Annotated in this window: 53 protein-coding genes and 2 pseudogenes (2 of these 55 only partly in view); 27 read left to right on the top strand and 28 right to left on the bottom strand. The window is 65.6% G+C overall.

Annotated features, from left to right (window positions below; translation table 11 throughout):
• The 3 genes from ribB to ACOI1H_RS01470 form a co-directional block, all read right to left on the bottom strand.
• Positions 1-980, bottom strand: the 5' portion of a protein-coding gene (gene ribB, locus ACOI1H_RS01460) for a 3,4-dihydroxy-2-butanone-4-phosphate synthase (protein WP_422434938.1). The gene continues 151 nt to the left of window position 1, outside the view; the window shows 980 of its 1,131 coding nt (coding positions 1-980); the start codon lies at positions 978-980; the stop codon falls past the left edge of the window.
• A gap of 73 nt (positions 981-1,053) precedes the next feature.
• A complete protein-coding gene (locus tag ACOI1H_RS01465) occupies positions 1,054-1,614 on the bottom strand; it encodes a hypothetical protein (protein WP_422434939.1) in 561 nt (186 codons plus the stop codon).
• Complete coding sequence (locus ACOI1H_RS01470) at positions 1,614-2,234, bottom strand: riboflavin synthase (RefSeq protein WP_422434940.1); 621 nt, start codon at positions 2,232-2,234, stop codon at positions 1,614-1,616. Before ACOI1H_RS01470 ends, ACOI1H_RS01465 begins: the two co-directional genes overlap by 1 nt.
• Positions 2,235-2,378: 144 nt before the next feature.
• Here ACOI1H_RS01470 and ACOI1H_RS01475 point away from each other — a divergent pair, with 144 nt between their 5' ends.
• Complete coding sequence (locus tag ACOI1H_RS01475) at positions 2,379-3,665, top strand: capsule biosynthesis protein (RefSeq protein WP_422434941.1); 1,287 nt, start codon at positions 2,379-2,381, stop codon at positions 3,663-3,665.
• Here the strand turns inward: ACOI1H_RS01475 and ACOI1H_RS01480 are convergent.
• Entirely contained in the window at positions 3,662-4,414 is a 753-nt protein-coding gene (locus ACOI1H_RS01480) for a pseudouridine synthase (RefSeq protein WP_422434942.1), read from the bottom strand. The genes ACOI1H_RS01475 and ACOI1H_RS01480 overlap by 4 nt on opposite strands.
• A 259-nt stretch (positions 4,415-4,673) precedes the next feature.
• On the opposite strand from ACOI1H_RS01480, the gene ACOI1H_RS01485 reads away from it, so the two are divergent.
• The 3 genes and pseudogenes from ACOI1H_RS01485 to ACOI1H_RS01495 all read left to right on the top strand — a co-directional run bounded on the left by ACOI1H_RS01485 (position 4,674) and on the right by ACOI1H_RS01495 (position 10,043).
• Positions 4,674-5,804: a polysaccharide biosynthesis/export family protein gene (locus ACOI1H_RS01485; protein WP_422434943.1), complete on the top strand. Its 1,131-nt coding sequence runs from the start codon at positions 4,674-4,676 to the stop codon at positions 5,802-5,804.
• A 6-nt stretch (positions 5,805-5,810) separates the two neighbouring features.
• Positions 5,811-7,826 (top strand): annotated as a pseudogene (locus tag ACOI1H_RS01490) (capsular polysaccharide biosynthesis protein).
• A gap of 318 nt (positions 7,827-8,144) precedes the next feature.
• Entirely contained in the window at positions 8,145-10,043 is a 1,899-nt protein-coding gene (locus ACOI1H_RS01495; protein WP_422434944.1) for a PAS domain S-box protein, read from the top strand.
• A 70-nt stretch (positions 10,044-10,113) separates the two neighbouring features.
• Here ACOI1H_RS01495 and ribD read toward each other — a convergent pair whose 3' ends face one another.
• The 3 genes and pseudogenes from ribD to ACOI1H_RS01510 all read right to left on the bottom strand — a co-directional run bounded on the left by ribD (position 10,114) and on the right by ACOI1H_RS01510 (position 12,210).
• Positions 10,114-11,202, bottom strand: a complete 1,089-nt coding sequence (gene ribD / locus ACOI1H_RS01500; protein ID WP_422434945.1) for a bifunctional diaminohydroxyphosphoribosylaminopyrimidine deaminase/5-amino-6-(5-phosphoribosylamino)uracil reductase RibD — start codon at positions 11,200-11,202, stop codon at positions 10,114-10,116.
• A complete protein-coding gene (nrdR, locus tag ACOI1H_RS01505) occupies positions 11,199-11,666 on the bottom strand; it encodes a transcriptional regulator NrdR (RefSeq protein WP_422434946.1) in 468 nt (155 codons plus the stop codon). Before nrdR ends, ribD begins: the two co-directional genes overlap by 4 nt.
• Positions 11,667-11,806: 140 nt before the next feature.
• Positions 11,807-12,210 (bottom strand): annotated as a pseudogene (locus ACOI1H_RS01510) (secondary thiamine-phosphate synthase enzyme YjbQ).
• Positions 12,211-12,272: 62 nt separating this feature from the next.
• Here ACOI1H_RS01510 and ACOI1H_RS01515 point away from each other — a divergent pair.
• Together ACOI1H_RS01515 and yghX are read left to right on the top strand one after the other, a co-directional pair.
• Positions 12,273-12,947 (top strand): SDR family oxidoreductase, encoded by a 675-nt coding sequence (locus tag ACOI1H_RS01515; protein WP_422434947.1) that lies wholly within the window; start codon positions 12,273-12,275, stop codon positions 12,945-12,947.
• A gap of 184 nt (positions 12,948-13,131) precedes the next feature.
• Positions 13,132-14,019, top strand: a complete 888-nt coding sequence (gene yghX, locus ACOI1H_RS01520) for a YghX family hydrolase (protein ID WP_422434948.1) — start codon at positions 13,132-13,134, stop codon at positions 14,017-14,019.
• A gap of 63 nt (positions 14,020-14,082) precedes the next feature.
• Here the strand turns inward: yghX and ACOI1H_RS01525 are convergent, their stop codons facing one another.
• The 6 genes from ACOI1H_RS01525 to ACOI1H_RS01550 all read right to left on the bottom strand — a co-directional run bounded on the left by ACOI1H_RS01525 (position 14,083) and on the right by ACOI1H_RS01550 (position 20,880).
• The gene (locus tag ACOI1H_RS01525) at positions 14,083-14,373 is read right to left on the bottom strand and encodes an HlyU family transcriptional regulator (RefSeq protein WP_422434949.1); all 291 of its coding nucleotides are present in this window, start codon (positions 14,371-14,373) and stop codon (positions 14,083-14,085) included.
• A 4-nt stretch (positions 14,374-14,377) separates the two neighbouring features.
• Complete coding sequence (gene rpoD / locus ACOI1H_RS01530; RefSeq protein ID WP_422434950.1) at positions 14,378-16,354, bottom strand: RNA polymerase sigma factor RpoD; 1,977 nt, start codon at positions 16,352-16,354, stop codon at positions 14,378-14,380.
• Between the two features lie 207 nt (positions 16,355-16,561).
• Positions 16,562-18,526 carry a DNA primase gene (gene dnaG / locus ACOI1H_RS01535; RefSeq protein WP_422434951.1) on the bottom strand — a complete coding sequence of 655 codons (1,965 nt, stop codon included), beginning with the start codon at positions 18,524-18,526 and terminating at the stop codon, positions 16,562-16,564.
• Between the two features lie 86 nt (positions 18,527-18,612).
• A complete protein-coding gene (locus ACOI1H_RS01540) occupies positions 18,613-19,929 on the bottom strand; it encodes an MATE family efflux transporter (protein ID WP_422434952.1) in 1,317 nt (438 codons plus the stop codon).
• A gap of 1 nt (position 19,930) precedes the next feature.
• A complete protein-coding gene (locus tag ACOI1H_RS01545; RefSeq protein WP_422434953.1) occupies positions 19,931-20,434 on the bottom strand; it encodes a PaaI family thioesterase in 504 nt (167 codons plus the stop codon).
• A complete protein-coding gene (locus tag ACOI1H_RS01550; protein WP_422434954.1) occupies positions 20,431-20,880 on the bottom strand; it encodes a PaaI family thioesterase in 450 nt (149 codons plus the stop codon). The genes ACOI1H_RS01545 and ACOI1H_RS01550 overlap by 4 nt, the downstream gene beginning before the upstream one ends.
• Before the next feature lie 99 nt (positions 20,881-20,979).
• Between ACOI1H_RS01550 and ACOI1H_RS01555 the strand changes: the two genes are divergently transcribed.
• The 8 genes from ACOI1H_RS01555 to ACOI1H_RS01590 all read left to right on the top strand — a co-directional run bounded on the left by ACOI1H_RS01555 (position 20,980) and on the right by ACOI1H_RS01590 (position 29,532).
• Complete coding sequence (locus tag ACOI1H_RS01555; RefSeq protein WP_422434955.1) at positions 20,980-22,110, top strand: putative manganese transporter; 1,131 nt, start codon at positions 20,980-20,982, stop codon at positions 22,108-22,110.
• 54 nt (positions 22,111-22,164) lie between these two features.
• A complete protein-coding gene (locus ACOI1H_RS01560; protein ID WP_422434956.1) occupies positions 22,165-22,533 on the top strand; it encodes a MerR family transcriptional regulator in 369 nt (122 codons plus the stop codon).
• 162 nt (positions 22,534-22,695) lie between these two features.
• A complete protein-coding gene (locus ACOI1H_RS01565) occupies positions 22,696-23,097 on the top strand; it encodes a MerR family transcriptional regulator (RefSeq protein WP_422434957.1) in 402 nt (133 codons plus the stop codon).
• Between the two features lie 31 nt (positions 23,098-23,128).
• Positions 23,129-24,904 carry an acyl-CoA dehydrogenase C-terminal domain-containing protein gene (locus ACOI1H_RS01570; RefSeq protein ID WP_422434958.1) on the top strand — a complete coding sequence of 592 codons (1,776 nt, stop codon included), beginning with the start codon at positions 23,129-23,131 and terminating at the stop codon, positions 24,902-24,904.
• 53 nt (positions 24,905-24,957) lie between these two features.
• Complete coding sequence (locus ACOI1H_RS01575) at positions 24,958-25,170, top strand: hypothetical protein (protein ID WP_422434959.1); 213 nt, start codon at positions 24,958-24,960, stop codon at positions 25,168-25,170.
• 286 nt (positions 25,171-25,456) lie between these two features.
• Positions 25,457-26,089, top strand: a complete 633-nt coding sequence (locus tag ACOI1H_RS01580) for a glutathione S-transferase family protein (protein WP_422434960.1) — start codon at positions 25,457-25,459, stop codon at positions 26,087-26,089.
• Positions 26,090-26,105: 16 nt separating this feature from the next.
• Positions 26,106-27,317: an acetyl-CoA C-acetyltransferase gene (locus ACOI1H_RS01585; protein WP_422434961.1), complete on the top strand. Its 1,212-nt coding sequence runs from the start codon at positions 26,106-26,108 to the stop codon at positions 27,315-27,317.
• Positions 27,318-27,327: 10 nt separating this feature from the next.
• Entirely contained in the window at positions 27,328-29,532 is a 2,205-nt protein-coding gene (locus tag ACOI1H_RS01590) for a 3-hydroxyacyl-CoA dehydrogenase NAD-binding domain-containing protein (protein ID WP_422434962.1), read from the top strand.
• Between the two features lie 534 nt (positions 29,533-30,066).
• Here ACOI1H_RS01590 and ACOI1H_RS01595 read toward each other — a convergent pair.
• On the bottom strand, positions 30,067-30,720 hold the full coding sequence (locus ACOI1H_RS01595; protein ID WP_422434963.1) for a Type II secretory pathway, pullulanase PulA: 654 nt from the start codon (positions 30,718-30,720) through the stop codon (positions 30,067-30,069).
• Complete coding sequence (locus ACOI1H_RS01600; RefSeq protein ID WP_422434992.1) at positions 30,717-31,676, bottom strand: DMT family transporter; 960 nt, start codon at positions 31,674-31,676, stop codon at positions 30,717-30,719. The genes ACOI1H_RS01595 and ACOI1H_RS01600 overlap by 4 nt, the downstream gene beginning before the upstream one ends.
• A 63-nt stretch (positions 31,677-31,739) precedes the next feature.
• Here ACOI1H_RS01600 and ACOI1H_RS01605 point away from each other — a divergent pair, with 63 nt between their 5' ends.
• Both ACOI1H_RS01605 and ACOI1H_RS01610 read left to right on the top strand, forming a co-directional pair.
• Positions 31,740-33,377 (top strand): AMP-binding protein, encoded by a 1,638-nt coding sequence (locus tag ACOI1H_RS01605; RefSeq protein WP_422434964.1) that lies wholly within the window; start codon positions 31,740-31,742, stop codon positions 33,375-33,377.
• 51 nt (positions 33,378-33,428) lie between these two features.
• A complete protein-coding gene (locus ACOI1H_RS01610) occupies positions 33,429-34,442 on the top strand; it encodes a hypothetical protein (RefSeq protein WP_422434965.1) in 1,014 nt (337 codons plus the stop codon).
• A gap of 61 nt (positions 34,443-34,503) precedes the next feature.
• Here ACOI1H_RS01610 and ACOI1H_RS01615 read toward each other — a convergent pair whose 3' ends face one another.
• From ACOI1H_RS01615 to ACOI1H_RS01640, 6 genes are all read right to left on the bottom strand, one after another.
• Positions 34,504-35,883 (bottom strand): SPOR domain-containing protein, encoded by a 1,380-nt coding sequence (locus ACOI1H_RS01615; protein ID WP_422434966.1) that lies wholly within the window; start codon positions 35,881-35,883, stop codon positions 34,504-34,506.
• 77 nt (positions 35,884-35,960) lie between these two features.
• Positions 35,961-36,608: a uracil phosphoribosyltransferase gene (upp, locus tag ACOI1H_RS01620; protein ID WP_422434967.1), complete on the bottom strand. Its 648-nt coding sequence runs from the start codon at positions 36,606-36,608 to the stop codon at positions 35,961-35,963.
• On the bottom strand, positions 36,605-37,591 hold the full coding sequence (locus tag ACOI1H_RS01625; protein ID WP_422434968.1) for an adenosine deaminase: 987 nt from the start codon (positions 37,589-37,591) through the stop codon (positions 36,605-36,607). The genes upp and ACOI1H_RS01625 overlap by 4 nt, the downstream gene beginning before the upstream one ends.
• Complete coding sequence (locus ACOI1H_RS01630; protein ID WP_422434969.1) at positions 37,588-38,763, bottom strand: phosphopentomutase; 1,176 nt, start codon at positions 38,761-38,763, stop codon at positions 37,588-37,590. Before ACOI1H_RS01630 ends, ACOI1H_RS01625 begins: the two co-directional genes overlap by 4 nt.
• 1 nt (position 38,764) lies before the next feature.
• Positions 38,765-40,066 (bottom strand): thymidine phosphorylase, encoded by a 1,302-nt coding sequence (locus ACOI1H_RS01635; protein ID WP_422434970.1) that lies wholly within the window; start codon positions 40,064-40,066, stop codon positions 38,765-38,767.
• A 3-nt stretch (positions 40,067-40,069) separates the two neighbouring features.
• Positions 40,070-40,486, bottom strand: coding sequence for a cytidine deaminase (locus ACOI1H_RS01640; RefSeq protein WP_422434971.1), 417 nt, complete (start codon positions 40,484-40,486; stop codon positions 40,070-40,072).
• Positions 40,487-40,605: 119 nt separating this feature from the next.
• Between ACOI1H_RS01640 and ACOI1H_RS01645 the strand changes: the two genes are divergently transcribed.
• On the top strand, positions 40,606-40,818 hold the full coding sequence (locus ACOI1H_RS01645) for a DUF3072 domain-containing protein (protein WP_422434972.1): 213 nt from the start codon (positions 40,606-40,608) through the stop codon (positions 40,816-40,818).
• 24 nt (positions 40,819-40,842) lie between these two features.
• Positions 40,843-41,025, top strand: coding sequence for a hypothetical protein (locus ACOI1H_RS01650; RefSeq protein ID WP_422434973.1), 183 nt, complete (start codon positions 40,843-40,845; stop codon positions 41,023-41,025).
• Between the two features lie 34 nt (positions 41,026-41,059).
• Here the strand turns inward: ACOI1H_RS01650 and ACOI1H_RS01655 are convergent, their stop codons facing one another.
• Both ACOI1H_RS01655 and ACOI1H_RS01660 read right to left on the bottom strand, forming a co-directional pair.
• The gene (locus ACOI1H_RS01655) at positions 41,060-41,863 is read right to left on the bottom strand and encodes a hypothetical protein (protein ID WP_422434974.1); all 804 of its coding nucleotides are present in this window, start codon (positions 41,861-41,863) and stop codon (positions 41,060-41,062) included.
• Positions 41,864-41,929: 66 nt separating this feature from the next.
• Complete coding sequence (locus tag ACOI1H_RS01660) at positions 41,930-43,006, bottom strand: cupin domain-containing protein (RefSeq protein WP_422434993.1); 1,077 nt, start codon at positions 43,004-43,006, stop codon at positions 41,930-41,932.
• 94 nt (positions 43,007-43,100) lie between these two features.
• Between ACOI1H_RS01660 and ACOI1H_RS01665 the strand changes: the two genes are divergently transcribed.
• The 3 genes from ACOI1H_RS01665 to ACOI1H_RS01675 all read left to right on the top strand — a co-directional run bounded on the left by ACOI1H_RS01665 (position 43,101) and on the right by ACOI1H_RS01675 (position 47,833).
• Positions 43,101-43,322, top strand: coding sequence for a DUF3072 domain-containing protein (locus ACOI1H_RS01665; protein ID WP_422434975.1), 222 nt, complete (start codon positions 43,101-43,103; stop codon positions 43,320-43,322).
• Between the two features lie 65 nt (positions 43,323-43,387).
• Positions 43,388-45,682: an NADP-dependent malic enzyme gene (locus ACOI1H_RS01670; protein WP_422434976.1), complete on the top strand. Its 2,295-nt coding sequence runs from the start codon at positions 43,388-43,390 to the stop codon at positions 45,680-45,682.
• Between the two features lie 258 nt (positions 45,683-45,940).
• The gene (locus ACOI1H_RS01675) at positions 45,941-47,833 is read left to right on the top strand and encodes a propionyl-CoA synthetase (protein ID WP_422434994.1); all 1,893 of its coding nucleotides are present in this window, start codon (positions 45,941-45,943) and stop codon (positions 47,831-47,833) included.
• Between the two features lie 392 nt (positions 47,834-48,225).
• Here ACOI1H_RS01675 and ACOI1H_RS01680 read toward each other — a convergent pair whose 3' ends face one another.
• Positions 48,226-48,408, bottom strand: coding sequence for a CsbD family protein (locus tag ACOI1H_RS01680; protein ID WP_422434977.1), 183 nt, complete (start codon positions 48,406-48,408; stop codon positions 48,226-48,228).
• 109 nt (positions 48,409-48,517) lie between these two features.
• Entirely contained in the window at positions 48,518-49,282 is a 765-nt protein-coding gene (locus tag ACOI1H_RS01685; protein ID WP_422434978.1) for an NAD kinase, read from the bottom strand.
• A 180-nt stretch (positions 49,283-49,462) separates the two neighbouring features.
• Between ACOI1H_RS01685 and glyA the strand changes: the two genes are divergently transcribed.
• Complete coding sequence (gene glyA, locus ACOI1H_RS01690; protein WP_422434979.1) at positions 49,463-50,758, top strand: serine hydroxymethyltransferase; 1,296 nt, start codon at positions 49,463-49,465, stop codon at positions 50,756-50,758.
• A gap of 44 nt (positions 50,759-50,802) precedes the next feature.
• On the opposite strand, the gene ACOI1H_RS01695 is transcribed toward glyA, so the two are convergent.
• Entirely contained in the window at positions 50,803-51,171 is a 369-nt protein-coding gene (locus tag ACOI1H_RS01695) for a VOC family protein (protein WP_422434980.1), read from the bottom strand.
• A gap of 121 nt (positions 51,172-51,292) precedes the next feature.
• Between ACOI1H_RS01695 and ACOI1H_RS01700 the strand changes: the two genes are divergently transcribed.
• Positions 51,293-51,943, top strand: a complete 651-nt coding sequence (locus ACOI1H_RS01700; RefSeq protein ID WP_422434981.1) for a DsbA family oxidoreductase — start codon at positions 51,293-51,295, stop codon at positions 51,941-51,943.
• A gap of 104 nt (positions 51,944-52,047) precedes the next feature.
• Here ACOI1H_RS01700 and ACOI1H_RS01705 read toward each other — a convergent pair whose 3' ends face one another.
• Positions 52,048-52,518 carry a hypothetical protein gene (locus ACOI1H_RS01705; RefSeq protein WP_422434982.1) on the bottom strand — a complete coding sequence of 157 codons (471 nt, stop codon included), beginning with the start codon at positions 52,516-52,518 and terminating at the stop codon, positions 52,048-52,050.
• Between ACOI1H_RS01705 and ACOI1H_RS01710 the strand changes: the two genes are divergently transcribed.
• The 3 genes from ACOI1H_RS01710 to ACOI1H_RS01720 all read left to right on the top strand — a co-directional run bounded on the left by ACOI1H_RS01710 (position 52,498) and on the right by ACOI1H_RS01720 (position 54,223).
• Positions 52,498-53,253: an alpha/beta fold hydrolase gene (locus ACOI1H_RS01710; protein WP_422434983.1), complete on the top strand. Its 756-nt coding sequence runs from the start codon at positions 52,498-52,500 to the stop codon at positions 53,251-53,253. The two genes, ACOI1H_RS01705 and ACOI1H_RS01710, sit on opposite strands and share 21 nt — an antisense overlap.
• Complete coding sequence (rbsD, locus tag ACOI1H_RS01715) at positions 53,250-53,621, top strand: D-ribose pyranase (protein WP_422434984.1); 372 nt, start codon at positions 53,250-53,252, stop codon at positions 53,619-53,621. The genes ACOI1H_RS01710 and rbsD overlap by 4 nt, the downstream gene beginning before the upstream one ends.
• 251 nt (positions 53,622-53,872) lie before the next feature.
• Positions 53,873-54,223 carry a hypothetical protein gene (locus tag ACOI1H_RS01720; RefSeq protein WP_422434985.1) on the top strand — a complete coding sequence of 117 codons (351 nt, stop codon included), beginning with the start codon at positions 53,873-53,875 and terminating at the stop codon, positions 54,221-54,223.
• A gap of 16 nt (positions 54,224-54,239) precedes the next feature.
• Here the strand turns inward: ACOI1H_RS01720 and ACOI1H_RS01725 are convergent, their stop codons facing one another.
• Complete coding sequence (locus ACOI1H_RS01725; protein WP_422434986.1) at positions 54,240-55,055, bottom strand: ABC transporter permease; 816 nt, start codon at positions 55,053-55,055, stop codon at positions 54,240-54,242.
• A 108-nt stretch (positions 55,056-55,163) separates the two neighbouring features.
• Here ACOI1H_RS01725 and ACOI1H_RS01730 point away from each other — a divergent pair, with 108 nt between their 5' ends.
• Positions 55,164-56,478 carry the 5' portion of a 4Fe-4S binding protein gene (locus ACOI1H_RS01730; protein ID WP_422434987.1) on the top strand. It continues 566 nt past the right edge of the window, so only the first 1,315 of its 1,881 coding nucleotides appear in the window; it begins with the start codon at positions 55,164-55,166; its stop codon lies beyond the right edge, outside the window.

Genomic DNA, 56,478 nt, shown 5'->3' on the forward strand with positions numbered 1-56,478 from the left:
AGCGTCTGCGGCGACACTTCGTCGTCAGGCACCATCTTCATGTGCAGGTCGCGCAGCAGCACCAGCACGCCGCGTCCTTCGGCGGCGATCAGCTCCATCGCGTCGCTGAATTCGTTGCGCCGCCCGCGCGGGCCGGCCCCGACCACATCCAGCATCGGATCGAGCGCATGCATCCGCACCAGCACCGGCGCATCGGTGGTTACATCGCCCTTGATCAAGGCGATATGCTCCGCGCCCTGCGTTTCATCGGTGTAGATCCGCATGTCCCAGTCGCCGCCAAATTCCGACGTGATCGTCTGGCTCGACTGCTGCCGCACAAGGTTGTCGTGGCGCCGGCGATAGGCGATCAGGTCGCTGATCGTGCCGATCTTGAGGTTGTGCAGCTGCGCAAAGGCGATCAGGTCCGGCAGGCGGGCCATCTCGCCGTCGTCCTTCATGATCTCGCAGATCACGCCGGACGGGTTCAGACCCGCGAGGCGCGAAATGTCGACAGCCGCCTCCGTATGCCCCGCCCGGACCAGCACGCCACCTTCGCGCGCACGCAACGGAAAGACATGACCGGGGGTCGCGATGTCGGCGGCCCCTTTGCTCGCGTCGATGGCGACGGAGACGGTGCGCGCCCGGTCGTGGGCGGAAATGCCGGTGGTGACACCCTCGCGCGCCTCGATGCTGATGGTAAAGGCGGTCTCGTGCCGGGACGAATTGTTGGTGGACATCAGTTGCAGGCCCAACGCGTCGATGCGCGGACCGGGCAGCGACAGGCAGATCAGGCCGCGTCCATGGGTCGCCATGAAGTTGATCGCGTCCGGCGTGGCCATCTGCGCGGGGATCACCAGATCGCCCTCGTTCTCGCGGTCCTCGTGATCGACCAGGATGAACATGCGGCCGTTGCGGGCGTCCTCGATGATGTCCTCGATCGGGGTGATCGCGTCGGACCAGTCGCGTTCCACCTGGCCGGGCGTCTCGAAGGGTTGGGTCATCGGGCGGAATCCTCTGGCGTGTTGGGCTTGGGCCATAGCCCAGCCGGACGGGATTGGAAAGATCGGCGCGCCCTTAAGCGCCCGCGTCAAAATAGGCGTCGGAGGCGATCCAACCCGCGGCCCCAGCGGTGGCGACCCAGTCGCGTTCCAGCGCGGTGTCGCCCACGATGACGAAGCGGTCGGCGGAGTGACCGCGCTGGCGGGCGACAGATTTTAGATGATCGCGGGTCGCGGACCATGTCAGGGTGACGGCGGGCGCGGTGTGGGCGGCGTCGATCACCGGCAAGGCGGCGATGCGGGTCGGGCTGACGCGCGGTTGCGCCAGGGCTGTGCGGTCTGCGGTAATCTGCGCGAGCTTTGCCGCGCGGTCGGCGGGAATGGCATCCGCGTCGCGCAAGACGCGCAAGGCATTGGAGGAGAACATGAACCCGATCAGGTCATGGCCGGTGCTGGCGCGGATGCCCGCATAGGTCTTGTAGGGCAGGCCCAGCGCCTGCGCACGCTTGACCCGCAGGCGCACCACCTCGATCGGCAGGGTGGGCAGCAAGGCCGCGCGGGCCTTCTGCCAGGCCACCGTGCGAAAGCTGTGGCCGGGGGGATCGACCCGGCCAGAATTATGCCCGATGCCCGCCATCAGTCATACTCCCGCAGGCGGGCGACGTAGCGGGCCATCGTGTCGACCTCCAGGTTGATGCGGTCGCCGACGCGCGTCTCGCCCCATGTCGTGACAGCCTTGGTGTGCGGAATGATGTTCACGCCGAAATCGCGACCATCCACGGCGTTCACGGTCAGGGACGTGCCGTTCAGCGCGACCGACCCCTTGGGCGCGATGAAGCGCGCAAAGGCTTCGGGGGCGCGAAAGGTGAAGCGGGTGCTGTCGCCTTCGTCGCGCATGTCCACGACCTCGGCCACGCCGTCGACGTGGCCCGACACGATATGGCCACCCAGCTCGTCGCCGACCTTCAGCGCGCGTTCGAGGTTCAGCCGCTTGCCCGGCCCCCATGCGCCGACATTGGTGGCCCCCACTGTCTCGGCGCTGATCTGGACGTCGAACCAGTCCTGCGGGTCTGATCCAGATGCGGCACTCGCTGCGGTGCCCAGCGCGATCACGGTCAGGCAGACACCTTCGCAAGCGATGGAGGCCCCGATGGCGATGGTGTCCACGGCGTAGGCCGTGCCGATCCGCGCGCGCAGGTCGCCGCGCTGTTCCAGGTCCAGCACGCGGCCGACGTCGGTGACGATTCCGGTAAACATGGCACGTTCCTTCACGGTTTGTTTCGAGGTAGCGGGTAGCAAGGTCACAGACAAGCGGGGCTGGCGATGTTTGCGCCGGACAAGCCTTATTTCCGCCCCGGGAAAGGGTTAACAAGGCTGGATAGGATTGAATAGATTGATGCCGTGACCGACCCCGCCGCACGCCGCTTCCTGTTACTGCAAGGTCCGCACGGCCCGTTCCTGCACCGGCTGGCGCGGATGCTGCGTGCCGCCGGCGCGCAGGTCTGGCGCGTGGGATTCAATGCAGGCGACCGGGCGTTCTGGTTTGGCGCGCCCGGCTACATCCCGTTTCGCGACCCGCACGACCGCTGGCCCGACCGGTTTCGCGCCATCGTGGCGGATCATGCCATCACCGATATCGTCCTATACGGCGACACCCGCCCGATCCACGCGCAGGCGGTGGAGATCGCGCGCGCCCTTGGCCTGCGCATCCACGTGTTCGAGGAAGGCTACATGCGGCCCTACTGGATCACCTATGAACGCGGTGGCACCAACGGCCATTCGCGCCTGATGCAGATGACCATCGCGGACATGCGCGCGGCCCTTGCGCGGTCCGATCTGGACGTGCCGACGCCACCCGCCCATTGGGGCGACATGAGCCACCATGTCTTTTACGGCGCGCTTTATCATTGGTTCGTGATGTTCCGGAACCGCGACTACCGCCACTTTACCCGTCACCGCGAATTGCCCGTCACGATGGAGACGTGGCTTTATACCAAACGGCTGCTCTTGATGCCCTTCATCGCGCTGGACCGGCGCATCGCCACGCTGCGCATCCGCTATGGCGGGTTTCCCTATCATCTGGTGTTGCTGCAACTGGAACATGACGCCAGTTTCCAGAAGCACTCGCCCTTTACCCGGATGGAGGAGTTTCTGAAGGTCGTGATGGACGGTTTCGCCAAGGCCACACCGCGCCATCATCACCTTGTCTTCAAGGCGCATCCGCTGGACAACGACCGCAGCGGGGCCAAGCGGATCATCCGGCGACTGGCGGCGCAGGCGGGCATCAGTGCGCGCGTGCACTACGTCCGCGGCGGCAAGTTGGCGCGTCTGCTGGATCACGCGCGCACCGCCGTCACGGTCAATTCGACGGCGGCGCATCAGGTGCTGTGGCGCGGCATCCCCCTGAAGGTCTTCGGCGATGCGGTCTACAACAAGCCCGAATTCGTGTCGGATCAGGCGCTGCCGGACTTCTTCACGTCATCGGACCGGCCCGACAGCCGGGCCTACAGGGACTATCGCCGCTTTCTGCTGGAGACGTCGCAGGTGCCCGGCGGTTTCTATTCCGCGCGGGGGCGTCGGCAACTGATGCGGCAGATCGTCGACATGATGCTGGCCGACGCGGACCCCTACGACAGCCTGGCCCTTGGCAAGACACCGCCGCGCCAACCGTTGCGCATCGCAGGCTAGGGCCCGTCGGGGGTGTTCTGAAAGATCAGCGCGACCTCATCGACACGCAACAACCGCCACTCGCCGGGTGCCAGTTCGTCGGGCAGCGACAATCCACCCAAGGTTTCGCGGTGTAGGGCAACGACATGGTTGCCGGTGGCCGCGAACATGCGCCGCACCTGATGGTATCGCCCTTCGGTCACGGTCAGCCGGGCCTCGGTGTTCGAAAGCGGTTCAAGGACAGCGGGCAACAGGGGTTTGTCGTCGCTTTCCAGCATGAAGCGGCCAGAGGCGAACCGGGCCTGCTCGGTCCCGTCAAGCGGCCGGGCCAGCGTCGCGCGGTAGGTCTTGGCGATCCGTGACTTCGGGCTGATGACCCGGTGCAGCAGGCCGCCGTCGTCGGTGAGCAGCAGCAGGCCAGAGGTGTCCTTGTCCAGCCGCCCGATGGTCGAGATCACCGGCGTGCGCCGCCGCCAACGCGCGGGCAGCAGGTCGTGGACCACCGCACCTTCGTCCTTGTGCGAACAGGTCATGCCCAGCGGCTTGTGCAGCAGGATCACCAGACCCGCCACCGGATCGAGGGGCTGGCCCATCACGGTCATGCGCCCCGCAAGATCGGGTGCCACCGCAATGCGCTGCGTTGCATCGGTGATCCTGTTGCCGTCCAGCCTCACGCCTCCGGACCGGGCGATGCGTGCCACATCGGTGCGCGACCCATAGCCCAGCGCGGACAGAAGCCTGTCGATCCGGCTGGTCGGTGTCTTGGTCATGAGGGTCCGTTCTCCGAGGCGCAGGCCGTTCCGGCCGGGGCCTGTGTGACACAGCGCGGCCCAATGATCCATGCGCCGAGGTCGAAACGGAAAAGTCCCGACCGGGTTCATTAACCGGCCCGCGCGGCAGGAAAGCAACAGTGTCGGATGACACACCCCGGCCATGATCAGGCCAAACTATCTTTCCGCGCGCCTTTCCCGTAGCGTAAAAAGAAAAGACGACCGAGGCAGAACAATAACAGGTCGAGGAGACCGAGCAGTGCTATTCCTGACATTGCGCCTTTCACGGGGCGTGGCCCTCTTCGTCACGCTGGGAATCTTGGCCGCTTGCGCCCTGCCCCGCGTGGGACCGAACAAATCCGAGATCTTTGCGGGCTCCGTGCTGCGCGAGGGTGATGCCTTCATCCTGACCGTCGACGACCGGGTGAACGCGATCGCCGCCGTGGCGCCGGCGCTGGGTTTCTCGAGCGGTTTCCTGAATGCGGGCGAGCTGGGGTCCGACACGCTGCGTCCCGGCGACCGGCTGGGCCTGACGATCTTCGAGAACGTCGACGACGGCCTGCTGGTGGCACAGGGGCAGAACGCGACCGTTCTGGAAGAAGTGCAGGTCGACGGACAGGGATTCATCTTCGTCCCCTACGCGGGCCGCATCCTGGCTGCCGGCAACACGCCCGAGGCGCTGCGCCGCATCATCACGGAAAAGCTGGCCGACCAGACCCCCGACCCGCAGGTCAGCGTGCGCCGCGTCGCGGGTGACGGTGCAACCGTGTCCGTGTCCGGCGCGGTGAACGGCCAGGGCGTCTATCCGATCGAACGGCCGACCCGGTCGCTGGTCGCGATGCTGGCCGCCGCCGGTGGCGTGGCCGTCGAACCCGACATTGCCCGTGTGACGGTGGTGCGCGGCAATCATAAGGCCGAAATCTTCTACAACGACCTGTTCGACAATCCGCAGAACGACATCGCCCTGCGCGATGGCGATTCAATCATCGTGAAGGCCGATTCGCGCACCTTCACGGCGTTGGGGGCGACCGGTGCGCAGGACCGCGTGGTCTTCGAGAGCCAGACGATTTCCGCGATCGAGGCGCTGGCGCAGGTCGGAGGGTTGTCGTCCACCGCGGCCGACCCCACGGGCGTCTTCGTGTTCCGCAACGAACCCGAGGCGATCACCGAACAGCTTGTCGGGCAGGACCTGACCGGCGTGCAGCGGGTTGTCTACGTGCTGGACCTGACCAAGCCGAATGGCATGTTCATGGCGCGCGATTTCGCGATCCGCGACGGCGACACGGTCTACGTGACCGAGGCCCCCTTCGTGCAGTTCAACAAGACTATCGCCGCCGCGACCGGATCGCTTAACGCCGCAGGTGCGGTCGGCAACGTCAGCGGCCTCTGACCCACGATGCGCTGGGTTGCGCCAGAAGCCGCCGCAGGGGACACCCTGCGGCGGCTTTTCGTTTACAACGGCGGGTTCCTGACGCAGGCGCGCGTGCGGCGCATCCTGACGCTTGCGGGCTGGGAGATCCGCCTTGGCCTGCCCGGCGAAGGCGACGCGGTCGGTGTCTGGGGCCATTCCCCCACCGCCCCGCGCGGCGAAGCGGTGGCGGCCCGTCGCGCCGCCCCTGTGGTGCGGGTGGAGGATGCGTTCCTGCGCTCTGTCTTGCCCGGCCGCGACGGCGAGGCACCGCTGGGGCTGGTGATCGACCGGCTCGGGATGCACTACGATCCGGCGCAACCCTCTGATCTGGAATGCATCCTGCGCGACGATCCACTGGGCGACACCGCTCTGCTGGACCGCGCCCGCGCCATGATGGCCGAGATCGCGCGCGGGCATCTGTCGAAATACAACGCCTTCGATCCGGACCTTTCCGTGCCTGAGCCGGGGTATGTGCTGGTCATCGACCAGACGCGCGGCGATGCCGCCGTCACGGCCAGCCGCGCCGATGCCAATACTTTTCGGGAAATGCTGTTCTACGCACAGACCGACCACCCCGGCGCACGTATCGTCATCAAGACCCACCCGGAGACCGCGGCGGGCCACAGACAGGGCTATTTCACCGACCACGACGCCGACGGCCGGATCAGCATCTGCGATGCCCGGTGTCGCCGCACGCGCTGCTGGCGGGTGCCATCGCGGTCTATACGGTGTCGTCGCAGATGGGGTTCGAGGCGATCCTGGCGGGCCACAGGCCCATCGTCTTTGGTCAGCCGTTCTATATCGGCTGGGGGCTGACGGAGGACCGGATGCCGCTGGACCGGCGGCAGCGGCGGCTGACGAAGGCGCAGTTGTTCGCCGGGGCGATGATCCTCTATCCGACATGGTATGACCCCTACCGCGACGCGCTGTGCGACATCGAGGACGCCGTCCGCACGCTGTCGGCGCAGACCCGCGCTTGGCGCGAGGATCGGCACGGCTGGACCGGCCACCGCATCAGCCTGTGGAAGCGCGCACCCCTGCAGCACGTGTTTGGCGGCAGTCGCCCGATGCGCTTTGCCAAGGGTGACGCGGTGGCGGCGGACGGTCGCCGCCACATGGTCTGGGCGTCGAAGGCCCAGCCAGAGACGACGATGGTGCGGATCGAGGACGGCTTCCTGCGGTCGCGCGGTCTTGGGGCGGACCTGATCCCGCCCCTGTCGCTGGTGCTGGACGATCTGGGCATCTACTACGACCCGACACGCCCGTCGCGGCTGGAACATCTGATTGCCGCCGCCTGTACCCTGCCCGAAAGTTGCCGCGCCCGTGCCGACCGGCTGACGCAACGGCTGATCAGGGCGGGCCTGTCGAAATACAACATCGGCACCACGGACCCGCTGCGCGGGCTGCCCGCGGGGCGGCGCATTCTTGTTCCCGGACAGGTGGCGGACGATGCCTCGATCCGGCTGGGCACGGCGGAGGTCGCGACGAACGGCGACCTGCTGCGCGCCGCCCGCGATGCCAGCCCGGCAGCGGTGATCCTTTACAAGCCGCACCCGGATGTGGAGGCGGGGCTGCGCGACGGGGCGGTGCCAGACGCTTGCGACCATGCCGACGCGGTGCTGACGGGGATGGATGCGATCACGGCGATCGGGCTGGTGGACGAGGTCTGGACCATGACCAGCACGCTGGGTTTCGAGGCCCTGCTGCGGGGCAAGCGCGTCACCTGCCTTGGCATGCCGTTCTATGCCGGCTGGGGGCTGACCGACGACCGCGCCATGCCCTTGCCGCGCCGTGCCGCGACCCCCGACCTCCGCATTGGTCCATGCGGTGCTGATCGACTATCCGCGCTATTTCGATCCCGTGACCCGCCTACCCTGCCCCATCGAGGTGGTCGTGGACCGGCTGATCGCGGGCGATCTGCCCGCGCCGGGACATGCAAACCGCATGCTGGCCAAGATGCAGGGCGCACTGGCATCGCAGGCCTGGCTATGGCGCCGCTAGACGGCACGGCCCGCCGATTGCGTAACCGCAATCCGGACCTTGATCCTTTGGCACCGGGACACGACAAAATTGACGCCAGCCGGATTTCAGAGCAAGGTCTGACCGAACAGCGACCATCCTTACGCAGGACGAGGCGGCGATGACAATCGAGAGTTGCCCGATTTGCGTGACGCCTCTGACCCAATGCGCGAGGCAAAGGGTGTCGCGGTGCGCCTTGATCCACCCCCGCCCCGCCATGATGGAACCGACGCAGCCCGCGACAGGTCCGCACCGACCGCGCGCCGCCCCACACAAACCGTTCCGCTGACGAGGCCGACAGTGGAAAATCATCACCTGTTCTTCGAGAACCACCCCGAACCGATGTGGATCTTCGACCGCGAGACCCTGGCGGTCATCGAGGTCAACGCGGCTGCTGTCGCGAAATACGGCTATGGCCGCGGTGCGTTCCTGACCATGACCCTCTCGGATATCTGGCTGCCGGAGGATATGGAGACGCTGATGGCCGACGTCGGCCGCGACACCAGCGGCATGCAGGACGTCGGCACCTTCATCCACCGCGTGAAATCCGGTGCCTTGATCGAAGTCGATTTCCTGACCCATCAGGTGAACTACAACGGCCGCGTCGCCGATCTGGCCATTGCGCGCGATGTCACCGCGCAAAAGGCGACAGAGCGCACCCTGAAGCTGATGGAAGAACGATTCCGGCTGGTGTCGAATGCCTCCAGACATGTCGTTTACGATGTGGACCTGAAGGCCGACCGCACCTGGTTCAACGAAAACATGCAACGCCAGTTCGGTCACGATATCAGCGACGTCGTTATCGATCAGGACTGGTGGATCAGGCATATTCACCCCGAGGATCGCGATGGCATCGCAGCGTCGATGGCCGCCGCCGTGGCCGGGGACAGCAAGACCGTGCGATCCGAGTATCGTTTCCTGATGGCAAATGGCCAGTATGCCGAAATCCGCAGCACCGGCACGGTCCTGTGCGACAGCGCCGACGTTCCGGTGCGGATCGTCGGCAGCATCGAGGACATCACCAAGGAAAAGGAGCGCGCAGCGCGCAAGCAACAGTCCCTGAAGCTGGAAGCGATGGGTCAACTGACCGGCGGCGTCGCGCATGATTTCAACAACCTGCTGGCGGTGATCCTGTGCAACCTCGAACTGTTGCAGGAGGACCCGGCGCGGTCGGACGAATACATCGACGAGGCGATCGCCGCGACCCTGCGCGGCCGCGACCTGACCCGCAGCCTGCTGAGCTTTGCCCGCAAGGCCCCGTTGTCTCCTGTTGCGCTGAACCTCAACGACCTGGCACGGGGGATGGACGGGCTGATCCGGCGCACCTTGCCTGCGAACATCGCGATCGAGACTTCGCTTGGCGGCGGGCTATGGGACGTGCAGGCGGACCGCAGCTCGACCGAAAACTCGATCCTGAACCTTGTGATCAACGCGCGGGATGCGATGCCGCAGGGCGGCAGGATCACGATCGAGACAGCGAACATCCACCTGTCCGAAGAATACATCGAGGAACGCGACCAACCCATCGAGCCCGGCCGCTATGTCATGATCGCGATCACCGATACCGGCGAAGGCATTCCATCTGAAAACCTGAAGAAGGTGTTCGAGCCGTTCTTCACCACCAAGCCGGTCGGCAAAGGCACGGGGCTTGGCTTGTCGTCGGTCATCGGCTTTGCCCGCCAGTCGGGCGGCACGGTCCGCATCTATAGCGAAGTGGGCGTCGGCACATCGGTCAAGGTCTACTTTCGGGCGGTGTTCCGCGACACCACCTATCATCCACCGGTCGTGGCAGCCTCGGGAGTTGCGGCGTTCCGGGGCAAGATCCTGCTGGTCGAGGACGAACCGGCCGTGCGCAAGGTGATGCGCACGCGACTGCAACTTGAAGGCTTCACGGTCGTCGAGGCCGAGGATGCCGACATGGCGATCCGCGCGTTCAAGGCAGAAGCGCCATTCGATCTGATCCTGACGGGCATTGTGATGCCGGGCGGCATGCAGGGCACTGGTCTGGTCAAGGCGCTGCGGGTGATCGATCCTGCGCTGAAGGCGATCTTCATGTCGGGCTACCCGAATGAGGCTGCGATCCACGGCAACGGTCTGCGGGTCGAAGACGTGAAGCTGATGAAGCCGGTGACCAAGGATGATCTGCTGCGCGCGCTGAACCGCATGCTGGGTGGGCGCGATGATACGACACCGGCTTAGATTTTGGGCGGGGCGTTGATACCGGCCTGTCAGGCCGTTGCGGACCCGGTTTCGGGCGGCGTGGCGCGTATCAAAGCGGCGACCAGTGCTGCATCACGTCCTCACCGATCTGCGCGACCCGGTCGAGGCGAAACCGCGGGGCCTGACCCAGCGTGTCGACACCAAGCCCTGCCAGCGACGGCAGCCCGTCGGACCCGATGGCAAGACCCGCCTGAAAGACCACAAGCGTGTCGACCAGCTTTGCCTGCAACAGGGCAGCGGCCAGATGCCCGCCACCTTCGCACAGAACACGGGTGATGCCCCGCGCGCCCAGCTGTTGCAACGCCGAGGTCAGGTCGACGCGCGGCCCCGACAATGTGCACTCCAGCGTCTCGACCCCGGCCCTGTGCCAGTTGCGAGTTTCGACGTCGGGCCCGTGGCACAGCCAGACCGGCTGTTCGTGCGCCGTCTGCGCCAGTCGCCCGTTGATGGGCAGGTTCAGATCGCGCGACACCACGACGCGCACCGGCTGGCGCACGTCCCCAAGGTCGCGCACGTCCAGCATCGGATCGTCGGCCCGCGCCGTGCCAGCGCCGATCAGCACCGCGTCGTGACGGGCCCGCAATCCATGCACGGCCCGGCGCGACACCTCGCCGGTGATCCAGCGGCTTTCGCCGGTGGTGGTCGCAATCCGGCCATCCAGACTGCTTGCGATCTTCAGCGTGACGAATGGTCGCCCGCGCGTGACGCGCATCAGGAAACCCGCGTGGTCCTGCTCGGCCGCGCGCCGCATCAGGCCGATGTCGACGGCGATCCCGGCGGCCTGCAAGCGGGCGATGCCCTGGCCCGCCACGCGCGGGTCGGGATCACCGGTGGCCACGACGACGCGGGCCACGCCTGCGGCGATCAGCGCATCGGCGCAGGGCGGTGTGCGACCGGTGTGGGCGCAGGGTTCAAGGCTGACGTAGGCAGTGGCACCGCGCGCCGCGGCACCCGCCTGTTCCAGCGCCACGGTTTCCGCATGAGGACGCCCGCCGCGCTGGGTGGCCCCGCGCCCGACGATCACGTCGCCTTGGACGATGACGCAGCCGACAGCGGGATTGGGCCAGACCTGCCCCATGCCGCGCCGCCCCAGGGCCAGCGCAAGCGTCATGAAACGGGCATCCGCCGGTGCGGTCATGCCTCTGGTTTGGTGTTCGGGCGCAAATCGTTCATGAATTTCTCGAAATCGTCGGCTGCCTGGAAGTTCTTGTAGACCGAGGCAAAGCGCACGTAGGCCACCGTGTCAATCCGCGCGAGGCTTTCCATCACGATCTCTCCGATGGTGCCCGACGGGATGTCGGTCTCACCCATGCTTTCAAGACGCCGCACGATCCCCGAGATCATCTGGTCCATGCGCTCCGGCTCGACCGGCCGCTTCTGGAGGGCGATGCGGATCGAGCGTTCCAGCTTGTCGCGGTCGAATTCCTCGCGCCGGCCGCTGGACTTGATGACGACCAGATCGCGCAACTGCACCCGTTCGTAGGTGGTGAAGCGGCCGCCGCAGGCAGGGCAGAATCGTCTGCGCCGGATGGCGACATGGTCCTCTGCCGGACGGGAATCCTTAACCTGAGTATCGACATTTCCGCAAAAGGGGCAACGCATGGCCTGTTCCTCGTATTCTGTCCGCCTCTTGGGGTTTGCCCCAAGTTATCCACAGCGACTATAGGCCCCGCCCCAGCCTTTGGGTAGACCCCGGAAATATGCGCAGCATCTGGACCGTGCGAGTGAGTCTTTTCTGCACGTCACGTCAGGTGTGCTGCGACCGTGCGCCGATGCGGGGCATCCCGATGCTCGAACAGATAGATTCCCTGCCACGTCCCCAGCGCCATCCGGCCCGCAGATACGGGAATGGAGAGCGACACGGCAGCAAGGCCGCCTTGATATGCGCCGGCATGTCGTCGGGGCCTTCGTAGGTATGTGTCAGGTAGGCCATCGCCGGATCGGTCGCGGGCGGCACGAGGCGGGCAAAGAAGTTGCGCAGATCGTCACGCACCTGCCGGTCGGCGTTTTCCTGAATCAGCAGGCTGGCAGAGGTGTGTTGTACGAACAGCGTCAGAAGGCCGGTCCCCGTGACCCAGGCGGCGACGTCTGCCGTGAAATCGTAAAGCCCCTGCCCCTGCGTCGAAACAGTGAAAGTGGTCTGCATCGGTGAACCTCTGGCCTTGGCGGCGCGTTGGGGACGTTGAATGACAGCATAAGGGGACCAGCATGGCCGACAAGACACTCTTCATCACGGGCGCATCCAGCGGCATCGGCGAGGCGACGGCCCGCAAGGCGGTCGCGTCGGGCTGGAACGTCGGCCTGTTCGCCCGGTCGCAGGACAAGCTCGACGCGATCGTGGGCGATCTGGGTGACAAGGCACTGGCGTTGCCGGGCGATGCGACATCGTTCGACGATCAGGTGCGGGCGCTGAAGACGCTGGCCGATACCTTTGGCAGCGTGAACGCCGCTTTTGCCAACGCCGGGCGCGGCACATCTCAGGGCGGTGCCGAAGGCGGCGACGTGGACGACTGGCAGGGCATGATCGACCTGAACGTCATGGGGCTGCTGAAGACGGCGAAGGCGGCCCTGCCCCATCTGAAGCCCAATCAGGGCCATATGGTCCTGACGGGGTCTGCCGCCGGACGGCGTCACATCGCCGGATCGGTCTACGGGGCCACGAAATGGTTCGTGCACGGCTTTGCGGGCAATCTGGCCGAAGAGATGAAGGAATGGGGCGGGCGCTGCACCGTCATCGCACCGGGCATGGTGAACACGGCCTTCTTCGACGAACCCAAACCCGACAAGCTGCAACCCGACGACGTGGCCGAGGCGGTGATGCTGGCTCTGAACGCCGCCCCGACCAGCGATGTCCGCGAAGTCTTTCTGATGCCGCGCGGCTGACCGCTGGCCCGGGTGTCGCTGACGATCTGATCGGCCAGGGCAGGGGAATACCGCAGCGGAGAGGCGATGACGCCCGATCAGCAGTTCGTGAGGTCAGCATTGCAGGCTTGGCTGGTGAGGGCGTTGGGTTAGGATTTTCCGGCTTGGATATGGTCCCAGCGCCCTGACAGGAAGGACTGCCGCCATGACACGACTGACCGCCAAGGATTTCGACCCCAAGCTGCTGGAGCTTTACGACTTTTACGCCCACGGGATGATCACGAAACGCGAGTTCCTCGACGGGGCCGCGAAATTCGCCGTGGGAGGCATGACCGCCGCCGGCATCCTTGGCCTGATGGCACCGAATTACGCCCTGGCCGAACAGGTGTCGTTCAACGACGAGACGATCACGCCGGAATACATCACCTACCCGTCCCCGAACGGCCATGGCGAGGTGCGCGGCTACCTCGTGCGGCCGGCGGGCGCAGAAGGACCGATCCCCGCCGTTGTCGTCGTGCATGAGAACCGCGGATTGAACCCCTATATCGAGGACGTCGCGCGGCGGTTGGCCAAGGCCGGCTTCATGGCGCTGGCCCCGGACGGGCTGACCTCGGTCGGCGGCTATCCCGGCAACGACGCCGAAGGGCGCGATCTGCAAAGCAGCGTCGATCCCGAAAAGCTGATGAATGATTTCTTTGCCGCCGTCGAATTCATGATGGCGCACGAGGGGTCCACCGGCAACGTCGGGATCACCGGCTTTTGCTATGGCGGCGGGGTCGCCAATGCGGCGGCCGTCGCCTATCCGGAGTTGAAGGCCGCGGTCCCCTACTACGGGCGTCAGCCCGACGCGGCGGACGTGCCGCAGATCGAGGCGGCGCTGTTGATCCATTATGCGGGCCTTGACGAGCGTGTGAACGAAGGCTGGCCCGCCTATGAGGCGGCGCTGATCGAGGCGGGCACGAATTACGAGGCCTTCATCTACCCGGACGTGAACCACGGTTTCCATAACGACAGCACCCCGCGCTATGACGCGGAGGCGGCGGAACTGTCATGGGAGCGGACGCTGGCGCATTTCAACGAACACCTCGCGTGACATGAAGAAAGGCCCACAACCTGCGGGCCTTTCTTCATTTTCAGTCAGCTTCGGTCTGCGGGTTCAGTCCAGAACCCGCATCCCCTGTTCATCGATCATCTGTTTCGCCTTGGCGACAGAGGCCGTTGCCGCCGCCTCTTGCGAGGCCAGCGTATCGGCGCGGATCATGTGGTGCGCGCGCGTCACGCCATCGACCTCGCCGGTGATCCGCGCAGCAATGCGCCAGACCTGCCCGTCCTTGATGGGTTCGGGCACGATGCGCAGGTCCTTGTAGACTTCGGCATTCACCTGATCTGACGGTGCGGCATCCGCCTCGCCGTCCTTGCCACCGAAGATTTTCGACAACCAGGACACAGGCTTACTGGTCCAGGAACGACCGCAACTTGCGGCTGCGCGATGGATGCTTCAGCTTGCGAAGCGCCTTCGCCTCGATCTGGCGGATGCGTTCGCGGGTGACGCTGAACTGCTGGCCGACTTCCTCCAGCGTGTGGTCGGTGTTCATGCCGATACCGAAACGCATGCGTAGCACGCGTTCCTCGCGCGGGGTGAGTGACGCCAGCACGCGGGTCGTGGTTTCCTTCAGGTTTTCCTGAATGGCGGAATCCAGCGGCAGGATCGCGTTCTTGTCCTCGATGAAGTCGCCAAGCTGGCTGTCTTCCTCGTCGCCGATCGGCGTTTCGAGCGAAATCGGTTCCTTGGCGATCTTCATCACCTTGCGGACCTTTTCCAGCGGCATCTGGAGCTTCTCGGCCAGCTCCTCGGGCGTGGGCTCGCGGCCGATCTCGTGCAGCATCTGGCGGCCCGTACGGACCAGCTTGTTGATCGTCTCGATCATGTGGACCGGGATGCGGATGGTGCGGGCCTGATCGGCGATGGACCGGGTGATCGCCTGCCTGATCCACCACGTCGCGTAGGTGCTGAACTTGTAGCCGCGGCGATACTCGAACTTGTCGACGGCCTTCATCAAGCCGATGTTGCCTTCCTGAATGAGATCAAGGAATTGCAGGCCGCGGTTCGTGTACTTCTTGGCGATGGAAATCACGAGGCGCAGGTTCGCCTCGACCATTTCCTTCTTGGCCTGACGGGCCTCTTTTTCGCCCTTCTGGACCTGGGACACGATGCGGCGGAATTCGGTGATGTCGACGCCGACATACTGGCCGACCTGCGCCATGTCGCCGCGCAGTTCCTCGATCTTGTCGGTCGACCGCTCGACCAGTGCCTGCCAGCCGCGCCCGGCCTTTTCGGCAATCTCTTCCAGCCAGTTCGGGTCAAGCTCGCGGCCCCGGTAGGCGTCGATGAACTCGCGGCGGTTGATGCGGGCCTGATCCGCCAGCTTCACCATCGCAGAGTCGATCTGCATGATGCGGCGGTTGATGCCGTAAAGCTGGTCGATCAGCGCTTCGATCCGGTTGTTGTGCAGGTGGAGCGAGTTGACCATCTCGACGATCTCGGACCGCAGGACCTGGTAGGTTTCCTCTTCCTTGGACGAAAAGCTGCTGTCTTCGTTCAGGGTGGCGGACATGCGGGCGTCCTGCATTTCCGACAGCTTGCCGAAGTCGCGGGCGATGATTTCCAGCGTTTCCAGCACGCGGGGTTTCAACGCGGCCTCCATCGCGGCAAGGCTCATGTTGGCCTGTTCGTCGTCGTCCTCGTCGTCGTCCTTGGCAATGGGGTTGCCGTCGGCGTCAAGCTCCTCGTTGCCGCCATCCTCGTCGCGGGTTTCGGCCCCGCCGGCGACGACGGGCTCTTCACTGTCGTCCTCGCCCAGCTGGTTGCCGAAGGTCGTCTCGAGGTCGATGACGTCGCGCAGCAGGATGTCTTCGGACAGAAGTTCGTCGCGCCAGATCGTGATCGCCTGGAACGTCAGCGGGCTTTCGCACAGCCCGAGGATCATGGTGTTGCGCCCGGCCTCGATCCGCTTGGCGATGGCGATCTCGCCCTCGCGGGACAGCAGTTCGACGCTGCCCATCTCGCGCAGATACATGCGAACAGGGTCGTCGGTGCGATCCAGCTTCTCGGCCTCGGCACCGCCAAGCACCACGTCGCGGCCACCCTGAAGGGTGGCGACCTCGGTGTTGCCACCGGGCTCCTCGCTTTCCTCGGATTCCTCTTCCTCGGTCACTTGGATGCCCATTTCGGACAGCATCGACATCACGTCCTCGATCTGGTCGGAGGACACCTGGTCGGGCGGCAGCACGGCGTTCAGCTGGTCGTAGGTGATGTAACCCCGCTCGCGGGCATCGGCGATCATCTTCTTGACCGCGGCCTGGCTCATGTCGAGGCTGATGTCGCTGTCGCTATCGTCCTTGCGGTCGTCGTTGTCTTTGGCGGCCATGTGATCTCGGCTCCTCGTATCGGGCGGGCGACAGGCGTCGGCAGCGGCGGCGGTTTTCAGCAACGGTGCGAATCAGTAAAGCGTGTGATTCGGTTGGATCGAATCAACGCTCTGTGCGTCCGATTCGCAACCGTCCGGGCCAAGTTTTCTTGCCCTTGTTGCACCCGTTCCGTGATTCGCCCGTTCGGGACCCTATCGGTTCCCGCTCTACTTAGGGTCACGATCGGGTTTTGCAATCGTCAGCCCCTTCAGGATCGCGTCAAAGGTCGCGCGTTCGGACTTGTCCATGCCGAACCCGTTCTCGGCAATGACGATCTCGGCGTTGGTCTCGCCGCCGATCCGGCTGGATTTGTCGAGCGCACGCACGGCCTCGCCGAGCCGCCAGGTCAGACCCTCGTCCGCGGCGTCCACGTCTTCCACCGCCTCCGAAATTTCGCGCGGCAGCGCGCGGGCGGCGGTCAGCTTGGCAAAGCTTTCGGCCAGGCAGCGTCTGGCGAAATCCAGATCGCCCGGTTTGCGCAGGCCCGAGGTCAGTTGCACGTCCCGCAATCCGGTGATGCGGGCGACCGCCTCCTCGCCCAGGGTCGCGTGCAGGTGGGCCGTGATGTCGTCATCGGGGGCGCGCAGGATCGCGTCGCGCAGGCGCGCGTGGTCGGGGTCGGTGCAGTCCATCAATTCCAGTGAGGCCAGGAAGGTCGGCAAGACGGCGGGCGTGGCGATCAGCGTGGCGAGGATCACCGCTTCGCGCATCAGGGATTCGTCCGCGGCCCCGGCCCCCAGGGCGGACCGCTTGTTGGACGCAACGGGCGACAGGTCGCGTTCCCAAGGCTGCTGTTTCGGGTTCCACCGGGCGGCCTTGCGCGGGGTGAACGCCTTGCCCTGCGGCTTGCGGGTGCGGAAAAGCTCCCACCGCAGCTCCTTGATCGCCTCGCCGTAATGGCTGCGGATCGAGGGGTCGGCAATCAGTCTGATCTTGTCGCGCAGCGCCTTGTCGAGCGCGGCCCTGCGTTCGGGACTGTCGAAGGTCTTCCCCTCCGTCTCGCGTTGCCAGAGCAGGTTGACCATCGGGACGGCGGCGTCGAGGAGGGCCTGCATGGCGTCCCTGCCCTGCTGTTTCAGCACATCGTCGGGGTCGAGCCCGGCGGGCATGACGGCGAAGCGCAGGGACTGCCCGGCAGCCAGCAGCGGCAAGGCCAGATCGACCACCCGCAGGGCGGCACCGATGCCGGCCCGGTCGCCGTCCATCGCGATGATCGGCTCGGGTGCGATGCGCCAGAGCATGTAGAGGTGGTGTTCCGTGACGGCCGTGCCAAGGGGCGCGACGGCAGCCTCGAACCCCGCCTCGGACAGCGCGATGACGTCCATGTAGCCTTCGGCAACGATCAGCGGCCGGCCCTTGCCGGCGGCTGATCGTGCCTTCTGCACGTTGTAAAGCGTGCGGGACTTGTCGAAGAGCGGGGTTTCCGGCGAGTTGTAGTATTTGGCCTTGGCCTGCGGGTCCATCGCGCGACCGCCGAAGGCGATGGCGCGGCCACGCGCGTCGCGGATCGGAAACATGATGCGGCCGCGAAAGCGGTCGTAGGGTGCGCCGCCGTGATCGCTGATCGCCGCGAGACCTGCCTCGATCACCTGCTTGACCGGCACGCTCTTGGCGGTCAGCGCCGCCAGCGCCCCGCCGTTGTCGGGGGCGAAGCCGATGTCCCAACGGGCCTGCGCGTCCTTGGACAGGCCCCGCCGTTCGAGGTAGTCGCGCGCGGCCCCCGCGGCCGAGGTATTCAGGTTCAGGCGAAAATGCTGGACCGCCTGTTCCATCACGTCGACCAGTTCGGCGCGCACATCGGCCTTTTCCTGCGCGCGCGGGTCGCGTTCGGGCATCGGCATTCCGGCCTCGCCGGCCAGGATCTGGATCGCCTCCATGAAGCCCACATTCTCGGTCTCGCGCACGAAGGAGATCGCGTCGCCCTTTGCGTGGCACCCGAAGCAGTAGTAGAATCCCTTGCGGTCATCGACGTGAAAGCTGGCGGACTTTTCCTGATGGAACGGGCACGGTGCCCACATGTCGCCCTTGCCCTGATTGGACTTCTTGGTGTCCCACATGACCTTGCGGCCCACGACCTGTGACAGCGACAGGCGGGTGCGCAATTCGTCGATGAAACCGGGGGGCAGGGACATGGGGCGATTATCGGTCAGGGCGGTTGCAGAGTCGAGAGGGCGGAGGGGGCGCTGCCCTCACGGCTGCGCCGCCCCCCGGGATATTTTCAACCAGAAGAAGGGTGGACTGTGGCGCGTTCGAGCGCGGGATAGCGCAGGCCCAGCGTGATGCCGCGCACGACGAAGGATAGCAGCAGGCCCAGCCAGAGGCCGTGGTTGCCGAAGGCCGCCATCAGCGGAATGACGCAGGCGAAGTAGAGGATCGTCGAGATCACCATCATGTTGCGCATGTCCGTCGTGCGGGTCGCGCCGATGAAGATGCCGTCAAGCATCCAGGCCGCACAGCCCAGAAGCGGGGCGGCAACCATGTAGGGCAGGTAGTGACGCGCGGCGGTCTGCACCTCGGGCGCCGTCGTCATGATGTCGATCACCGGCCCGCCAAGGGTCGCGAAGGCCACGGCCATCACGGCGCAGATCGCCAATCCCCAGCCGGAGGTCAGCAGCGATGCGCGGCGCAGAGAGGACAAGTCGCGGCGGCCCAGCGCCTGACCCACCAGCGCTTCAGCCGCGATGGCAAACCCGTCGAGGGCATAGGCGGTGACGTTGAGGAATTGCAGCAGGATCTGGTTGGCGGCCAGCTGGACGTCGCCGAAATCCGCGCCCCAGAAGAGGAAGCTGACGAAGATCGCCTGAAGCAGCACCGAGCGGATCAGGATGTCGCCGTTCACGACCCCCATGCGGATCAGCCGGACGCGGTCGAACACCCGTGGCCAATCCCGCCACGCCGGGACGCGGAACGCTGCACGGCAGAGCCAGAGGCCCAGCGCAAGGCCCGACCATTCCGCGATGAAGGTGGCCCAGGCCACGCCCGGCACCCCCCAGTCGAAGACCAGCACGAACAAAAGGTCGAGCCCGATGTTCGCGCCGTTCATCAGCACCTGGATCGCAAGCACGGCACCCGTGCGTTCCTGCGCGATCAGCCAGCCGGTGATGCCGTAAAGTGCAATGGCGGCAGGGGCCGACCAGACGCGGATGCCCATGTACTGCCGCGCAAGAGACTCGACCTCTGCGCTGGCGGGTGACACGCGGAAGGCACCGGCGAAGAGCAGCGTTTGCGCGGCGATGATGACGGCCCCGGCGGCCACGCCGATGATCAGGGCGCGGGACAGCAAGGCCGCGACCTCGGCCCGGTCGTCCGCGCCGATCGCCTGCGCGGTCAGGCCAGAGGTGCCCATCCGCAAAAAGCCGAAGACCCAGTAGATCGCGGTCAGGACGATGGCACCGATGCCGACCGCCCCGATCGGGGCCGCCTGCCCCAACTGCCCCACGACGCCCGTATCCACGACGCCGAGGATCGGCACCGTGGCATTCGAAATCACGACCGGCAGGGCAATGTGCAACACCCGGCGGTGGGTGAGGATCATGTCAGTCCTCGCCGCGCACGGGCATCAGGAAATGCCCCGTCGCCTGCGCAAAGAGGCGGGCGCGATTGTCCTGCCACGCCTCGACATGGACGCTCGCATAGCGCCGCCCGCTGCGGTTCACCCGCGCGCGGGCATAGGCATCGCGCGGCAGGCCAGAGCGGAGGTAATCGACATTGAAGTCGATGGTCTTGGGAAAGCGGCGGGGGGCGGTTTCGACACCGGCCTCCATGTCTTCCCAGATCATCGCCCAGGTCAGTTCAATGATCGCCGTGACCTCAAGGAACGCCGCCGTGACGCCACCGTGCAGGGCGGGCAGCGTCGGGTTGCCGATCAGCTTGTCGGCGAAGGGCAGCACGGCGGTCAGCTCGTCGCCATGACGCTCGAACTGGATGCCGAGGAAGCGGATGTAGGGCACGCCCTGCACGAGGCTTTCCAGTGTCGCGTCGCGCCGCTGCTTGACGACCTGCACGGGTTCGGGTCGGGGACGCTTGGGCGGCAGGCTCATGGTTTTGGCCGCTCCACCGTGAAGGCACCCGTCGCGCAGGCGACCGGGCGGCCTTCGTCGTCGTCCAGCGCCACGGCCCGCACGAAGGCGACAGAGCGGGTAACGTGGTAGCAGGTCGCGCGGGCGGTAATCGCCTGACCGGGGGTCGCGGGGCGCATGTAGTCGATGCGCAGATCGATGGTGGCCGTGCCCATGCCCGCCTGCGGATGCACCATGACGGCGGCCCCGCAGCAGGTGTCCATCAGCGCGGACACAGCACCGCCGTGAATCACGCCGGTATCGGGATCGCCGACAAGGCGTTCATCGTAGGGCATGACGATCACGGCTTCGCCGTCGCCGACCTCGGTCATCTGCATCGACAGTTCTGCAGCGTGGGGGATCATCGCAATGAACTGGCTGGCGACACGCGCGCGGCGGTCGATCGGGGTCATCGGTGCATCGGTCATGAATCTGAGGCCTGTCACAAGTCCGCGACAACTTCGCACTTGCAGCGGGACGCGCAACCCCTATGTTGTGTTTTGAGAATAATTCTCAACTGGATCACCGTGACCGCTACCGTCCTTACACCGCCCGCGCCACGATACGGCATCTTTCGGCCGCGCCGTCTGGTCGTGGCCCTTGTGCTGCTGGCACTGGCCTTGGCACCGGGTGACCTGGGAGAGGTCACGCGCGGGCTGATCGTCGACGCCTTCGTGCAGGTGTCGGGCTTTGTCGCGGCGACGCTGATCCTGTTCTACGGGGCAGAAAAGCTGTTCCGCTTCGATATCGGCACATCGTTGCGGAACGCGAAAGGATGGCAGGTGCCGCTGGCCGCGCTGCTGGGTGCGACGCCGGGCTGCGGTGGTGCCGTGGTGGTCGTGGCGGCCTACAGTTCCGGCAATGTGACCTTCGGGGCCGTCGTGGCGACGCTGACGGCGACGATGGGCGAAGCGGCGTTCCTGCTGATCGCGACCCGTCCCGATGCGGCGCTGGTCGTGCTGCCGCTGTCCTTTGCCGTCGGCATCTTGTCGGGCTGGATCGTGGACCGGCTGCCGGGCAGCGACCGCCCGCCCCGCAACACGGGGTCCTGCGAATTCGCTCCGCTGATCGGCCGGACGCGCGCCAAGGACCTGACCTACGCCGCCTTTGCCTTGCCCGGCCTGATCGTGGGGATAACGCAACTGACCGGGGCGGACGTCGCCGCGGTCTTTGGCCCGCTGCTGCCCATCGTGGGCCTTGGCGGCACCGCGGTCGGGCTGTTCATCTGGGCGACGTCCCGACTTCAGGCGATGACGAATGTCGCCGACAGCCCCGTGACCCGCATGGCCGAGGAGACCTCCTTCATCTCGGTCTGGGTGATCGGTGCCTACCTGGCCTACGACTACATCGTGATGTTCGGCGGCTTCGATCTGGCCGCGTTGTTCAATGCCATCGGCCCGCTTCTGCCGCTGATGGGCGTCCTGATCGGGCTGGTGCCCGGTTGCGGGCCGCAGGTGCTGGTGACGACGCTGTATGTCGGCGGGCTGATCCCTTTCGCGGCGCTGATGGGCAACGCGATCTCGAACGACGGCGACGCCCTGTTCCCGGCCATCGCGCTCGATCCCGGTGCGGCTGTCCGGGCCACGGTCTATTCCACGGTACCGGCGGTGATCCTGGCCTACGGCTTTCACTGGCTCGCCCCCGGGTTCCTGAACTGACCGTTTGCCCCCGGCCCTGCGCAGCGCTACCCTTTGCGGCAAGGAGGACGCCAGATGCCCGACAGCCGCCTGTCATTCAAGGAGATGTGCGCGCGCTACGACGTGACGCCGCGCACTCTTCGCTACTATGAATACATCGAGCTGCTGTCGCCCGACCGTGAAGGCCGCGCCCGGTTCTACGGCGCACGCGAACAGGCGCGCATGACTCTGATCATGCGCGGCCGCCGCTTCGGGTTTGCGTTGGAAGACATTCGGCAATGGCTGCTGATCTACGAAAAGGAAGGCACGACCGCCCAGATGCGGGCGTGGCTCGATCTGGCCGACCGGCAGATGCTGGAGTTGGTCGAACAACGCCGCCAACTGGACCAGACGATGGCTGAATTGCAGCGCCTGCGGGACGAGACAGCCGCCTCTCTGACCTGACCGGACCTTATAAAATTGCGCATGACGCCGGGGCAACTTGCGTGACCTTTCGTCACGCAATTTCTGACGCGACGTCATATTTACGTTAACGTCAACTTTCATTGTATGGTTTATCCAAAGCGACGATCTGACAGGTTCACCTGCCAGACGTGGAGACATGACATGACCACCGAAACCATGAACATTCGAGAAATGTGTGACGCCTTTGACGTCACCCCCCGCACCCTGCGCTTCTACGAGGCGAAGGAACTGCTGTTCCCGCTGCGTGAAGGCCAGCGCCGCCTCTTCACCCGGTCCGACCGGGCGCGGTTGAAGCTGATTTTGCGCGGCAAGCGCTTCGGCTTTTCGCTGGAGGAGATCCGCCAGCTTCTGGATCTATATGCGATGGGCGACGGTCAGTTGACGCAGTTGAGCCAGACCTATGCCTTGGCCGAAAAGCATCTGGCCGACATGGAAGCCCAGAAGGCCGAACTGGACGAGGCGATCGACGAGTTGAAAGCCCAGATGAAATGGGGCGCGGACAAGCTGAAAGAAATATCGGGTCAGTCCAGCAGCGCTGCCTGACCCGACCGACAAACACCGAGGGAGAGACCACATGCCGAGCTACGCCGCACCGCTGAAGGATTACCAGTTCGTCCTGCACGACCTGTTGAAGGTCAGCGAACAGGACATTCCGGGATATGCCGACCTTGACCGCGACTTTACCGGTGCGGTGCTGGAAGAGGCGGGCAAGATTTCCGCCGACGTGCTGTCTCCGCTGAACGTGGTCGGCGACACCGAAGGCTGCACCTTGGAAAACGGCATCGTGCGCACGCCGACCGGCTTCAAGGCGGCCTTCGATCAGGTCCGCGACGGCGGCTGGACAGCGATGGACGTGCCGGAGCAATACGGCGGTCAGGGTCTGCCCTACCTCATGCATACGGCCGCACAGGAACCGATGGTCAGCGCCAACATGGCGTTCAACATGTATCAGGGCCTGACCCACGGTGCGCTGTCCGCAATCCTGGCCCACGGCTCTGACGCGCAGAAGGACACGTACGCGCCCAAGCTCGCGTCCTGCGAATGGACCGGCACCATGAACCTGACGGAGCCGCATTGCGGCACCGATCTGGGCCTGATGCGCACGAAGGCCGTGCCGCAGGACGACGGGTCGTTCAAGGTGACAGGGCAAAAGATCTTCATCTCGGCCGGCGATCACGACATGGCCGACAACATCATCCACCTCGTCCTCGCCAAGATTCCGGGCGGACCGGATGGCATCAAGGGCGTCAGCCTTTTCATCGTGCCGAAGTTCATCGTGAAGGATGACGGCAGCCTTGGCGACCGCAACGGCGTCACCGTCGGCAAGATCGAAGAGAAGATGGGCATCCACGGCAACTCGACCTGCGTGATGAACTACGACGAGGCCACGGGCTACCTGATCGGCGAGGCCCACAAGGGCATGCGTGCGATGTTCGTCATGATGAACGAGGCGCGCCTGGGCGTCGGCCTGCAAGGCTACGCGCAGGCCGAGGTCGCGTTCCAGAACGCGCTGGCCTATGCCAAGGACCGGTTGCAGGGCCGCGATGTCACGGGTGCCAAGAACCCCGATGGTCCCGCCGACCCGCTGATCGTCCACCCCGACATCCGCCGCAACCTGATGGACCAGAAGTCGTTCACCGAAGGCGCGCGGGCCTTCACCTTCTGGGGGGCCATGCTGCTGGACCGGGGTCACAAGATGGGTGACGCCGACGCCGAAGGACTGGTGTCCCTGATGACCCCGGTCATCAAAGGCTTTCTGACCGACAAGGGGTTCGAGTATGCGACCGCCGCCCAGCAGGTTTACGGCGGACACGGTTATATCGAGGAATGGGGCATGTCCCAGTTCGCTCGCGATGCCCGGATCGCCATGATCTACGAAGGGGCCAACGGCATCCAGGCGCTCGATCTCGTGGGCCGCAAGCTGGCGGTCGACGGCGGCAAGCACCTGATGGGCTTCTTCGAGATGATCAAGACCTTCATCAAGGAAAACGAAGGCAATGCGGCCCTGAAGAAAGACTTCCTCGACCCGCTGAAGGCGGCCAGCAAGGACATGCAGGCAGCGGCGATGTACTTCATGGGATCGATGAAGAACCCCAACAATGCGCTGTCGGGGTCCTATGACTTCATGCACCTGATGGGCCATGTCTGCCTGGGCTACATGTGGGCGCGCATGGGCAAGGCCGCGATGGAGGCGCTGGAGGACGGCGCGTCCGACACCGCCTTCTACGAGACCAAGATCGCGACTGGCCGCTATTACATGGCACGGCAGCTGCCGGCCACGGCCTTGCACCTGAGCCGCATCAACACCGGCGCCGACACGGTGATGGCACTGGAGGCCGCGAACTTTTGAGGGTGGCGGCGGGGCCTGCCCCGCCCTACCCTGCCGGCCAGAGGAGAACAGGGATGCCCAAACGCCTGCGCCTGACCCGTCGCTTTCCGGTCGCGATGACCGAGGACGGTTACCGTCGCCTGAAAAAGTTCGCCCGCGACGCCGGGCTCGACGAAGGCGAAGCGCTGTCGTTCCTGTTCGAGAATTTCGATTCCGTGCTGGATCAGGACACCTTCGGTCACCGGCTGCGGCTGTTCAACGCGGAACTGGAGGCGCGCAAGCGGTGAGGGTTGTTGCAGGTGCAGGACGCCTCCGGCGGGGGAGTTTAACTGGCCAGATGAACGCGGGATCGAGTTTCACCCCGTTCCGGCTTACGGCTTGGCTGTCCGGCTCGCCGGAACGGGGTTTCACCTGGCACATGGCTCAGCTCTCCAGCCTGCCACGCCCTTCCAAGAAACCGCAGTAAGGTTAATTGCTGGTGAATGATTGCGGAACGATCCGCTTTCATCTGGCCAGATAAACTCAAAAAACGGCACCCCGACCCAGGTGCCGCATCACAAGGGGAGGCACGACATGACCATCAAGCTTCATTGCTTCGGCGAAAGCGGCAATGCCTACAAGGCCGCGTTGACCATGACATTGGCGGGGGTCGAGTGGGAGCCGGTCTTCGTCGACTTCTTCAACGGGGCCACCCGGACTCCGGCATTCCGCGCGCTCAACGTCATGGGCGAGGTGCCCGTCATGGTCGACGGCGATCTGGTGATCACCCAGTCGGCGGTCATTCAGGACTACATCACGTCCAAGACGTCCAAATTGGGTGGCAAGAGCGCGGACCAGCGGCGCGAGGTGCTGCGCTGGATGTTCTTCGACAATCACAAGGTCAGCGGCATGGCTGGACCCTTGCGGTTCAACACGAACTTCCTGCCCGAGGACAAGCGCAACGCCGCGGTCAACGACTTCATGCTGATGCGCCTGAAATCCGCGCTGAAGGTGATGGAGACGCATTTGGACGGTCGCAACTGGCTGGCGACGGACGAGTTGACCATCGCCGACATCGCCTGCTGTGGCTATCTTTTCTACACCGAACCCTTCGGGTTCGACCGCGCCGAATTCCCCAACGTCGACGCCTGGCTGGACCGCATCGCGGCCACGCCCGGCTGGAAACACCCCTACGATCTGATGCAGCGCGGCCTGCCGGCTGCCTGAAGAAAGGACCAAGACCATGACAGACGCCTATATCTTTGACGCCGTGCGCACCCCGCGCGGCAAGGGCCGCGCCGATGGTGCCCTGCACGAAGTCACCTCAGCGCGCCTCTCTGCCGGCGTGCTGAATGCGCTAAAGGAACGCAACAACCTGGAAGGTCACGCCGTGGAGGACGTGATCTGGGGCAACGTCACTCAGGTCGGTGAACAGGGCGGCTGCCTGGCGCGGACGGCCGTGCTGGCCTCGGACCTCGATCAGTCGATCCCGGGCCTTGCGATCAATCGTTTCTGCGCGTCAGGCATGGAGGCGGTGAACCTTGCCGCCAACCAGATCCGCGGCGGGGCCGGTCAGGCCTATATCGCGGGTGGCGTGGAAATGATGGGCCGTGTCCCGATGGGCAGCGACGGTGCGGCGATCGCCGTCGATCCCAGCGTTGCAATGGACACCTATTTCGTGCCGCAGGGCATTTCCGCCGACATCATCGCGACGGAATACGGGTTCAGCCGCGACGACGCCGACGCGCTGGCGGTGGAAAGCCAGCGCCGCGCCAAGGCCGCCTGGGACGACAATCGCTTTGCCCGGTCGATGATCACCGTCCGCGACATGAACGGCCTGCCGATCCTCGATCACGACGAATACATGCGTCCCGGCACCGACATGCAATCGCTGGGCGCGCTGAAGGCATCCTTCAAGGACATGGGCGAGGTGATGCCGGGTTTCGACAAGGTCGCGCTGATGAAGTATCCGCATCTGGAGCGGATCAACCACATCCACCACGCGGGCAATTCGTCCGGCATCGTCGACGGGTCAGCCGGCATCCTGCTGGGGTCGAAGGCGTGGGGCGAGGCGATGGGCCTGACGCCGCGCGCCGTCATCCGCGCCACCGCCAAGATCGGCACCGATCCCACGATCATGCTGACCGGCCCGGTGCCGGTGACCGAGAAGATCCTGGCCGACAGCGGCATGAGCATCGGCGACATCGACCTGTTCGAGGTGAACGAGGCCTTTGCCTCCGTCGTGCTGCGGTTCATGCAACGCTTCGACGTCGACCCGTCCGTGGTGAACGTGAACGGCGGGTCGATCGCGATGGGCCACCCGCTGGGGGCCACCGGTGCGATCATCATCGGTACCCTGCTGGACGAGTTGGAGCGGACCGGAAAATCGACCGGCCTTGCCACCCTGTGCATCGCATCCGGCATGGGTGCGGCGACCATCATCGAACGCGTGTGAGGATCAGACCATGACCGATTTCACCATGAAGACCGACACAGACGGCGTGGCCGTCATCACCTGGGACACCGTCGGCAAGTCGATGAACGTGATGAGCCAGCAGGGGTTCGCGGACCTCGATGCGCTGGTGGGACAGGCCTTGGGCGACGATGCCGTGAAAGGCATCGTCATCACGTCCGGCAAGGACGGGTCGTTTGCCGGGGGCATGGACCTGAACATCATCGCGCGCATGCGGGATGACAGCGACGATCCCGCGCAGGGGATTTTCGACGGTGTCATGCAGATGCACGGCGTCCTGCGCCGGATCGAGCATGCGGGAATGGACCCCAAGACCCTGAAGGGCGGCAAACCGATCGCCGCCGCCCTGCCCGGCACGGCGCTGGGCATCGGTCTGGAAATTCCGCTCGCCTGCCACCGCATCTTTGCCGCCGACAATCCCAAGGCCAAGATCGGCCTGCCGGAAATCATGGTCGGCATCTTTCCGGGCGCCGGCGGCACGACACGGATATCGCGCAAGCTGGGCGCGATGGCGGCAAGTCCACTCCTGCTGCAAGGCAAGCTGAACGATCCGAAGGGTGCGATGCGCGCGGGCATCGTGGACGAGGTCGTCGCACCGGATGAGCTGCTGTCCGCAGCCAAGGCCTGGGTCCTGCAAGCCAAGGACGCCGACATCGTGAAACCGTGGGACCAGAAGGGCTGGAAGATGCCGGGCGGCGCGCCCTATCACCCGGCGGGCTTCATGACCTTCGTCGGCGCCTCTGCCATGGTCAACGGCAACACGATGGGCGTCTATCCGGCGGCCAAGGCGCTGTTGAGCGCGGTCTATGAGGGCGCGCTGGTGCCGTTCGATACCGCGCTGAAGATCGAGGCACGGTGGTTCACCAATGTCCTGCTGAACCCGTCGTCGTCGGCCATGATTCGTAGTCTGTTCATCAACAAGGAAGCGCTGGAAAAAGGCGCCAACCGCCCCGACGTGGCCGACCAGACGGTCAAACAGGTCGGCGTCATCGGTGCCGGGATGATGGGCGCTGGCATCGCGCTGGTCAGCGCGCTGGCAGGCATCAAGGTCGTTCTGATCGACGCGCAACAGGAGGCCGCGGACAAGGGGAAAACCTACACCGCCGACTACATGGACAAGGGGATTTCGCGCAAGAAGGCGACGCCCGAGAAGAAGGAGCAGGTCCTCGGCCTGATCGAGGCGACCACCGATTACGCCGCGCTGAAGGACTGCGACCTGATCGTGGAGGCGGTGTTCGAGGACATGGGAGTGAAGGCGGACGTGACCGCCCGCGTGCAGGCGGTGACCGACCCCGATTGCATCTTTGCCACCAACACCTCGACCTTGCCGATCACGGAACTGGCGCAGGCCAGCAACGATGCGGAGAAGTTCATCGGCATCCACTTCTTTTCCCCCGTGGACAAGATGAACCTGGTGGAGGTCATTCGCGGCAAGGCGACCGGCGACGTCGCCGTCGCCAAGGCGCTGGATTTCGTGCGCCAGATCCGCAAGACGCCGATCGTGGTGAACGACGCGCGGTTCTTCTACGCGAACCGCTGCATCATTCCCTACATCAACGAAGGCATCCGCATGGTGAAGGAAGGGGTCAGCCCCGCCCTGATCGAGAATGCGGCCAAGCTGGTCGGCATGCCGCTGGGCCCGCTGCAACTGGTGGACGAGACCAGCATCGACCTTGGGGTGAAGATCGCCAAGGCGACCAAGGCGGCGATGGGCGACGCCTATCCCGACGGCGAGGTCGACGAGGTGCTGTTCTGGATGGCCGACAAGGGCCGGATGGGCCGCAAGTCGAAGTCGGGTTTCTATGCCTATGACGACGCGGGCAAGCGGCAGGGTCTATGGGCCGAGTTGGGTGCGCAATATCCAGTCGCGGACGACCAGCCCGATCTGGTGACGGTGCAACATCGCCTATTGTTCGCGCAGGTGCTGGAGGCGGTGCGCGCGCTGGAAGACGGGGTGCTGACCGACATCCGCGAAGGCGACGTGGGCGCGATCCTGGGCTGGGGCTTTGCACCCTGGTCGGGCGGCCCGTTCAGCTGGCTCGACATCATCGGCAGCCCCTATGCGGCCGAACGCTGCGATCAGCTGACGGCGCGGTTCGGCGACCGGTTCGCCTGCCCCGGCCTGCTGCGCGAGATGGCGGACAAGGGGCAGTCGTTCTACGGCCGCTTCGGACCCAAGGCCGAGAAGGCCGCTTGAGGGATTGCGCCGCGGCTACGGCCGCGTCGCGAAAGAGGGGGGCTAGCCCCCCTCTTGGCCTGAAGGCCAATTCACCCCCCAGGATATTTGGGACCAGAAGAAGCATGGGACCGGGCCGTAAGGTGCGGTCCTCTTGCGTTCAGGCGGCCGTGCAGAAGGCGGCACGGGCCGCTTGCGGGGCGATCTGACCGCGATCTTCCAACGCGAAGTATCGCACAAGCAGGTCAGCCTATGTGGCGTTCCGCGTGTCGTAGCTGTCTGCGGTTGTGGCAGCAACAGATCTGCCTGCGCCGGGTAGTGGAACAGGCACCGATGGTGGCAAGGACGATCTTGTCTTGGGCAAAGCGCAACGCGACCACTTCGATCGTTTCAGCGGGTGCCGTGCGATAGATGCCATTAAAACATTCGAGCGCGACGGCTGGGATCATCGGAAGGGAGCGCCGAAGACCGCCTCAGCCTTGTCGCAATGGGCAGGAAACTGGCATGGCAAGCGCCGTCAGTGCAATGGAACCCGAAGGCATTGTCTCGAACTGGTCAATGAAACCTGGCAGGATCGAAGCAATACTGAAATCGCGCGATATCGGCGGCGCAAAGGGTCGCGATCAGCGCGGCATCCGCATCGCTGTAGTAGCCACGCCAGTCGGGGTCGCGGTTGGACGCGTTTGCGCGCGTCAGATCGAACCGAAAGCCGAGGTGCGCAAAGACCGGGGCCAGATCCTCCTCTGCAGCCTCGATGCGAATGAAATCGGTGGCCTGCACCACGCCTGCGCCATCGGTGACGTAGCTGTCATAGGGCTGGGCCAGGATGCTGGCCACGGTCTGCGGATGATGGAGGAAACGGGGGAAGTCGTGGCATTGCGCCAACTTGACCGCGGGGTGTGCGAAGGACTGCACCCGCAGCCAGTGGTAGTAGCTGACCATCCGGTCCCAGGGATTGCGCACCAGGGTGAAGATGCGCCAGCCGGTCATGTCGCAGAACCCTTCGACATCGACGAACCGGCTGTGTTTCCAGAGCCGGCCCGGTGCAGTCAGCCCCGAAAGCCGGGCCTTGCGACGGCGGGCCTTCGGCGTGTCGCCGATCAGGATGTCGTCCTTCATCGCACGCGCCTCCAGCGCCAGTGCCATCGCCGTGCCCCCGGTCTTGGGGATGTGGAAGAAGGCATAGCGGCGGCCGGGCGACAGGATCATCCGCCCTCGACCGGCAGGGTGACGGCACGAACGGCCTGCGGCTGCGGCGCGCGCACGGCGATGATGACGCCCGCCCCGGCGATCAGCGCGAGTCCGAGCAGCGCCACCGCATCGGGCCATTCGCCCCACAGGATCGCGGCCCAGAGGGTCGCGAAGGCGAGGAGCGTATTTTCGAACACGGCGACAAGGGTGGCGTCTGCCAACTGGTAGGCCCGGATCGACAGGCCGACACCGATCAGCGATCCGACGCCCTGCACCAGCACCATCAGCCCGAACAGGCCCGACGGCCAGACCCAGCCGCGCGTGATAAAGCCGTCGGCACCGGGGGCCACGGCAGGCTGGATCAGCGCGATGACGACACATCCCGCAGCCCCGGCCACCAGCATGCAGCCAAAGAAGCCGCCCAATAGGGTCAGCGTCCCCTCGCCCGCGCACCAGCGCCGGGTCGCGATGTTGCCCAGCGCATAGGTCGCTCCCGACAGGACCGGCAGCAGGGTCAGCGTGGTGATGCCCGACTGGTCGGGGCGCAGCACCATCACGATGCCGAGGAAGCCGATCATCACCGCCGCGATCCGGCGGGGGCCGACGCCTTCGCCCCAGAACGCCCAGGAGAAGATCACCACGAACAGCGGTGCCGTGAACAGCCCCGCCACCACCTGCGCGATGGGCATCAGGCCGAGGCAGCCAAAATAGATCACCATCGCCACGCAGTTGAGGGTCGAGCGGGCCAGCACGCGGCGGGCGGACAGCGGGCGCAGGCGCACCCGCAAGATGGCCGCCACCACGCCCAGGACGATCAGCGCGACCACCGACCGCAACAGGTGGAACTGCCACAGCCCACCGGTCGCGGCGGCAAGACGGATGAAGTTGTCGATCAGCCCGAACAGGGCCATCGCGACCAGCACCAGCGGGATCGCCAGCCCCGGTCTGTTCACGTCGTCCATCACCGTCCCCATTGCCAAGCGTCATGCCCTGCCGCACTCTGTCGCAGACACGCGCAGACGTGAAGGGGGGACGACATGGGCTGGATGACGGACGAGAGCGGGCTGGACCGGGGACCCGCGAATTTCGTTGCCCTGACGCCGCTGACACACCTGCGGCGCGCGGCAGATGTCTTTGCCGAGCGCGCAGCACTGGCCTACGGCGACCGCGTCCTGACCTATGCGCAATACCACGCCCGCGTCAGCCGGCTTGCCGATGTGCTTGTGCACATGGGCGTCGCCCCGGGCGACGTCGTGTCCACCATCCTGCCCAACATTCCGGCGCAGTCCGAGGCGTCGTTTGCCGTGCCGGCCTGCGGGGCGGTGCTGAACACGATCAACACGCGGCTGGACGCGGATACCATCGCCTACATCCTTGCCCATTCAGAGGCGAAGGTCGTGCTGGTCGACAGCCAGTTCGTGCCGCTTGCCGAGGCTGCCTTCGCCCTGATGCAGACCCCTGCCCCGGCGCTGATCGAGGTGCCGGACGCCGTGGCCGGCATCGCCGCCACTGGGCGGCATCCTCTGTACGAAGACGTCATCGCCACCGGCGACGCAGGCTTTGCCTGGATCATGCCGCAGGACGAATGGGAGAGCCTCGCGCTCAACTACACTTCTGGCACCACCGGGCGGCCCAAGGGTGTCGTCTATCATCATCGCGGCGCCTATCTTGCGACGATGGGCAACCAGATCGCGTGGCGAATGCAGCTATTCCCGGTGATGCTGCAGATCGTGCCGCTGTTTCACTGCAACAACTGGACCCATACGTGGATGATGCCCCTGCTGGGTGGCACGGCCGTCTGCTGCCGCGACATCACCGCCGCCGCGATCTATGCGGCGATCGCGGATCACGGCGTCACCCATTTCGGCGGCGCACCCATCGTGCTGAACCTGATCGTAAACGCCGATGATGCCGACCGCCGCACATTCGATCACACGGTCGAGGTGTTCACCGCCGGCGCGCCGCCTGCCGCCGCCCTGCTGGCCGCCGTCAGCAAACTGGGGTTCAACATCACGCAGGTCTATGGCCTGACCGAAACCTATGGCCCGGCGACGGAGTGCATCTGGAACGCCGCCTGGGACGAATTGCCAGAGGACGAGCGGTCTGCCCTGAAGGCGCGCCAAGGCGTGCTGATGCCGATGATGGACGATATCGTGGTGATGGATGACACCATGCGCCCCGTCCCCCGCGACGGTGTCACGCAGGGCGAGATCATGATGCGCGGCAACGCCGTGATGAAGGGCTACTACAAGAACCCCGCCGCGACGCAGAAGGCATTCGCCGGCGGCTACTTCCACACCGAAGACCTCGCCGTGCAGCACGACAACGGCTACATCCAGATCACCGACCGGGCGAAGGACATCATCATCTCGGGCGGGGAAAACATTTCTTCCGTCGAGGTGGAAGGCGCGCTGATGCACCATCCCGCTGTCAGCCTGTGTGCCGTGGTGGCGCAACAGGATGACAAATGGGGCGAAGTGCCCTGTGCCTTCGTCGAGCTGAAGGCGGGGCGCACGGCGACCGAGGCCGAATTGATCGCCCATACCCGCAGCCGTCTGGCCGGTTTCAAATGCCCCAAGCGGGTGGTGTTCTGCGAATTGCCCAAGACCTCGACCGGGAAGATCCAGAAGTTCGAATTGCGCAAGTTGGCCGCAAAGGCACCGGCGACCCCCTAGGCGCGGCGTGGCGCTTGCCCTAGGCTGGCGGACAGGTAAAGACAGGCCCTGATGACCGCACTTTCGCAATACGACCGGCTGGAAAGCCTTGGCCTGTGGCGCGCATCGCGTGACGACCAGCGACGCGAGGTGATCGTGTCCTTCGGCAATGCGACGCTCGTGGTGTCGGACGGGGCCGGACGGCCGCTGTCGCACTGGTCCTTGCCGGCAGTGGCAAGACTGAACCCGGACGTGACGCCTGCCGTCTTCGCCCCGGGTACCGACGCCAGCGAATCGCTGGAAATCGACGATCCGATCATGGTCGACGCCATCGATTCCCTGCGGGGGCATCTGGTCAAGGTCAGACCGCGCAGGGGCCGGTTGCGGAGCGTGCTCACGGTCGCGATCCTGGCCGCCGTCGTCGGGGGCGGCGCAATATGGGGTCCTGCCCTGCTGCGCGATCAGGCGGCGGCGTCGCTGTCCGACCTGCGCCGGGCCGAGATCGGGGCAAAGGTTCTGGGTCACATGCAGGTCGGCATCGGGCCAGCCTGTCGTGGCGCGGCGGGTCGCGCCGCCTTGCAGAAGTTGCAGACCCGCCTGTTCGGTCCGAATTCCGCCGGTCAGGTCGTCGTGCTGCCCGGTGCGCTGCCATCGCCCGTCAATCTTCCCGGCGATCTGACGCTGATCGACCGCGCGACCCTGGTGCGGTTCGACGATCCGTTCATCATCGCGGGCGATGTCGTGGCCGCCCGCGCCGACCCGACGGACCCGGTGCAGGCCATTCTGCGCCACGCGGGCCTGCGGGCCACGGTGAACCTGCTGACCACCGGCACCCTGTCGGACGCCGTGCTGAACGCATACGCGCAGTGGCTGCTGTATCCCGGACCCGCCGCACTCGGGGAAAACCGGCTGATCGCGGCCTTTGCCAGCGCCCGGATCCCCTCCGCCCCCTATGCCACGGCACGCACGGCACGCGGGCTGGACGGCGCGCGCCTGATCACGGCCGACCCGCTGGCGGGACGCACGCCGGAACCGGTTCTGACGGATGCGGAATGGCTGCAGTTGCAGGCGGTCTGCGACACATGAAAATGGCGCGCCGGTTGGTTCCGGCGCGCCTGTCTGCTCGGACTTGCCTGCCTTGGTAAACTCAACTGCGCGGATAGGCGTTTGCGAACCCCATGCCGCGCACGAGGGTCAGCGCCTTGTCGAGATCGGTCGCGGACCGGAACGGCCCCGCCGCGATGACCTTGATGTCGCCGGACTTTGCCGACGCCACCGGAAGCCCCGCCGTCTGCAACCGTGCGATCAGGCGCGCCGCGTTCGCGGGGTCGCCAAAGCTGCCGACCTGCACATAACGGTGCCCGCCCGTCGCGGCGGCTGGGGCTTGCACGGCGACCGGCGCGACAGACCGGCTGCTGACGCTTGTTGAAACGCGCACCTGCCGCTGGGTCAGCCCGCGCTGCGGATTGATGCGGCCATCGTCCCAGACGCGGGCATAGCCTTGCGGCACCTGCGCCTGTGCTGTCGCGACCCGCGCGTTCGAGGCGGGGACGGGACCGGCTCCGAACAACGGCTTGGTCGACCGCGTCGATACGCCGGCAGACCGGACGCCAGTCGTCACGGCACGGGCGACCTCAACACCACCGGACGGAGACAGGGCCTGCGGTCCGCAGCGCACCGGATAGCGACCGTCCGAGGCGAAGCCGTCGATCCCGCAGGCCGAGGCAATCTGGGTCGTCGGCTGCGACACACGCACCCGCGGCAACGCTGCCACGGCCAGTGGGGCCGGCGGGTCGCATGCGATCGGCTGACGGGTTGCCGCGTTGATCAGGGGGACACCGGTCGCTGCTTGCCGGGCGCAGGCCGCCGCCAGCGTCAGGCGCAGCGCCGCCGGACCCGCCGAGGGGCGCGGCACCGCCGCAGCGATCTGCGTGGTGCCACCGCAGTCGATGGGTTGGCGCGTCCTGGCGCTGATGAAGCCGTGCTGGATGCCCGTGCGTCCTTCGCAAGCCTCTGCCAGCGTGATGCGGCGAGGCGCAGGCGCGGCAGGCGGCGCCACGACACGCGGCGTGGGGGTCACGGCCGCCGTGCGAACGGGCCGGACCGGTGCCGGCTGCGGCGCTCGCACGACTGGAGAGGCTGCCGCGACGCGCTTGGTTGGGCGCGCGACGACGACAGGCGCGGCCAGCGGTGTCACAGGTGTCGGCTTTGCATCCACGGTGATGATCGGCACATTCGGCAACGGGTCCGGCGTCGGGGCCGCCGCCGCCCGCGTGGTCCCGGTCGGCTGGAAATTGCAAAGCTGCTGGCGGGCGCGGTCGACACGCGGGACCCAGTTCACGGCTCCGTCCATGCCAGCGCGCACGAAAGCACACCCCTTGCTGTCGACGTATTGTGTCCCGGTGAAGGAGCTGGGCGGGAATTCCGCCGGAATCGGCATGTTCTGCGCCACAGCCCCGGATACACCGCCGCCCGCCGCCATCGTGGCAGCCAAAGCGATCGCCTTGGCGAAACTGGTCGCAGACATGGACACCCCCACAAGATATTGTGGTAAGATCGCAAACAATACCCAGCAAGTAAAGTGATTACTGCCGCGGCTACGCCCTATTTGGTGCCGAACATCCGGTCGCCCGCATCCCCTAGTCCGGGAACAATATATCCATGCTCGTTCAGGCGTTCGTCTACCGCCGCTGTGACGATGGGCACATCGGGATGCGCCTCTTTCATACGGGCGATGCCTTCGGGGGCGGCCAGCAGGCAGAGGAACCGAATGTTCGTGGCCCCCGCCTTTTTCAGCAGGTCGATGGCCGCGACGGATGAATTACCGGTCGCCAGCATCGGATCGACGGCGATCACCATGCGATCTTCCAGCGCTTGCGGCACCTTGAAATAGTATTGCACCGGTTGCAGCGTTTCCTCGTCACGATACAGCCCAACGAAACCCACCCGCGCCGACGGCACGAGTTCGAGGATGCCGTCCAGCAAACCGTTGCCCGCTCGCAGGATCGACACCAGCACCAGTTTCTTGCCGTCCAGCACCGGCGCGTCCATCGCCTGCATCGGCGTCTCGATCCGTTCGGTCGTCATGGGCAGGTTGCGCGTGACCTCATAGGCCAGAAGCTGGCTGATCTCGCGCAGTAACTGGCGGAACCCGGCCGTCGAGGTCTCCTTGCGGCGCATCAGCGTCAGCTTGTGCTGCACCAGCGGGTGGGTCACATGGGTCAGATGTCCATCGTGGGCAGGGTCGGTCATGCGGTGGGCTCCAATCGCTTGAGGATTGCGTCGCGGGTCGCGACGTCACAGAAGGCGGCGTTCATCGCGGCGACATTCAGGTCGCGGAAATCGGCATTCTGCCAGCCGAATGTGCGCCGCAACCCTTCATACTCGGCCGTCATCGTGGTGTGAAAGAACGGCGGATCGTCGGTCGACACCGTGACCGACACGCCCGCGTCACGCAGTTTTTCGATCGGGTGCGCCTCCCATCCTCCGACGGCTTGCAGCACCACATTGGACCCCGGACAGACCTCCAGCGTGATGCCACGCTCGGCCAGATCGTCGACAAGGCGCGGGTCCTCGATCGCACGGATGCCGTGACCCAGCCGTTCGACGCCCAGCGCCAGCGTTTCCCTGATGCGCAGGGGGTCGCCCCATTCGCCGGCGTGGGCGGTCAGGCGCAGACCCGCCTCGCGGGCCAGATCGAAGCTCCAGGCGAAATCGCCGGGGCGGCCCTCCAGCTCGGCCCCCGCGATGCCGAAGCCGGTCAGGAAATCGCCCTTCGTCTCTGCTGCCACGCGGGCCGCCTTGCGGCAGGCATCGCGTCCGTGGTGGCGCACAGCGGTGGCGATGCCGCGCATCACGATGCCTTCGTCACGTTCCGCGTCCGCCGCCGCCTGCGCAATGGCGGCCAGATAATCCCGCCACGCGATCAGGTCGCCGCCACCGCAGAAGTCGGGCGACAGGAACGCCTCGGTGTAGATGACGCCGTGGAACGCGCTTTCGGTCAGGACGGCGCGGGTCAGGCGATAGAATTCCTCTGGCCCGGTCAGGACGGTGCAGGCCTCGTCATAGACCTTCAGGAAATGCGCGAAATCCCGAAAGACATAGCCGCCGTCGGCGTCGAAGATGCCTTCCAACCGCATCCGCTTTTCCTTGGCAAGGCCCTTGATGAAGTCGGGCGGTGCGGCCCCTTCGAGGTGCAGGTGCAGTTCGACTTTGGGCAGGTCACGCAGGCTCACAGGAACGACTTTCCGGGTCCGGTATGGGCGATGCCCAGATGGTCGGCCACGCTGGCGGCGACATCGACGAAGGCCACCAGCCCCAGTTCGCGCGCGCCCATGCCATGCACCAGCACCGGCACCCGTTCGCGGGTGTGGTCCGTGCCGGGCCAGCTCGGATCATTGCCGTGATCCGCCGTGACGATCAGCAGATCGCCGTCGCGCAGGCGCGGCAGCAGGTCGCCCAGCGCCGCATCGAACCACGCCAGATGCCCGGCATAGCCCGGAATGTCGCGGCGGTGGCCATAGACGCTGTCGAATTCGACGAAGTTGGCGAAGGTCAGAGACCCCTCCTCTGCCGCGTCCACGAGGTCGGACAGATGCCCCATCAGCGTCCGGTCGCTGCCCTTGCGCACCTCGTCGATGCCGCGCATCGAGAAGATGTCGCCGATCTTGCCGACCGCATGAACCCGCCGCCCCGCCGCCTGCGCATCATCGCAAATCGTGGAGCCGGGGGTCGCGATGGCGAAATCCTTGCGGTTGGGCGTGCGGTCAAAGGTGCCGTCCTGCCCGACGAAGGGCCGCGCGATCACGCGGCCGACCTTCATCGCGTGGACATACGGGGCGAGATCCTTGCACAGGGTCAGCAACCTCTCCAGCCCGAAGGTTTCCTCGTGCGCTGCGATCTGCAACACGGAGTCGGCCGAAGTGTAGACGATCGGCCAGCCGGTCTGCATGTGCGCGGCCGCGTGAGTGTCGATGATCGCGGTGCCGCTGGCGTGGCAGTTGCCCAGGATGCCGTCCGTCCTGGCCTTTTCGCAGATCAGCGCCGTCAGATCGTCGGGCAAGGCCGGCTGCGTGTTCGGAAAATAGGTCCAGTCCCAGGGCACGGGCACGCCCGCCAGTTCCCAGTGGCCGGATGGCGTGTCCTTGCCGGGGCTGACCTCGGTCGCGGCACCCCAGGCACCGGTCGGCACCGTGTCCAGCCCCGGCGTCGCGTCACCGCTGGCCAGACGCACGGCGGCCCCGAGGCCCAGCGCGTCCAGCACCGGCAGGCGCAGCGTTGTGTCCTGCGCGATATGCGCCACCGTATTTGCTCCGGTGTCGGGCAGGGTGCCGTTGAAGAAGGCGTCAGCATCGGGCGCGCCGCCGATGCCGACCGAGTCGATGACGACCAGAAATGCACGTGTCATGTCAGGAAATCCTGTCGAGAATGAGCGGGGCCGGCGGAGGTGCCGACCCGATGGTGATGGCAGCGGCGACCGCGTCGCGTGCGGCTTCTGCCGCCGCCTGCGTGCGCGCCTGCACGACGGCCAGCGGATCGCCCGGCGCGACAGCGGTGCCAAGGTCCAGCACCTCGGTCAGGCCGACCGCAGCGTCGATGCGGTCCCCCTCGCGCCGGCGCCCACCGCCAAGGGCCACGACGGTCAGGCCTAACGCCTCGCCGTCGATGGCGGCGATGTGGCCTGCGGTCGCGGCGATGACCGGCAGGGTCACGGGGGCCTGCGGGAGATGGGTGCGCCAGTCCTGGTCCATGTCGGGCGGCCCGCCCAGTGCGGCGATCATCCGCGCAAAGCGGTCCATTGCGGCACCGTCGGCCAGGCTGCGTTCCAGGGCGGCGCGGGCCTTGTCCTCTGGCCAGCCGGCCAGCCCCAATGCCTCGCACCCCAGCGCGAGGGCCAGCGTGACCAGGCGGGGCGCGGCCTCCGGGTGGCCCGACAGAACCTCCATGCAGACGGCGAGTTCGGTCGCATTGCCAAGGCTGGGGGCCAGCGGTTGGCTCATGTCGGACAGCACGGCGACCGTCGGGCAACCGGCACCGCGTGCGGTATCGACCAGCGCGCGGGCCAGTGCTGTCGCGTCGGCGCGCGTCTTCATGAAGGCTCCACTGCCGACCTTCACGTCCAGCACCAGCGCGCCAAGGCCCGCAGCCAGCTTCTTGGACAGGATCGAGGCGGTGATCAGGTCGATGGAATCGACCGTCGCCGTCACGTCGCGCACCGCATAAAGCCGGGCATCGGCGGGGGCGATCCGGGCGTTGGCGCTGACGATGGCGCAGCCCACGTCGGCCACGATGGCGCGCAACCGCGCCTCTGTCACGTCGACGCAGACGCCGGGGATCGATTCGAGCTTGTCCAGCGTGCCGCCCGTGTGCCCCAGCCCCCGGCCCGAAATCATCGGAACGTAGGCCCCGCAGGCGGCCAGCATGGGCGCGAGGATCAGCGACACGCAGTCGCCGACCCCGCCCGTCGAATGCTTGTCGATCACCGGCCCGGTCATGTCCCAGCCCAGCACGTCGCCGCTGTCGCGCATCGCCGCGGTCAGGGCCACGCGGCCCGCGCCGTCCAGCCCTTTCAGGCAGACCGCCATGGCAAAGGCCCCGGCCTGCGCGTCAGAGACGGCACCCGAGGCGAGCCCCTGCGCAAATGCGGCAAGATCGATTGCGGCAGGCGTCCGCCCGCGGCGCACCTGCGTGATGATGGCCCGTGCATCCATGGCTCAGACCCTGCTCATGTAGTCCTGGTCGAAGGCACCCGGAAGCAGGGCCGCGACCGTCGTTTCCAGCGTGGTGCCGTCCAGCGTCGTCAGGGTCACGCGGACGTCGCCGGCACTGAATTCCGCCAGTTTCTGCCGACAGCCGCCGCAGGGGCTGACCGGTTGCGGACTGTCGGCGATGACAGCCACGGCCGCCACGTCGCGCGCACCGGCGGCGCACATCGCGGCGATGGCCCCAGCCTCGGCGCAGGTGCCTTCGGGATAGGCCACGTTTTCGACGTTGCACCCGACGAAGGTGCGCCCGTCCGCCGTGCGGATCGCGGCACCCACTTTGAACCGGGAATAGGGCGCGTGCGCATTTTCACGCACAGCTGTTGCGGCCGCGATCAGGTCTGCGGTGGCGGGATCGGGGTGGGACATGGGGGGATTCTCCGGCGGTTCGCACAACAGTGAAGCCCCGTGACGCCGGATGCAAGACGTGAGCCGGGAACCGTGTCGCATGACCCCGCGTTGACCCGACACATGAACAGGAGGCGTCCATGATCCCCCCCACCGTCACCCCAGAGATGTCCGACCGCGAACCAGGTACGCCCGATAGCTCGGACAGCCCGATGACCGGCGATCAGGCCGATCTGCTGCGCGCGCTGTGCGAGGAAGCGAGCGAACCGTTCAATGCCAGCCTGACACAGAGAGAGGCGCTGGACCGCATCGAGGAGCTGCGCGACAGCCTCAACACCAATCAGAACCTCTGACCCGCACCGCGGAAAGGACGTATCATGCCCGAAGGTCCCAACATGACCGAAGACCACCACATGATGAACGGCGAACAGGCGATCATCCTGCAGGAACTGTGCGACTTGACCGGGCATCCGTTCAGCGACCAGATGACCTCTGATCGGGCTGACGAGATGATTGCGCGTCTGTCGCGTCAGGTCGAAGACAGAACCGGTCAGGACTGACTGTCGCAGGCGAGGCGATCGTACGTCCACCGCGTTACCCCGGAAAGATCGTCGCCATTTCCGCATCGAACCGCGCCCAGGTCATCGTGGCGCGGTTACCAGCGTAACCATGATAATGGCTTTGGCCACTCGACGTCGGCAGGCCGGCCCAGATCTTGGCGAGATTGTTCATGAAGGCCCGCCGGCTGAGACGTCCGTTACGCGCCTCGTGAAATCCCGCTTCGGCCAACAGGACATCCGCCAGCGCGTCCTGCACCTGCGGGTCGAATCGCGCGCGAGGATCGAGGCCGGTGATGTCGACCAGTCGGCGCAGCGTCGACGGAATGAACTGGTAACGACCGATGGCGTGCGGCTGGCCGGGCGTCGCCTTGATCCAGGCAAACACCTCTGCGACGGTCATGTCGGTGGGGCGCTTGCCGGGCTTGATTCTTGCACCGTATTGCACCGCGTCGTAACCCTGCCGCCCCGCCTCTGCCGCAGCGATCAGGTGGCGGACCCGGTCCGCCGGGCCACCGCCGCCCAGAATCGCCAGATAATCAGAACCCGCATAGCTTCCGCGTTCCACGTCGGTCGCGAACCCGGTCTGCGGAGCCTTGCGCTGCCGGGCCGGATAGGGCGCAAAGAAACTGCGTCCCGCGTCCCCAACGAACAGGCTGGCGATCGGGCGGTCCACGGTCGCGGTCTCTGCCCTTGGCGTCAGCGACACCATCGCGACCTGATTGCCCAGCAAGGGGGCCCGCGACGCGAGCGACATGGCATCCGTCGGGGCGTCGTTCGGCACGGCGATCACCAGTCCCAGCAGGACCAACAGCAAAGACAGTTGTCTGAACGGCGTCATTGGGGTCCCTCGTCGTTGCATCGACGTCGACCCTGCGGGACAGAAGTTGATAATTCGTTGGCTGCGTCAGGTCGTCAGCGCGACCTTCCCCGGCAATGTCACTTCCAGCAATTCCAGATCGTCCGACGGCGCGGCAAGACAGACGGCCATGCCCGGCGGACTGACGAAGGCGTCGCCCGCCGATAGGTCGCGGGCGTCCTGACCTTCGGCCTGCAGCCGGCATGTGCCGTCCATGACGAAGGTGAAATGGATGTCCGCGTCGTGCCGCATCGGGGCGGTCGGACCGCCACCGCGCCGCAGCACGCGCACACCTGCGACACCCTGCGTGCCATCGCTGATGCCGGTGTCCCGCGCCACAAGGCCGGACCAGCCGGACGCGCGCCAGACCGCATCCTGCGCGCGCGAATGCACGAATCTTTGCCCCTGCCAGCGGCGATCGGGGCGCAGATCGGGAGTCGGCAGGGTCAGGTCGTGGTCGATCTCGGTCAGGTGCTCCGCGGGGACGCCGATCTCGATCACCTCGATGCCGTCCGACGCCTCCAGCACGCGATGCCGGATCTCGGGGGGCTGGATCACGCAATCGCCCGCCGATAGCCGGATCAGACCGCCCTGATCTTCGTAAACCACGTCGACCCAGCCGCGATAGCAGAAGATCAGTTGAAACCCGACGCGGTGAAAATGCACTGTGTCCGGCACCGGCCCGCCGTCGGGGATGCGGATATGGGACGCGATGATCGACCCGCCCAGCCGGTCCGGGATCAGGTCGCGATACTGCATCCCCGCCCGCCCGATCACCCAGGGGGCCTGATCCGCGAGTCGGCGCACCACGAAACGGTGCTGCGTCGGCGGCCGTTGCACGATCTGCGTCAACCCTGCCACATCGACCACGGTGCCGCCGGGGCTGACCAGACGGTCCGCTCCGTCCGCAAAGGGCATGTCGGTCAGAATCCGCAACCGGCCCGGCGCGCCCTGCCCGCGTTCCAGCCGCACCCGCAGGCCATGACCGCCAAAGACGGCCACGGCCGGATCGTCGGCGGGAAAGATCGACAGCATCCGCATCCCCAGCACGCCACTGAAGAATCCCAGATCGCCGGTCAAGTCGGTGGTCGGCAGGCAGACCTCTGCCATCATCTTGTCATCCATCATCCTTTCATCAAATCCCGGGACCGTCCCGCCCGCAAGTGGGAACAATTCCGCGTTCGGAACATTGTGTGAACATATCATGAAAGGACGTTCCATGACCGATGATCTGAGCCACCCCAAGACCGACGCACCCGGCAACGCCGACAAGCCCGTCGACGACTGGGTGACGGGCGACGAAGCCATGACCGGCGCGCAGGCCAGTTACCTGCAGACCCTGTGCGAAGAGGCGGGCGAGGCATTCGACCCGAAGATGACCAAGGCCGAGGCCAGCAAGCGTATCGATGCGCTTCAGGAAAAGACCGGACGCGGGGCCTGACCGCTGGTCCCGCTGGCCGGGATGGTTTAGGGGTGAACCAGTTTCACTGACAGGACCGCCCGGCCATGACCCCCGCCGACAAGGACGATACGCCATCTGACAGCCTGCGCAGGGCCGCGCTGGATTATCACCAGTTTCCCAAGCCCGGCAAGCTCGAGATCCGGGCGACCAAGCCCTTGGCGAATGGTCGCGACCTGTCGCGTGCCTACTCGCCGGGCGTCGCCGAAGCCTGCCTCGAGATCAAGCGCGATCCCGACACCGCACGCGACTATACCACGCGCGGCAACCTTGTCGGCGTGGTGACCAATGGCACTGCCGTGCTGGGACTGGGGAACATCGGGGCGCTGGCGTCCAAGCCCGTGATGGAAGGCAAGGCGGTCCTGTTCAAGAAATTCGCCAACATCGACTGCTTCGATATCGAGCTAAACGAACCGGACCCCGTGAAACTGGCCGAGATTGTCTGCGCACTGGAACCGACCTTCGGTGCGATCAACCTCGAAGACATCAAGGCACCCGATTGTTTCGTCGTGGAGAGGATCTGCCGCGAGCGGATGAACATCCCCGTCTTTCACGACGACCAGCACGGCACCGCCATCGTCGTTGGGGCGGGGATCACGAACGCCCTGCGGATCGCGCAGAAGGACTTCGCGGATGTAAAGGTCGTGTCCACAGGCGGCGGCGCCGCCGGTATCGCCTGCCTGAACATGCTGCTGAAACTGGGTGTCCAGCGGCGCAACGTTTACCTGTGCGACCTGCAGGGCCTCGTCTACACGGGACGCGATCTGGACATGACCGACGAGAAGGCGGAATACGCTCAGGGCGACGAACCGCGCAGCCTGCTCGACGTGATAGAAGGGGCCGACGTGTTCCTCGGCCTGTCTGGTCCCGGCGTGCTGACGCCCGAGATGGTGGGCCGGATGGCCGACGTGCCGATCATCTTCGCACTGGCCAATCCGAACCCGGAAATCGACCCCGACGCCGCCCGCGCCGTGAACCCGCGCGCCATCATCGCAACTGGCCGGTCTGATTTCCCAAATCAGGTCAACAACGTGCTGTGTTTCCCCTTCATCTTTCGCGGTGCGCTGGATGCCGGCGCCACCACGATCAACGACGAGATGAAGATCGCCTGCATCGAAGGCATCGCCGCCATGGCCCGCGCCACGACGAGTGCAGAGGCTGCCGCCGCCTACAAGGGCGAGCAACTGACCTTCGGGCCGGACTACCTGATCCCGAAACCGTTCGATCCGCGCCTGATCGGCGTTGTGGCCTCTGCTGTCGCGCGCGCAGCCTGCGAAACCGGCGTCGCTACGCGGCCCATTGCGGACCTCGATGCCTACAAGCGGCAACTCGACGCCTCGGTCTTCAAGTCCGCCTTCATCATGCGCCCGGTGTTCGAGGCGGCGCGCACCGCGTCGCGCCGGATCGTCTTTGCCGAAGGCGAGGACGAGCGCGTCCTGCGCGCGGCACAGGCCGTGATGGAGGAAACGACGGAAGTGCCGATCCTGATCGGCCGCCCCGATGTCATCGCTGCGCGCTGCGAACGGGCCGGGCTCGACATCCGGCCTGACATCGACTTCAAGATCGTGAACCCGGAAAACGATCCCCGCTACCGCGACTACTGGGGCACCTACCACGAGATCATGGCCCGCAAGGGTGTCACACCCGACCTTGCCCGCGCGATCATGCGGACCAACACGACCGCCATCGGTGCCGTCATGGTCCACCGGAACGAGGCGGATTCCCTGATCTGCGGCACTTTCGGCCAGTTCCTCTGGCACCTGAAGTACATCCAGCAAATCCTTGGAAACACGCAACTTCACCCGGTGGCGGCGCTGTCGCTGATGATCCTGGAAACCGGCAGCCTGTTCATCGCGGACACCCAGGTCCACGAGGAACCGACGCCAGAGCAGATTGCGGAAACCGTGATCGGGGCCGCCCGCCACATCCGCCGCTTCGGGGTGGAGCCGAAAATCGCCCTGTGCTCGCACAGTCAGTTCGGCAACATGGACAGCAACTCCGGTCGCCGGATGCGGGCCGCGATGGACATCCTGCACGCAAAGCCACGCGATTTCAGCTTCGAGGGGGAAATGCACATCGACTCCGCCCTCGACGTCGATCTGCGCAACCGGATCTTCCCGGACGCGCATCTGGACGGCGCGGCGAACTGCCTCGTCTTCGCCAACGCCGATGCGGCGTCAGGCGTGCGCAACATCCTCAAGATGAAAGGAAACGCGCTCGAGGTGGGACCGATCCTGATGGGCATGGGCAACCGCGCGCATATCGTCACACCGTCCATCACGGCGCGCGGATTGCTGAACATGTCCGCCATCGCAGGCACACCGGTCGCCCATTATGGCTAGCGCAAGAGGCAGCCTCGTGGCCGCCTGCAATCTTCAGCAGTATTCCTAAATCACATCCATGTGCCGGACTCTGTGGTTCTTCTGGTCGGAAATATCTCAAAGGTCTGAAGGCAGCGCCTCCAGTCGGCCCGCAAGGCCGATCCCGCGTGTGAAGTGTCAAGAAATTCACACCGCACCGCCGGCATTCCGACCCAGCCTCTTGCCCGAGCCAGGCGGCACTTCTATCCCTGTTCCAGCGACGTTTGGGAGGACGGCATGATGACCTACGCTGACATCTACCAAAGCTGGCGGGACGATCCCGAAGCGTTCTGGATGGAGCAGGCCCGCGCCATCGATTGGGTCACGCCCCCGTCCCGCGCGCTCGACGACAGCCGCGCCCCGATCTACAGCTGGTTTGCCGATGCGCAGGTGAACACCTGTCACAATGCCGTCGACCGCCATGTCGCAAACGGACGCGCCGATCAGGTCGCCATCATCCACGACAGTCCGATGACGCACAGCGTCAGCCGCATGACCTACCGCGAATTGCGGGACGCCACCGCGCTGTTCGCCGGGGCGCTGCGCGACAAGGGGATCGGACTGGGCGACCGCGTCATCATCTACATGCCGATGGTGCCAGAGGCGCTGGTCGCCATGCTCGCCTGCACGCGGATCGGGGCAGTTCATTCGGTCGTGTTCGGCGGCTTCGCGGCGCATGAACTTGCCGTCCGCATCGACGATGCGACGCCGAAGGCGATCATCGGCGCCTCCTGCGGGTTGGAACCGGGGCGCACCGTCGCCTACAAGCCGCTGATCGACGGCGCCATCGCGCAGGCGAAACACAAGGTCGACTTCACCATCATATTGCAACGCCCCCAGATGCAGGCCGAGATGACCGAAGGCTTCGATCACGACTGGCACAACGTCCAGCAGGGCGTCACTCCCGCTGACTGCGTGCCCGTCGCGGGCGACCACCCGGTCTACATCCTCTACACCTCCGGCACCACCGGCGCGCCCAAGGGTGTCGTGCGTCCCACCGCCGGGCACCTCGTGGCGCTCAACTGGTCGATGAAGAACGTCTACAACGTCGATCCGGGCGATGTCTTCTGGGCCGCCTCGGACGTGGGGTGGGTCGTCGGTCACAGCTATATCTGCTACGCCCCGCTGATCCACGGCAACACCACCGTCGTGTTCGAAGGCAAGCCCGTCGGCACCCCCGATGCCGGCACCTTCTGGCGCGTCATCCAGGACCACAAGGTGCGCAGCTTCTTCACCGCGCCCACCGCGTTCCGCGCGATCAAGCGCGACGACCCGAAGGGCGAATTGATCAAGGATTACGACATCACCTCGCTGCGCGCGCTCTATCTTGCGGGGGAACGTGCGGACCCGGACACGATCATCTGGGCGCAGAATGTCATGCAGGTGCCGGTCTATGACCACTGGTGGCAGACCGAATCCGGCTGGCCGATGGTTGCCAACCCCGCCGGGATCGAGGCGCTGCCCGTCAAGATCGGATCGCCGACGGTTGCCCTGCCCGGCTACGACATTCGCATCCTCGACGAAGGCGGACACGAGGTGCCGCGTGGTACGCTCGGGGCCATTGCGATCAAACTGCCGCTGCCGCCCGGCACCCTGCCGACGCTCTGGAAGGCAGAGGATCGCTACATCAAGGCCTACCTGACCACCTTCCCCGGCTACTACGAGACCGGCGACGCCGGGCTGATGGACGCGGACGGCTACCTTTACGTCATGGCCCGCACCGACGACGTGATCAACGTGGCCGGCCACCGCCTGTCCACGGGTGCGATGGAAGAAATCCTGGCCAACCACCCCGATGTCGCCGAATGTGCGGTGATCGGCGTCTCGGACCATCTGAAGGGCCAGTTGCCGATGGGGTTCGTCTGCACGAACAAGGGCACCAGCCGCACGGACGCCGATATCGTCAAGGACTGCATCCGCATGGTCCGCGAGGAGATCGGCCCCGTCGCCGCCTTCAAGCTTGTCGCCGTGGTCGACCGCCTGCCCAAGACCCGGTCCGGCAAGATCCTGCGCCGCACGATGGTCAGTATCGCCGACAACGCCGACTTCAAGATGCCAGCCACCATCGACGACCCGGCGATTCTGGACGAGATCCGCGTGGCATTGAAACCATTGGGGTATGGCGGGGCGTAGGCGCATGGCATGCTTTGCTCTGCGTGGGCTCCGACCGGTCCGGGCAGCGTGATATGTTTAGGCAAATGAGGCAGTCACGCCGTCAGTTGACCTGTCATTGGTCAACGGGCTGACATTGGGTGAAAATTTGTCGTCGGCCTGCTCTTGGTCGTTGTCGTCGTCCTCGTCATCCTGATTGAGAAGCGATCAAAACAACGACACCGCAAGACCCGGCAGCGATCCAAAAGTTGTGGCTGGCGGACGCGCGCCAGAAGGGACGCATGGACGTCTGGGACAACTTTCAGCGCCGGCAGCAGGCGCGGGATGCGCAAACGCAGAAGGACAACCCCGCGCCATAAAAAACCCCGCCCGCTTGCGCGGACGAGGCTTTCCAATCATAAAAAGGGAACCGTTTAAATATCGTCGCCCAAGGCACCCTTTACGGTGCCGGTGGCTTTCTGTACGTCGCCCTTTGCCTGCTGGGCTTTACCCTCTGACTCAAGGCGCTCATTGTCGGTGGCTTTGCCAAATGCTTCCTTGGTACCACCGGCGATCTTGTTTCCTGTGGCCTTGGCTTTGTCTGTCAGTTCGCCCAAAGGAAAATCTCCTGTTATAACGGGGCCTTGACCATGATGATCCTGGCCATCCCCTGTGGAGAGTAAACCCCGCGCGGGGGAAATGGTTCCCGGTCCCGCCGCCGTTTCGTTACGAGAACTGTTCCTGGAACAAGCGTTCCTCCAGCCCGTGGCCGGGGTCGAACAGGATGCGGTGCCGGATCGTGGGATCTGACCGGATTTCCACGCTGACGACGTCGCGGACGGCCTTGCCGTCAGCGTCTGCCATGACGGGCCGCTTTTCCGGGTTCAGCACATCGATGCGCACGACCGCCTTTTTCGGCAGCAACGCGCCACGCCAGCGCCGGGGCCGGAACGCCGCCATCGCGGTCAGCGCAAGCACGTCCGATCCGATCGGCAGGATCGGCCCGTGCGCCGAGTAGTTGTAGGCGGTGGACCCCGCAGGCGTGCAGACCAGTGCCCCGTCGCAGACCAGTTCCGGCATCCGCAACTTCCCATCCACGGTGATCCGCAGCTTGGCCGCCTGCGGCCCGGCACGCAGCAAGGACACCTCGTTGATCGCGAGGGCGGAATGCATCGACCCGTCCGCCGCCAGCGCCGTCATCGACAGGGGATTGATGATCTCTTCCTCGGCGTCCTGCAGCCGCTGGATCAGGTCGTGGTCATGATACTCGTTCATCAGGAACCCGACCGTGCCGCGGTTCATGCCATAGACCGGCGCATCCAGATATTCGGTCGCATGCAGGGTCTGCAACATGAAACCATCGCCCCCCAACGCCACGATGAATTGCGCATCCTGCGGCGCCACATTGCCGTGATGTGCCGACAGTTCGGCCAGCGCCGCCTCGGCGATGGGGGCTTGGCTGGCCAAGAAGGCGATCCGCAGTCGGGGCATCAGGCAATTTCCTTAGGTTTCACCGGGTTTTGTCAACGGTTCCCATCCGAAACGCAAGCACACCATCGGCGCGGCCCGCCACCGTTGCGCACCTTGAAAGTGTCGTTTTGCCGCTTTTGACGTGGCGCGCTTTGGCGTAGAAGGGCGCCAATCACGTCACCTGGCCCGAAAGGAACAGCCATGAACGCCCCGACCCGCGACGACGGCTTCTTCACCGAATCCCTTGCGACCCGCGATCCCGAGATCGCCGCCGCGATGACCGCCGAACTCGGCCGTCAGCGCAAGGAGATCGAGTTGATCGCCTCCGAGAACATCGTCTCTGCCGCGGTGATGGAAGCGCAGGGCGGCGTGATGACGAACAAATATGCCGAAGGTTACCCCGGCAAGCGCTATTACGGCGGCTGCGAACATGTCGACGTGGCCGAGAACCTGGCCATCGACCGTGCGAAACAGCTCTTCGCCTGTAACTTTGCCAATGTGCAGCCGAATTCCGGCAGCCAGGCCAACCAGGGCGTGTTCCAGGCGCTGCTGTCCCCAGGCGACACGATCCTCGGCATGAGCCTCGATGCAGGCGGCCACCTGACCCACGGGGCCAAGCCGAACCAGTCGGGCAAGTGGTTCAACGCGATCCAGTACGGGGTGCGCGCGCAGGATCTGGAACTGGACTACGATCAGGTCGCGGAACTGGCTGCCGAACATGCGCCCAAGATGATCATCGCCGGCGGCTCTGCCATTCCGCGCATCATCGACTTTGCCCGGATGCGCGCCATCGCCGACTCTGTCGGGGCTTACCTGATGGTGGACATGGCACATTTCGCGGGCCTTGTGGCGGCGGGGCTCTACCCCTCGCCCTTCCCGCACGCCCATGTCGCCACCACGACGACGCACAAGACCCTGCGCGGCCCGCGCGGCGGCATGATCCTGACCAACGACGAAGGCATCGCGAAGAAGGTGAACTCCGCCATCTTTCCGGGCATCCAGGGGGGCCCCTTGATGCACGTCATTGCCGGCAAGGCCGTGGCCTTCGGTGAAGCCCTGCGCCCCGGCTTCAAGGACTACCAGAAGCAGGTCGTGGTCAACGCGCAGGCGCTGGCGGACGAGCTGATGAAGGGCGGCGTCGACATCGTCACCGGCGGCACCGACACGCACCTGATGCTGGTCGATCTGCGCCCCAAGGGCGTGAACGGCAAGGCGACCGAGGCCGCATTGGGTCGCGCCCACATCACTTGCAACAAGAACGGCATCCCCTTCGACACCGAAAAGCCGACGATCACCTCCGGGGTGCGCCTCGGCTCTCCTGCCGGGACGACTCGCGGCTTTGCAGAGGAAGAATTCCGCCAGATCGGGCGATGGATTGTCGAAGTCGTCGACGGCCTTGCCGCCAACGGCGAGGACGGCAACGCGGAGGTTGAAAACAAGGTCCGTGCCGAGGTCGAAACGCTCTGTGACCGTTTCCCGATCTATCCGAATCTCTGAGAATGCCCATGGCCGTCGCATCCGCGGCGGCCAAGCCACGTCAGCTAGGCCTCCCGCGGCTCCCACAACTCGATGGGGTTGCCTTCGGGGTCGTGCAGCCGCGCAAAGCGACCGTTGGGGTAGGTCTCTGGATCGACCGTCACCGCCACCCCGGCCGCTTGAAGCTCCGTGACGGCCGCATCCAGATCACGCACCCGCAGGTTCAGCATCCAGGCCTGTTCAGGCCGGCCGAAGTAGGTCGTGTCCTGCTTGAAGGGCGCAAAGACCGTTGGCCCGGCCTCTTGCATCCACCCTGCCGCATCGTAGTCCTGCGGGACCGGCAAGATGCCGAACCTCGCGTCATACCATGCCGCCAATCCGTCCGGATCCGTCGCCCGAAAGAAGAAGCCCCCGATGCCCGTGACCTTCACCATGATCGCCCTCCCCAGATGCGTCGCAGTCTAGCACGGATCACGTCAGCACCCAACGCGACCTTGATCAGGCGGGCCCGCCGCCCCACCTGAAGGATGCCCCACCCATGAAAGGCCACATCCCATGACCGAACCTCTGCGGATCGACATCGTCTCTGACGTGGTCTGCCCCTGGTGTATCGTCGGCTACCGCCAGCTTGAACAGGCGCTGGATGCAACCGGCATCGCCTACGACCTGCACTGGCACCCGTTCGAGCTGAATCCGGATATGGGTCCGGAGGGACAGAACATAACCGTCCACATCATGGAGAAATACGGCTCCACCCGCGCGGACAGCCAGGCCAACCGCGACCGGCTGACGGCATTGGGCGGCAGCCTCGATTTCACGTTCGCCTTCACCGACGACAGCCGGATGCACAACACCTTCAACGCACATCAACTGATCCACTGGGCCGACACGCAGTGGCGTGGGCATGACCTGAAACAGGCGCTCTTCACCGCGCATTTCACCGATGGCCGCAATCTGTCCGATCCGACGGTCCTGGTGGCCGTGGCCGTTGAAACCGGCCTCGACGCCGAAGAGGCGCTTGCGGTGCTGGCCGATCAGCGCCACGCCGAACAGGTGCGGGTCGAAGAACGGTTCTGGCAACAGCAGGGCATCACCGGCGTCCCCGCGATCATCTTTGATCGCAAGCATCTTGTGACCGGGGCGCAGGGCGCGGACAACTACGCCCGCATTCTCGGCCAACTTCAAGAGATGAAGGCAGGCACCTGACCGGATGCCCCTTTTTCCTGCCCTTCTTCTCGTCGAAAATATCTCGGGGGGGTGGGGGCAGAGCCCCCACGGATCGGCCCGGCTCCGCCGGTTCGATCCTCATTTCAGATCCGGCCCTGCGCCCGCAGCATCCAGACGACCGCCACGAAGACCGCAATCCCCAGTGCCGACCATTTGGCAAGCGTGCGCAAGACAGCCGTCTTGCGCCGTTCCTTCGGATCGATGGTCTTCAGATGCGCCTCGACCCGGTCGGCGGCCTGTGCCACGGGCAAGGTATCCATCATCCGCCCCAGCCGAGGATGCCCCTGTGCCACATCCGCCCGCACCACGGCGCGCAGGTCGCGGATCACGCCGCGCGGCAAGGTGCGTCCGACCTTGCCCGCCTGCTGTTCAAGCGTCGGTGCGCGCAGGCCAAGACGCGCGTCCAGCAGGGCGCGGATGCGGGCGATCTTGCGCGAAAGGGTGTCAGCGGCCATGTGGCTGTGGTAGCGATGGACTGTCGCGCCCTCAAGTCCCAGCGCGCATTCCATGCCACCGAACGACAGGCCCGCGATATGCTGAACACGCTGACCCACGGCGCACCGACCGACCGACCGCCGCTACTGATCGTCCACGGCCTTTTCGGCTCTGCCCGCAACTGGGGTGTCATCGCGAAGCGGCTGTCGGACACGCGGCAGGTCGTGGCCGTCGACATGCGCAATCACGGCGACAGCCCATGGATGGACAGTCACACCTATCCCGACATGGCCGCCGACCTGGCCGAAGTGATCGAGGAAATCGGCACACCCGTCGACGTGCTGGGCCATTCGATGGGAGGCAAGGCCGCGATGATGCTGGCCCTGACCCGGCCCGATCTGGTGAACCGCCTGATCGTGGCCGACATCGCCCCTATCGCCTACGATCACACGCAGGACGGCCCGCTGAACGCGATGCGGGGCGTCGATCTTGACCGGATCGAAAGCCGCCGCGACGCGCAGGCGCAGATGGATATCGACGACGCGACCGCGACCTTCCTCTTGCAAAGCCTCGACCTTCAGAACCGCCGGTGGAAGCTGAACCTGTCCGTGTTGTCTCAGGACATGGCAAGGATCGTCGGCTGGCCCGATCCGTCAGGGACGTTCGATGGTCCCACCCTGTTCCTGCGCGGCGGCAATTCGACCTACGTGCCCGACAGCGCAGAGACCGCGATCCGCGCCCTGTTCCCGGACGCCACGATTCAGACGGTGGACGGTGCCGGACACTGGCTGCACGCCGAACAACCCCGCGCGGTCGCCGCCGCCGTGCAGCAATTCCTGGAACCCGCCACATGAAGAAATCCGGCCTGCTGCACGCCGATCTGGCCAGCCTCGTGGCGTCGCTGGGGCACGGCGACCTGCTGGTCATCGGCGATGCCGGGTTGCCGGCGCCGCCGGGCGTGCCCTGCATCGATCTGGCCGTCACCCACGGCGTGCCGACCTTCGCGCAGGTGCTGGATGCCGTGCTGTCCGAGATGCAGGTCGAATCCTGCGCCATGGCGAACGAAGCGTCGGCCGCCCTGCGCGCCCTTGCCCCGCTACCGCCGCGATTGGTGCCGCACGACACCTTCAAGACCGAAAGCCGCACTGCCCGCGCGGTAGTGCGGACGGGAGAGATCACGCCCTACGCCAACATCGCACTTTCTGCGGGCGTGACGTTCTAGGTCACCGACGCGGTCAGGGTCGAGGTCAGGAGGGCGGCCAGCGACAGACCGCCCAGCAAGACGACGACGACGGAGGGAACGGTTGGCACGGGAACGTCTCCTTTGCGGTGTGGCCTATTCAACGCAGTCCGGTCCGGGGTCCGTCGCAGTCGCGGAACGTTTGTCATTTGACATGCGTTAAGCTGCGTAACCCGCTTCGACGACACGGGAATGTCGCCCGCGTTGGGCTGGCTTCGCACAGGAAGGCCCTCATGTTCACACTTCGCAATCTGATCATCGTCGCCATCGCCGGGATCATCGGCACCATTGCCAACGCCATCGCGGTCAACATCGTGGCGGGGGCCGAGGTGATGCCGCTGATCCTGTCATGGGGCCGCCATGCCGTGGCAGTCGTGGTCGCCCTGCTGCTGATCCCGATCTTTGCCCGCCGCGCAGATCTTGGCGCGTGGATCTTGGCGCTGGTCGCCCTGACGGTCATCCCGTCACTGCTCGCAATCCTCGTCTTCGGTGCCGCGGCCCCTTGGACCTTCGTGCTCAGCGTGAATGCCGTCTATGCTTTCTTTGCGACACTGATCTTCGCGGTTTCCTTCGAACGCAGCTGATGCAGGCGCCATGCGGTCAGGCGAACGTGCGATCCACGGTGCGGTCCAGCGCCACGGTGCGCCGCCACCGCGTCGCCCGCCCTTCGATCTGCTGCATGATCCCGTATTCGATCCCCAGCATCACGACGATGAAGGACAGCGCGTAGGCCATCACAAAGGGGACCTCGAACAGCTGGAAATAAAGGTGGATCTGAAATCCGATCCCGTCGGGCCTGCCCAGGAATTCGACCACCAGCACCAGCTTCCAGATGATCGCAAGACCGTTGCGCGCCGCCGCCGACAGGTAGGGAGCCAATTGCGGGATCACGACATGCCGCAGGCGGTCGATGCGCGACAGACCAAAGACCTGCGCCATCTCCTTCAGCGGGCGGTCCAGCGCCCGCGCGCCTTCACGCACCGTGACGATCACGGTCGCAGTCTTGTTGAAGCTGACGGCGACGATCGCGGCCGTCTCGTTCAGCCCGATCCAGAGGTAGCACATGACGATCACCACGAGCGCCGGGATGTTCAGCGCGACGACGACCCAAGGGTCAAGCCAGCGGTTCAGGCGCGGCATCGTTCCCAGCATCACCCCCAGTACGACGCCCACGACCATCGAGATGCCGAATGCCAGTGCCACCCGCACCAGCGTCGGGACCAGATGATGCAGTAACTTGCCGTTCAGCGCCTCGGCCCACATGATCGCACCGACGCGGAGCGGTGCGGGAAACGTGCGCGGCGTGTCGATCCACCACGCGGCCAGGGCCCACAGCAAGGTCAGCGCCAGCAGGGACGCTAGCGTGATCGCGGTCGTGGCCAGTCGATTGTGCAAATCCGTCTCCTCCGTCGTCATGGTGGGGCCTGCCCACCGCATCGTCAACGCCCGCCCTCCTGACCTCGCGACTTTGGTCTTATGTCTTGCACAGGCGCATGTTCCTACTGTCGCCCCATGGGTGGAGCCGTGCGAACCTTGCTGTCGTGTCTGATGATCTGTCTGGCGGTGTTCGCCAGCCCGCAGACCGGTCGCGCGCAACTGGCGAAGGCCGACCTCGCACCCTTCGTCACCCCGCCCTTCAGCATCGGAGAGCCGATCAACGACAAGGGCGTGTGGGCGCTTCTCAATTCCGGTGGAGCCGTCGCTGGCTACGTGTTCGAGACCGAAGAAATGGCCCCCCTGCCCGGCTTTTCCGGTGCGCCGATCAACATCTTCGTCATGCTGGACCTGAATGGCACCTTCATGGACGTCAAGCTGATCTCACACAACGAACCGATCTTCGTGTCCGGGTTGGGAGAGGCACCGCTGCGCAAGTTCTTCGAGCAGTATCGCGGCCTGTCGATCAACCAGAGCCTTGTCGTCGGCACCCCCTACGGCGGTGCTGGCGACGGGTCGGCGCTGGTGTATCTGGACGGCGTGACCAAGGCGACCGCCAGCATCCGCATCGCCCACGAAAGCATCCTGGCCGCCACCCGCGCCGTGGCGCGCGAAAAGATGCAGGGCGTGGCCTCTGCTCCGCCCGCCTACCCGAACCCTGACTACACTGAGGACCTCGACTGGGACGCGCTGATGGCGCAAGGGCTGGTCACGCGCAAGACCGTCCTGAACAAGGAGGTGAATGACGCCTTCGCCGGCACGGTCTTTGCGACGGACGACCCCGAGGCGCAGGCCGATCCGGATGGCGTCTACCTCGACCTCTACATCGTCGACATCGGTGCGCCGTCCATTGCCGCAGCTGCCCTTGGCGCGCAGAGCCTGCGTGAATTGCAGGCGTTCCAGCGCATCAGCGCCACGGATGAACCGATCCTGCTGATCGACGCGGGCCGCCACGGCCTCGTGTCACCCGATTTCGTGCGCAACACCTCGCCCGACTGGCTGTCGGCGGAACAGGACGGACTGCCCATCGCGCTGCGCGACGCCGACCTTTTCGTCACGCTGGCCCCGGGTGCCCCCGACGGCACCGCGATCATCCTGCGCACCGACCGCCGTCTCGGCTTCGATCCCACACGCGAATGGACGCTGAACGTGCAGGCGATCCGCGAACATGGCCAGTTCATGCCGCAGGTCGGACAGGCCACACTGACGGCGACCCATGCGACGCCCGAACGCTTTTATCTGCGCCCCGCGCAAGAGTTGCCGGAAAGCCCTTTTGAAGGTGCCGTGCGCAACCGCCAGACCGATCTGGTCGTGCTGGGGGTATTCCTTGCGGGGCTTCTGCTGGTTCTGGGACCGGGGCAAACCCGCTTTGCGGCCCTCACCGCCTTTACCCCCGTCCGCCTGT

The organism is Loktanella sp. DJP18 (genome assembly GCF_049310965.1).
Taxonomy (GTDB): domain Bacteria; phylum Pseudomonadota; class Alphaproteobacteria; order Rhodobacterales; family Rhodobacteraceae; genus Loktanella.

Coding starts and splice junctions, on each gene's coding strand:
- ACOI1H_RS01465 (WP_422434939.1), bottom strand. CDS start 1,614: ATGGCGGGCATCGGGCATAATTCTGGCCGGGTCGATCCCCCCGGCCAC.
- ACOI1H_RS01470 (WP_422434940.1), bottom strand. CDS start 2,234: ATGTTTACCGGAATCGTCACCGACGTCGGCCGCGTGCTGGACCTGGAA.
- ACOI1H_RS01480 (WP_422434942.1), bottom strand. CDS start 4,414: ATGACCAAGACACCGACCAGCCGGATCGACAGGCTTCTGTCCGCGCTG.
- ribD (WP_422434945.1), bottom strand. CDS start 11,202: ATGACCGCACCGGCGGATGCCCGTTTCATGACGCTTGCGCTGGCCCTG.
- nrdR (WP_422434946.1), bottom strand. CDS start 11,666: ATGCGTTGCCCCTTTTGCGGAAATGTCGATACTCAGGTTAAGGATTCC.
- ACOI1H_RS01515 (WP_422434947.1), top strand. CDS start 12,273: ATGGCCGACAAGACACTCTTCATCACGGGCGCATCCAGCGGCATCGGC.
- yghX (WP_422434948.1), top strand. CDS start 13,132: ATGACACGACTGACCGCCAAGGATTTCGACCCCAAGCTGCTGGAGCTT.
- rpoD (WP_422434950.1), bottom strand. CDS start 16,354: ATGGCCGCCAAAGACAACGACGACCGCAAGGACGATAGCGACAGCGAC.
- dnaG (WP_422434951.1), bottom strand. CDS start 18,526: ATGTCCCTGCCCCCCGGTTTCATCGACGAATTGCGCACCCGCCTGTCG.
- ACOI1H_RS01540 (WP_422434952.1), bottom strand. CDS start 19,929: ATGATCCTCACCCACCGCCGGGTGTTGCACATTGCCCTGCCGGTCGTG.
- ACOI1H_RS01545 (WP_422434953.1), bottom strand. CDS start 20,434: ATGAGCCTGCCGCCCAAGCGTCCCCGACCCGAACCCGTGCAGGTCGTC.
- ACOI1H_RS01550 (WP_422434954.1), bottom strand. CDS start 20,880: ATGACCGATGCACCGATGACCCCGATCGACCGCCGCGCGCGTGTCGCC.
- ACOI1H_RS01560 (WP_422434956.1), top strand. CDS start 22,165: ATGCCCGACAGCCGCCTGTCATTCAAGGAGATGTGCGCGCGCTACGAC.
- ACOI1H_RS01565 (WP_422434957.1), top strand. CDS start 22,696: ATGACCACCGAAACCATGAACATTCGAGAAATGTGTGACGCCTTTGAC.
- ACOI1H_RS01570 (WP_422434958.1), top strand. CDS start 23,129: ATGCCGAGCTACGCCGCACCGCTGAAGGATTACCAGTTCGTCCTGCAC.
- ACOI1H_RS01575 (WP_422434959.1), top strand. CDS start 24,958: ATGCCCAAACGCCTGCGCCTGACCCGTCGCTTTCCGGTCGCGATGACC.
- ACOI1H_RS01580 (WP_422434960.1), top strand. CDS start 25,457: ATGACCATCAAGCTTCATTGCTTCGGCGAAAGCGGCAATGCCTACAAG.
- ACOI1H_RS01585 (WP_422434961.1), top strand. CDS start 26,106: ATGACAGACGCCTATATCTTTGACGCCGTGCGCACCCCGCGCGGCAAG.
- ACOI1H_RS01590 (WP_422434962.1), top strand. CDS start 27,328: ATGACCGATTTCACCATGAAGACCGACACAGACGGCGTGGCCGTCATC.
- ACOI1H_RS01595 (WP_422434963.1), bottom strand. CDS start 30,720: ATGATCCTGTCGCCCGGCCGCCGCTATGCCTTCTTCCACATCCCCAAG.
- ACOI1H_RS01600 (WP_422434992.1), bottom strand. CDS start 31,676: ATGGGGACGGTGATGGACGACGTGAACAGACCGGGGCTGGCGATCCCG.
- ACOI1H_RS01605 (WP_422434964.1), top strand. CDS start 31,740: ATGGGCTGGATGACGGACGAGAGCGGGCTGGACCGGGGACCCGCGAAT.
- ACOI1H_RS01610 (WP_422434965.1), top strand. CDS start 33,429: ATGACCGCACTTTCGCAATACGACCGGCTGGAAAGCCTTGGCCTGTGG.
- ACOI1H_RS01615 (WP_422434966.1), bottom strand. CDS start 35,883: ATGTCTGCGACCAGTTTCGCCAAGGCGATCGCTTTGGCTGCCACGATG.
- upp (WP_422434967.1), bottom strand. CDS start 36,608: ATGACCGACCCTGCCCACGATGGACATCTGACCCATGTGACCCACCCG.
- ACOI1H_RS01630 (WP_422434969.1), bottom strand. CDS start 38,763: ATGACACGTGCATTTCTGGTCGTCATCGACTCGGTCGGCATCGGCGGC.
- ACOI1H_RS01635 (WP_422434970.1), bottom strand. CDS start 40,066: ATGGATGCACGGGCCATCATCACGCAGGTGCGCCGCGGGCGGACGCCT.
- ACOI1H_RS01640 (WP_422434971.1), bottom strand. CDS start 40,486: ATGTCCCACCCCGATCCCGCCACCGCAGACCTGATCGCGGCCGCAACA.
- ACOI1H_RS01645 (WP_422434972.1), top strand. CDS start 40,606: ATGATCCCCCCCACCGTCACCCCAGAGATGTCCGACCGCGAACCAGGT.
- ACOI1H_RS01650 (WP_422434973.1), top strand. CDS start 40,843: ATGCCCGAAGGTCCCAACATGACCGAAGACCACCACATGATGAACGGC.
- ACOI1H_RS01655 (WP_422434974.1), bottom strand. CDS start 41,863: ATGACGCCGTTCAGACAACTGTCTTTGCTGTTGGTCCTGCTGGGACTG.
- ACOI1H_RS01660 (WP_422434993.1), bottom strand. CDS start 43,006: ATGGATGACAAGATGATGGCAGAGGTCTGCCTGCCGACCACCGACTTG.
- ACOI1H_RS01665 (WP_422434975.1), top strand. CDS start 43,101: ATGACCGATGATCTGAGCCACCCCAAGACCGACGCACCCGGCAACGCC.
- ACOI1H_RS01670 (WP_422434976.1), top strand. CDS start 43,388: ATGACCCCCGCCGACAAGGACGATACGCCATCTGACAGCCTGCGCAGG.
- ACOI1H_RS01675 (WP_422434994.1), top strand. CDS start 45,941: ATGACCTACGCTGACATCTACCAAAGCTGGCGGGACGATCCCGAAGCG.
- ACOI1H_RS01685 (WP_422434978.1), bottom strand. CDS start 49,282: ATGCCCCGACTGCGGATCGCCTTCTTGGCCAGCCAAGCCCCCATCGCC.
- glyA (WP_422434979.1), top strand. CDS start 49,463: ATGAACGCCCCGACCCGCGACGACGGCTTCTTCACCGAATCCCTTGCG.
- ACOI1H_RS01695 (WP_422434980.1), bottom strand. CDS start 51,171: ATGGTGAAGGTCACGGGCATCGGGGGCTTCTTCTTTCGGGCGACGGAT.
- ACOI1H_RS01700 (WP_422434981.1), top strand. CDS start 51,293: ATGACCGAACCTCTGCGGATCGACATCGTCTCTGACGTGGTCTGCCCC.
- ACOI1H_RS01710 (WP_422434983.1), top strand. CDS start 52,498: ATGCTGAACACGCTGACCCACGGCGCACCGACCGACCGACCGCCGCTA.
- rbsD (WP_422434984.1), top strand. CDS start 53,250: ATGAAGAAATCCGGCCTGCTGCACGCCGATCTGGCCAGCCTCGTGGCG.
- ACOI1H_RS01720 (WP_422434985.1), top strand. CDS start 53,873: ATGTTCACACTTCGCAATCTGATCATCGTCGCCATCGCCGGGATCATC.
- ACOI1H_RS01725 (WP_422434986.1), bottom strand. CDS start 55,055: ATGACGACGGAGGAGACGGATTTGCACAATCGACTGGCCACGACCGCG.